The organism is Streptomyces sp. NBC_00386 (assembly GCF_036063235.1).
Lineage (GTDB): Bacteria > Actinomycetota > Actinomycetes > Streptomycetales > Streptomycetaceae > Streptomyces.
Genome location: NZ_CP107950.1, coordinates 6,963,338 through 7,020,729, shown reverse-complemented (window position 1 = coordinate 7,020,729; position 57,392 = coordinate 6,963,338). Strand labels below are relative to the sequence as shown.

Sequence of the window (57,392 nt, the reverse complement as noted above, 5' to 3'; positions counted from 1 at the left end):
GGGCCGGCAGGGCGGCCTGCCAGCCGAAGGCCCCGAGGACGACCACCGTGCGCAGCGTGGGCCTCAACAGTCCCAGCTCCCTGACGAGCCAGGGCCGGCAGGTGTCCCGCTCCTCGGGCGTCGGCCTGTTGGCCGGTGGCGCGCAGTGCACCGGAGAGGTGACACGCACCCCGTACAGCTCCAGTCCGTCGTCGGCGCTCACCGAGGTGCCCTGCGAGGCGAGCCCGATGTCGTGCAGCGCCGCGTACAGCACGTCACCCGACCGGTCCCCGGTGAACATCCGCCCGGTCCGGTTGCCGCCGTGCGCGGCGGGGGCGAGCCCGACGACGAGGAGGGACGCGTCGGGCGGCCCGAACCCGGGCACCGGACGCCCCCAGTACGTCTGGCCGGCGAAGGCGGCGCGCTTGGCGGCGGCCACCTCTTCGCGCCACGCGACAAGCCGCGGGCAGGCCCGGCAGCCGGCGATCCGCCCGTCGAGCACGGTGAGATCGGCGGAGCGGGCCGCACCTTCCGCCGGAGCGCCGCTGTCCACATCCCCACCGTACGACCGCCGTACGACCGCCCTGCACCGCCGTACGACCGCCGTACGACCGGCCGGTCCGCGCCCGATCCCACTGCTCGGCACTCCCCCGCTCCGTCCGCGGCCCCTCACTCTCACCGGCGGCTAAGACCGTGTCCTACGTGGGGCTGGGTCGTTGGGCTTGGTTATGGGGCGGGGTACGTGGAGTTGGATTGTTCCGGACGGGCTGTGGGAGATCGCGGAGCCGCTGATCCCGCCGTCGAAGGTGCGGCCGCAGGGTGGCGGAACACAGGACACGCCTGATGAGACGCTGTTCGCGGCCATCATTTACGTGCTGGTCAGCGGGTGCGCCTGGCGGGCTTTGCCGCCGTGCTTCGGCATATCGAAGTCGACCGCGCATCGACGGTTCCTGATCTGGTCCCGGGCGGGAGTATGGGGTCGGCTGCACGAGGAGATCCTGCACCGCCTGGACGATGCCGATCTGCTCGACCTCTCCCGAGCAGTCCTCGATTCCGCCCATGTGAGGGCGAAAAAAGGGGCGAACTCACAGGTCCGAGTCCCGTGGACCGAGGCAAGCCGGGTTCCAAAATGCACGTCCTGTCGGACGCGAACGGGCTGCCCCTCCTCGTCGGCGTCTCGGCTGCCAACACCCACGACAGCCTTGCGCTCAAGCCCATGATCACCGGGCACCAAACGAGACACGACCCCTACAGGGGCCGCTACTTCAAGCCTCAGCGTCTCCACGCCGACAAGGCCTACGATATCCCCCACCTGCGGAAATGGTTACGCGGCAGGCGCATTGGCGTTCGTATCGCCCGCAAGGGCATCGAGTCCGGCGAACGACTGGGACGCCGAAGGTGGGTAATCGAACGGACCATGTCCTGGCTGACCGGATACCGCCGGCTCAATCACCGCTACGAACGCCACCCCCGCAACTACCTGGCGTTTCTCGGCCTCGCCGCAGCCCTCTGTTGCTACAAACGACTCGTCCGCCTCACCACATAGGACACGGTCTAAGTCATCTCCGCTCCCAGCGCCAGGAACCCGCAGATCAGCAGGAAGAGGAGGGCGAGGAGGGGCCAGATGAAGCGCAGGTACTTGTCGTAGCCGACCTTGGCGAGGGCGACGCCTCCGATGGTGACGGCGGTGGTGGGGACCCAGAGGTTCATCCAGCCGCTGGCGGCCTGCCACGCGGTCACGACGACGGCCCGGGAGACGCCCGCGAAGTCGGCGAGCGGGGCGAGGATCGGCATGGCGAGGGTCGCGTGGCCGGAGGTGGAGGGGATGAGGAAGGCCAGCGGCAGGTTCACGATGAAGACGATGATCGCGAAGAGACTGGAGGAGGTGCCTTCCACGATGCCCTCGATGGAGTGCAGAACCGTGTCGGTGATCTTCGAGTTGTTCATGATCACGGTGACCCCGCGGGCCAGCACGATCACCAGCGCGGGCGAGATGAAGTCCGCGGCGCCCTGGACGATCGTCGCGCTCAGCTTCTGCTCGCCCATCCGCGCCACCACCCCGACCAGCACCGCCGCGCACAGGAACAGCGCCGCCAGTTCCGGGAAGGACCAGCCGAGCTCGAACCCGTACGGCCGCGCGTCCGCCTTGCCCGTGAGCGCGCTGGACCAGGGCACGACGGAGAAGATCATGAAGGCGAAGACCAGCGCCGTGGTGACGAGGACCGCCTTGTGCAGACCGGTCAGCTCGGGAACCTCTCCGGCCGCGTCCTGGGCGTGCTCGCGGTCCCCCGGCAGGAACCCGGTGATCGAGCGGTCGGGGCTCCGCTGCACCCGGCGCGCGTAGCGGATGACGTATCCGATCGTGACCGCCGTCAGCACGACCCACATCACGAACCGCAGCACGATGCCGTCGCCGAGCGAGATGCCCGCGGCGGACGAGGCGACACCCGTCGCGAACGGGTTCACCGTCGAACACAGCACCCCGATGCCCGCGCCGAGGATGATCGTGCCGACCGCCACCATCCGGTCGTAGCCGAGCGCCAGCATCAACGGCACGATCAGCCCGTAGAACCCCAGTGTCTCCTCGGCGAAGCCCTCCACCGTGCCGAGCACCGAGAACACCAGCATGATGCCCGCGATGAGCAACGCGCCGCGCGTGCGCAGCCGGTGGGCGAGGAGGCCGATTCCCCGGTCGAGGGCACCCGTCGCGAACACCACCGTGATGAACGCCCCGATGGCGAGGACGAAGAGGAACACACCCGCGCTGCCGTACAGTTCACCGGCGAAGTCCGGCCCGACCTGCGCGGTCTTCTCGTCCAGGATTCCGTAGAGGCCGTTGACGGGCGAGAGGAAGAGGTCGTTGAGGCGGTCGACGAAGCTCTGCCCCGAGTCGACGCGGTGATACGTGCCCTGGATCGGCCTGCCCTCGGGCGTGCGGTCGTACTGTCCTGCCGGGATCAGGAACGCCAGTGCCCACACGGCGATCGTGACGATCGCGAGGACGGTCAGGGCGCTCGGAAACGTGAACCTGCGCTGGTGCGGCGGCTCTTCGGTGCCGGCCGGCTCGGTGCCGGTCGGGGTGGTCACCGGACCGTCCCGTCCCGGCTCACGCGCTCTCCCCCGCTCCCCCGCGGAAACCGGCTGCGTACTCCCGTACGAAGGCACACATCGCCACCACGGTGTTGCGCAGCTCCGAGAAGAGGACGCGCTCGTTGGGTGCGTGCAGGTTGCACATGCTGTCCTGCGCCCCGAAGAGCAGCACCTCGGCGTCGGGTGCGGCACGTGCGAGCCCGTTGACCAGCGGAATCGAACCACCGGTCGCGATGTACGCCGCCTCCTCGCCCCAGGCCTCGCGCAGCGCGGTCAGCGCGGCGCGATAGGCGGGGCCGCCGGTCGAGGCCTTGTAGCCGGGGCCCGTGTCGCCCGGTGTGACGGTGAGAGGGACACCGAAGGGCCGTAGCGAGCGCAGATGGTCGACGAGCGCGGCCTGCGCCTCCTTCGCGTCCTGGCGCGGGTGGAAGCGGAGGTTGAGCTTGGCACGCGCGTACGGGACGACGGCGGAGGCCGCGTGTTCGACACTCGGCGCGTCCAGGCCGATCACCGTGATCGCGGGCCCGCTCCACAGCCGCTCGCCGAGACTTCCGCTGCCGATGAGCGGGATCCCGTCGCAGACACCGGCGAGTTCACGGAATTCGTCCTCGGTGTACGTCGTTCCGCTCCACTCCTCACGCCGCAGCCCCGCGACGGCCACATCGCCCTGCACATCGTGCAGCGTGGACAGGGCGGTCAGCAGCACGAGCAGGGCGTCCGGCGCGGCACCGCCGAACTCCCCGCTGTGCCGGGGCTCCTCGAGGGTGCGCACCTCGACCACGACCTCGGCCGCACCGCGCAGCGCGGTGGTCAGGGTGGGGCTGCCGGGGCGGAGATTGCCGAGGTCGGCGATGACCATCGCGTCGCACGCGAACCGCTCGGGATCGCTGGGCGGATAGTCGTCGAAGGGGCTGCCGTACTCCTCCTGTCCCTCGAAGACGACCTTCACCCCGACCGGCGGCCGCCCCTCGTACGCCCGGAGCATCCCCAGGTGAGCGATCACGTTGGACTTGTCGTCGGCGATCCCGCGGGCCCGGAGACCGCCCTCGACGGGTGTCGGCTCGAAGGGCGGCGACAGCCACAGCTTCTCGTCCCCGGGCGGCTGCACGTCGTAGTGCGAGTAGAGCAGGACGGTCGGCGCGGCCGGGTCCGGCGGCGGGATCTCCCCGAAGATCACGGGGGCGGTGCCGGGAAGATCGATGCTCTCGACACGCTCCACTCCGGCGTCCCGCAGCATGCCCACGAGGAGATCGTGAGCCTCCCGGACCGGCTCGGCCGGGAAGCCGGGGAACGCGACGGAGGGGATGGCCGCGAGGCGTTCCAGATCGGCGCGGAGGCCGTCCATCAGCGCGTCGACCTTCGCTGCTGTCTCCACCGTAGGTCCCCTCTCCTGTTCCCCGGACGGCTTCACCGACAGCCTCCGCCCGCCCCGGGAGCGACGCATCCTGTGTGGTCCGTGCGACGGAAAAGGCATGCGGTGTCCCGGGCCGCGGGCATTAGAGTCGGGTCATGGCTTCTCAGGGTGCTGACGGGGAGATGAAGGGCGCGGGGACCGGAGGCGGGCGCGGCGCGAACGCCGGGAGGACCGCCACGGCCGGCTCAAGGACCGAGTCCGGGACCGGCTCCAGGGCCGCTTCCGGGATCGAGTCCGGTGGCGCCACCGGGACCGACTCCGATGCCGCTGTCACGGCAGCCTCCGCGACCGCTGCCGCCGTCGGGGCCGCCGTCGCCGCCGGGCCCGCCGGCGGCGAGAGTGTGCGGGTCGACGCCTGGATCTGGTCCGTCCGTCTCGTCAAGACCCGCTCGATCGGTGCCACGGCCTGCAAGGGCGGTCATGTTCGGGTCAACGGGGAGCGTGTCAAGCCCGCGTACTCGGTCCGCGTCGGCGACGAGGTGCGCGTGTGGCACGAGGGCCGCGAACGGGTCGTCGTCGTGAAGCGCGTGATCCGCAAGCGGGTCGGCGCACCCGTCGCCGCCGAATGCTATGTCGACAACAGCCCGCCGCCTCCGCCGCGCGAGGCCGTGGCTCCGGCGGGTGTCCGGGACCGGGGCGCGGGACGCCCCACCAAGCGGGACCGCCGCGACATGGAACGCCTGCGGGGAATGCAGACGGGCTCGTCCGGCCCCGTCCGAACCTCGGGCCCCTCCACGGGACCGACCGGCTCGACCAGGTCCCCGGGCACGACCGGGTCCGGAGACTCCTCCCGCCACTGACCCCTCCCCGCGCCCGTGACTTCCCCTTCCCTGTCCCGCCCCCGCTCCCCGCCTCCGGTTCGTCGAGCCGCTCTGGTTCGTCGAGCCCCTCTGATTCGGCGAGCCGCTCCGGCGCCCGTCTCGGCTTCCCGGTCGTCCGGAACGCGGCCACACCGAGGCACCGGCCGGCTCACCGGTACACGGGCCGACTCACCGGCCGACGCCCCGGTACACGGGCCGATTCCCCGGCGGGCGTACGGACGTACGAAATCGAGGGCTCCCCCGTCCCGGAGGAGCCCTGCGTCCTTGCTGTGCCGTCACGCCCGGCGTCCGGCCCGCCGGCGTACCAGGCGGAGCAGTTCGGTCGTGTGGCCGCGCCTGGCCCAGGCGATCAGGCCGAGCGGCAGCATCAGGATCAGCGGGGTCGCCACGTACGGGCCGTGGACGACGGTGACGTTGACGATGAACGCACCGACCATCAGAGCACTCAGCGCCAGCGCGGCCACCGAGTCCAGCAGCGGGATCAACAGGGCCAGGCCTCCGGCGAGTTCGAGCGCGCCGATGACGTACATGCCGGTGTGGCCCCAGCCCAGCTTGTCGAACGACTCCGTCGCCGAAGGGTGGGCGATCAGCTTGGGAAGGGCGCTCGCGAACGCGTAGAAGAGGCCGAGGACGACCTGGAGGGCGGTCAGGGAGATCCGGGCGGCACGGGAGCGGGGGGTGAGGGCGGCAGGGGTGGCGGTCAGGGGGACGGTGGTCTCGGACACGGTGGTCTCCTGTGGGAAGCGGTGGCTGCTTTCACAGAGGTAGACCTGGGGGCTGCCGGGAACTCATCGGCGCTGAACGGGGTTTGTCGTGCCCGGCGGCAGCCGCTCACCCCTTCACGGCCCTCACCCATGTCCCGTCGTCCGTCAGATACCGGTCGACCTTGAGCCCCGCCTCCGCCAGCGCCTCCTCGAACGCCTCCTTCGTCAAAGGGCGGGACAGAAACGTCTGCGTCCAGATGGCGTCCGGGAACGTGTACTCCGCGCGCACCGAGTCGACCCCGTCCCCCACGGGCTCGGTGGACAGGATGCGCACGACGAATCCGGACGGGTCGACGCGCTCGCGGGGCACATCGGTGTGGTAGTTCTCGCCCTCGCGCTGGATCAGCACACAGCCGTCGTCCGCGACATGGCGGGCGCAGGTGTCCAGGAGCGCCCGCCGCACCAGGACATCCCCGGCGTGCACGAGGAACGACGCCAGCAGCACGACGTCGAACGTCTCGCCGAGGTCGAGGTCCTCGATGCTGCTGCGTATGCGGCGCGCCCCTCGGACGTGCTCCAGCATCTCGGCGGACTCGTCCACCGCCGTGACCGCGAAACCGAGTTCCAGGAGCGGGTGGGTCATCCGGCCGACCCCGCTGCCCAGTTCCAGGATGTGCGAGGCGGCGGGCACGGCCGCGGTGATGATGTCCGGTTCGGTTCCGACGGGCAGACGGGTGTAGAGCTCGACCGCGCAGCCGTCCGGTGTGATGGCACCCGGTCCCGTGCCCTCGTATCCCTCACGCATTTCGATCCTCATACCCGTCCAACGGACGGCTTCCGCAAGCCTGTTCCCCTCTCTGGTCACTCGTTCGGGTGACATGTTCGAGGGGCATCCGTCCGAGTCCGGGGCCCGGCGGGACGGACTACAGCGCGAACCAGCCCCGTCCTCCGTACCAGTGCCCGCCCGCGCGCAGATGGTCGACCACCGCGCGCTCCACACTGTTGCGCCGCGGCAGTTCGCCGAGCGGGAGCTCCGGATCACCGAAGACGAAGCCGACGGGCATCGTGTCGTCCGGGGCCCTCTCCTCGTGCACCAGGCGGAAGCGGTCCTGGAAGCGAATGATGTTGGAGTCGGCCGGCAGATATCGCTTGAGCTGCGGGTCGAGCAGCCAGGAGTCGCAGACGGCTGTCCCGTGGCGCTCCTCGGGGTAGTGGCGGGCGAAGAACTCCCGCGCCAGGTCGAGCGAACGGTTGCACGCGGCCGGGGAGAGCGAGCCGCTGAAGTCGGTGATGTGCAGGCTCAGGCAGGGGGCGCCGGGGTCCACGGCCGGCCCCGCCGCCTCGGCGGCACCGGCCGTGCGCCGCCCCAGCAGGACGCGCTGGAACTGGAGCCGGCCCAGCTGGAACAGCTCGCCGTGGAAGTGCAGGGCGATCCACCAGGGGAACAGCAGTCCGGGTCCGCCGGCCCTTCTGTGGTGCACGGACACATGACGGCCGAGATCGGCGAGTGTGCGCCGCGAGACGTCCTCGGGCACCCCGCGCTCCCGGTGATGGGCGCGGACGTACGGAAGCGCCGCCATGAAGACGTACAGATGGAAGCAGCGCCCGAGAAGTCCCGTCGTCGCGGGGAAGACGGGCGGCTCCCAGCCCTTCCCTATGTCCCCCATGTCCCGCACGAAGCGGGTGACGCAGCGCGCGAGGAGGGTCATGGCCTCCGGATCGGCGGCGAACCGGGCCCGCAGCGCGACGAGTTCATTGATGTGTTCATGAGGCACGGACAGGTCGAGCAGGATGTCCGGCAACGCGTCGGCGTCCGGGAGCGCCACTTCCCGAAGGCCGCAGCTCTCGCTCTCCAGGTCTCTCAGCCACTCGGCGGTCCTCGCGTCCGCCCGCAGCGTCCTCAGCAGCACCGTCGCCTCCCCCGGCGGCCGTCGCCCGACCGCTCTCCCCTGGTGAACGTGCACCACGAAGAGTACGTTTCCTCGTAGGAGTGGTGATCCTGATGCGTACGGGCAGTGAACCGGTGACAGCGCGCAGTGCTCTGCGGATGCGCTTCTGGCTGAGCGTCTGGGGCCTGATCTGGGCCGTCTTCGGGACGGTCGCGTTCATCCTGGTGGGGCGGCCGGGGTGGGCGGCCGCGTGCGCCGCGCTGTGGGTGATCGTCACGGTCGACATGACCATGATCCTTCGGCACATCAGGCAGGGCCCGCACTACCAGCCGGGCCGTGACGTCCCACCGTACGAGCCCGTGGACGACCGGCGCGCGTACCGGCCGCCGGAGCGCCGCCGGCCGTCGAGGCCGTCGCGCCCCTGAAACCTCCGGGCGGCCGTGCCGATGCGCGTGAAACGGCGGGGCGGCCGGGCCGATTCGCTCGGACGCGCTACACGTCGAACCGCGCCGCCCGCAGATACTGCGGCTGCGGGTCGAGCGCGGCCGCCAGTCTGAAGTGCCGCTTCGCCTGCTCGGGCCGCCGCTGACGCTCGTAGGTCCGGGCGAGCGCGAAGTGCGCGAACGCGTTGTCGGGCTCGCGCTCCAGGACGATCGTGAACTCCAGCTCGGCGGGCCGCAGTTGCGCGGCGGCGAAGAAGGCACGCGCGCGCAGCAGCCGGGCCGCGGTGTTCTCCGGGTGTGCGGCGATGACGGGGTCGAGCAGCTTCACCGCACCCCGCGGGTCACGCGCGGCGAGCAGCTGCTCGGCGGCGCGGAAGTCGATGACATGCGTCTCGGGAGTTCGTCCGATCGATCCGCTGGTCTCGGGCACGGCAGAGTCCTTCCCTCGCTGCAAGGGTTCAACGCCCCTCCGGAGGGGCGCTATTCCGGGCGCTGCTCCTGGGGGTGGCGGGCTCTGCGGACGAGATCGGCCCATACGTCCCGTACGCGCAGCTCCAGTGTCTCCAGGGGCACGTCGTTGTCGATGACGATGTCCGCGATCGCCAGACGCTTGTCGCGGGAGGCCTGTGCGGCCATCCGCGCGCGGGCGTCCTCCTCCGTCATGCCGCGCAGGCTGACGAGACGGTCGAGCTGGGTCTCGGGGCGGGCGTCGACGACGATCACGAGGTCGTACAGCGCGGCCAGCCCGTTCTCCGCGAGCAGGGGCACGTCGTGGACGACGACGGCGTCCTCGGGCGCGGCGTCCTCGAGGGCCCGCGAGCGGGCGCCGACCAAGGGGTGCACGACCGAGTTCAGGACGGCGAGCTTCTGCGGGTCGGCGAAGACGATCGAGCCGAGCTTCGGCCGGTCCAGGCCGCCGTCCGCGGCGAGGACCTCCTCGCCGAAGGCGTCGACGACCGCCGCCAGCCCGGGAGTTCCGGGCGCGACGACCTCCCGTGCGATCCTGTCCGCGTCGATCAGCACCGCGCCGTGCGCGACGAGCAGCCGTGACACTTCGCTCTTGCCGGCTCCGATACCACCGGTCAGGCCCACCTTCAGCATGCCTCGCAGCTTAGGCCCTGCCACTGCCAGGCCCTCCGCCCGGGAGCCCGGAAGTCCCGGGAACCCGAGAGGCGGGTCAGGCGTCTCCTTCGCGTTCCGCCAGGAAGCGCTCGAACTCCTGGCCGATCTCGTCCGCCGAGGGGATGTCCACCGGTTCCGCGAGCATGTTGCCGCGGGTCTCGGCGCCCGCGGCGGCGTCGTACTGGTGCTCAAGGCCCTGGACGAGCGCGACGAGTTCCTCGTCGCCCTCCTGGATCTGGCGGTCGATCTCGGTCTGGGTGCGGTGCGCCTCGGTCCGCAGGGCGTGCGCTATCCCGGGGAGCACCAGGCCGGTCGCGGCCGTGATGGACTCCAGGACGGTCAGCGCCGCGTCCGGGTACGGGGAGCGCGCGATGTAGTGGGGCACATGCGCGGCGACACCGAGAACGTCGTGACCGGCCTCCATGAGGCGGTACTCGATCAGCGACTCGGCGCTTCCGGGGACCTGCGCCTCGTCGAAGGGGCTGCGGTGGCCGGGCACCAGGTCGGTGCGGTTGCCGTGCGGGGTGAGGCCCACCGGGCGTGTGTGCGGGACGCCCATGGGGATGCCGTGGAAGTTCACGCAGAGGCGGACCCCGAGCCGCTCCACGATCTGCTGGACAGCGGCGGCGAAGCGCTCCCACTCGGTGTCCGGCTCGGGGCCCGACAGCAGCAGGAAGGGCGCGCCGGTGGCATCCTGCACGAGCCGTACCTCGAGGGTCGGCTCCTCGTACTCGGCCCAGCGGTCGCGCTTGAACGTCAGCAGCGGACGGCGGGCGCGGTAGTCCACGAGCCGGTCGTGGTCGAAACGGGCCACGACCTGATGGGGCAGCGAGTCGAGCACCCGGTCGACGATCTGCTCGCCGGTTTCGCCCGCGTCGATGTATCCGTCGAAGTGGTAGAGCATGACAAGACCGGCCGACTCCTGGGCGAGCGCCATGTCGACCACGGCCAGGCCCTTCGGCTCCCATGCGTACAAACCCTGCGGATCAAGCACTGTGACCGCTCCTCCTCGTGTTCGTACTGCACAACGTGGCGCGGAGCACGGGCATTCCCGTCCCGCGCTCCGCGCCGCTGCCTCATGCCGGTCCATCGGCCTCCCCGAGCGGCCGGAAGGCGTTCAGCCGACGGTGGGGCACCGTCGGCGGACCGCCACCAGCACAGCACACGGGTGTTACGAGGACAGCACGCGCGCGTGGAGCGCGGTGACGGCGTTGCGGGCGGACGTGAAGGCGCCGTGCTGCCAGGCGTCGGCGTAGCTGAGCCAGTCGCCCGCGAAGTAGACCCGCCCGGTGGGCCGGTTCAGCGGCTTGTAGCGGACGTCGTCGGGCCCGCCGGGGGTGCTGTGCCAGGCGCCTTCCAGGTGCGGCGTCTGGCGCCAGTGGTGGGAGAAGGACGAGTCGAGTTCGGTGCGGTACTTCTCGCCGTAGATCTTCACGCCGGCGGCCACCGCGCGCTTCTCTCGCTCCTTGGGGGTGAGCTTCGCGTACGAGTCGGCGTCGGAGCCGTAGTTGTAGTAGCCGATCATGACTCCGCGCCGGCCGTGGAAGCCGTACGAGGGGTGCCAGATGTGGGTGACGTCCAGGTCGGTCTCGGTGATGCCGCCGTAGATCCGGTGGTCGAGCTCCCACCAGCGGGACCGGTATTCGAGGCCGATCTTGCCCGCGGACTGCGGGGTGATCACCTCCAGGGCGCTCTGGACCCCGGAGCCGAGGTTGTGCGGGATCCTGGCGAGGATGTTGGGCGGCAGGGCGCCGATGCAGAAGTCGGCGTCCAGAGTCCTGGTGCGCCCGCCCTGGGTGTACGTGACGGTGACGCCGTCTCCCTTGTCGGTGATCCGGGAGACCGCCGCTCCGGTACGGATGCGGTGGGCCCCGATCGCCCGGGTGAGCGCCTTGGGTATCTGGTCCATGCCGCCCACGGGCTGGAACATGAGCATCGCCTGGTCGAATTCGAACTCGAAGGAGAAGTACCGGCCGACGCCGGAGGCGAAGACCTCGGAGGCGCTCGGGACGTCGCCGAGGAGCACGCCCGGGGTCCCGGCGGCCGCGGGGACGGTGGTGTAGCCACGGCGCGGACCCCCCTCATAGGTGAGCTTGTCGCCGAGTTCGCCGAAGTCCTTGAGGAACTCGACGAGCCTTTCCTGGTCGGCGGCTGTCAGCTCCTTGTCCAGGGCTCCCTTGTCGGTGGCCTTGGCCAGCAACTCGGAGACGTAGCCGTAGACGTCGGCCTTCGCGGTGCGGTGACGCATCGGCCTGGTCATGCCGGCCGACTCGTTGTACATGTACGCGTCCGCGTTCGTATTCGTGAACACTTCGACGGGGACGCCGAGTTCCCGGCAGTAGTCGAGGGTGACCATCCACTGCGGGAGGCGGGCCGGACCCGCGTTCATGTACTGACCCTCGCCGAACCGGGCCGTCTGCGTGTTGCCGTACAGGTCGGTGGTCGAATCACCGCCGCGCACGGTGAAGTTGCGGCCGCCGGTGCGGTCTCTCGCCTCCAGGACCGTACAGTCGTAGCCCGCCTTGCCGAGCTCGTACGCGGAGGCGAGACCCGCGATGCCGCCGCCTACGATCACGACCTTCGCGGCCCCCCTCCCGGAGAGCGTGAAATCGCCCGGCTTCGGTGCGCGGAAGGGCTGTTCGCGCTGGGCGGCCTGCGCGGTGGGCGCAAGGCCGAGGGCTCCCATGGTGGCGAACATCGCGCCCGCGCCGCCGGTCAGACCGACGTTGCGCAGGAACGCCCGCCGGCTCGCCGCTGTCGATCGCTCGTGTGCTGCCATGCCTTCGACTCCCCTCACGATCTTGGATGACCCGGGGATCCTGGCAACGGCCTGTTACAGCCCTGCAGTTACTCGTGTATCCGACACGTTTCTCTCCTCGCACACCGGCCTGGTCCAGACCTTGACGCGGACCCGTAACCTCTCTACGTTCATATGGGCACCCGAAGTTCATGTACAAGAACAAATTTCTTGCGAACCGACGGGAAGGTCACCCCCCACATGCGCATCCGACGCACGCTTCTCATTCCCCTGCTCGGCGCGACAGCGGTCACGGCCGTGACGCCGGTGGCAGCGCTTTCGGCGAACACGGCCCAGGTCATCGAGGTGTCCACCGCCGCCCAGCTGAAGTCCGCCCTCACCTCGGCCGCCCCCGGCGACACGATCCACCTCGCGGACGGCACGTACACCGGCAACTTCAAGGCGACGAAGGCCGCGGGCGCGGGCTCCCCCATCACCCTCAGCGGCTCCTCGAAGGCCGTCCTCACGGCGGGCGGCGGCTACGGACTGCACCTCAACGGCGCCTCGTACTGGACGGTCACGGGCATCACCGTCACCGGCGGCCAGAAGGGCATCATGATCGACTCGGCGAAGGGGGTCGTCGTCGACAGGGTCACCGTCCACGGCCTCGACATGGAGGGCGTGCACTTCCGCAACTCCAGCACGGACGGCGTGATCAGCAACTCGAAGATCTACGACACCGGCAACGACGGCCGCGGCATGGGCGAGGGCGTGTACGTGGGCACGGCCGGCGGGACCTCGGACAAGAGCGACCGCATCCAGATCACCGGCAACACGATCGGACCGGACGTGGGCGGCGAGAACGTCGACATCAAGGAGGGCACGACGGGGGCGCGCATCACCGGCAACACCTTCGACGGCAGCGGCCTGACCGGCGCCAACTACGACGACTCCTGGGTCGACGTGAAGGGCAACGACGTCCTCGTGGAGAACAACAAGGGCACGGCCACGACGAACGACGGCTACGAGACCCACACCCAGCAGTCCGGCTGGGGCTGCGGCACGGTGTTCCGGGGCAACACCTCGGACCTGCGGGGCGCCACGGGCGACAAGCAACTGGCGGTCAACGTCACCAACTACGGCACCGACTGCAGGACCACCGTGTACGCCTCGAACACCGTGACGGGCGGCAAGGGGCTCACCAACATCACGGTGACGCCCTGACACCCTCCCGGAGAACGACCCCCCATGGAAGTGGGCCCGCACCGAATCGGTGCGGGCCCACTTCTTTCAGCTACTTGCTAGCGGTGAGCTTTTCAGCTCTGGCCGCCGGCGAGCTTCTCGCGGAGGGCGGCGAGCGCCTCGTCCGACGCCAGGGCGCCGGAGTTGTCGTCCGACTCCGAGGAGTACGAACCGCCGCCGCCACCGGACGCGGCCGGAGCCGCGCTGGAGGTGCTGGCACCCTCGGCCTCGGCCTGCGCGTCGGCCTCGCGGGACTTGATGACCTGAGCCTGGTGCTGCTCGAAGCGCTGCTGCGCCTCGGCGTACTGGTTCTCCCACACCTCGCGCTGAGCCTCGAAGCCCTCGAGCCAGTCGTTGGTCTCGGGGTCGAAGCCCTCGGGGTAGATGTAGTTGCCCTGGTCGTCGTACGACGCGGCCATGCCGTACAGGGTCGGGTCGAACTCGACCGAGGCCGGGTCGGCACCGAAGGACTCGTTGGCCTGCTTCAGCGAGAGGCTGATGCGGCGGCGCTCGAGGTCGATGTCGATGACCTTGACGAAGATCTCGTCGTTGACCTGGACGACCTGCTCCGGGATCTCCACGTGGCGCTCGGCCAGCTCGGAGATGTGGACCAGACCCTCGATGCCCTCGTCCACGCGGACGAACGCACCGAACGGAACGAGCTTCGTGACCTTACCCGGGACGACCTGACCGATCTGGTGCGTCCGGGCGAACTGCTGCCACGGGTCTTCCTGCGTCGCCTTGAGCGACAGGGAGACGCGCTCGCGGTCCATGTCGACGTCGAGGACCTCGACGGTGACTTCCTGGCCGACCTCGACAACCTCGGACGGGTGGTCGATGTGCTTCCAGGAGAGCTCGGAGACGTGCACCAGACCGTCGACGCCACCCAGGTCCACGAAGGCACCGAAGTTGACGATCGAGGAGACGACGCCGGAGCGGACCTGACCCTTCTGCAGGGTCGTGAGGAACGTCTGGCGAACCTCGGACTGGGTCTGCTCCAGCCAGGCACGGCGGGACAGGACCACGTTGTTGCGGTTCTTGTCCAGCTCGATGATCTTGGCCTCGAGCTCCTTGCCCACGTAGGGCTGGAGGTCGCGGACACGGCGCATCTCGACGAGAGAAGCCGGCAGGAAGCCACGGAGGCCGATGTCGAGGATGAGACCACCCTTGACCACCTCGATGACGGTGCCGGTGACGATGCCGTCCTCTTCCTTGATCTTCTCGATGGTGCCCCAGGCGCGCTCGTACTGCGCACGCTTCTTCGAGAGGATCAGGCGGCCTTCCTTGTCCTCCTTCTGGAGAACAAGGGCTTCGATCTCGTCGCCGACCTTGACGACCTCGTTCGGGTCGACGTCGTGCTTGATCGAGAGCTCGCGGCTCGGGATGACACCTTCGGTCTTGTAACCGATGTCGAGCAGGACCTCGTCCCGGTCGACCTTCACGATGACGCCGTCGACGATGTCGCCGTCGTTGAAGTACTTGATCGTCTCGTCGATCGCGGCGAGGAATGCTTCCTCGTTACCGATGTCGTTGACCGCTACCTGCGGCGTGGTAGAGGTGGTCTCGGTGCTGCTCGTCATGTGGGAAAGGGCTCCGGTACGGACAGTGAGTCGTAGGTACTGCTTACGCCGGGAGCCCGTTTCGCTCTGTAGAAGCCGGACAGCCAAGGAAGCGCCCGACCCGGCACAGCCGGAAGGCGCCTCGAGAACCGAGGGGACATACATACAGATGCGAGCACAGCCTGCTATGTCTGAGGAGCGCAGGCCCGCAGCGCAACTTGTAGCATACGGGGGCAGCCGGGCAGGGTCAATGCGCGAAGGCGCACACCCGGGGCGGATCGCCGCAATCCCGGCACAAGACCTGTCTCACAAGGCCACGCGGGCAGTAGGACGCCTCTGTCGTGACACGCCCGAGACGGGTTGGACGGAAGAGTACGACGAGGGAGCCGATCATCCAAGAGCCCGAACCGTTCGAACCGGAAGCCACCCGACGTGATGCGGACCTCATCGAGAGTTCGCGGGCGAATCGGAGCTGGTGGGACCGGAACGCGGACGACTACCAGATCGAACACGGCACGTTCCTCGGCGACGACCGGTTCGTGTGGTGTCCCGAGGGTCTCGACGAGGTGGAGGCCGAACTGCTCGGCCCCCCGGAGGACCTCAAGGGCAAGGACATCCTGGAGATCGGCGCCGGAGCGGCCCAGTGCTCGCGCTGGCTGGCCACGCAGGGCGCCCGCCCCGTGGCCCTGGACCTCTCCCACCGCCAGCTCCAGCACGCGCTGCGCATCGGAGGCGCCGTGCCCCTCGTGGAGGCGGACGCGAGCGCGCTGCCGTTCGCGGACGGCTCCTTCGACCTCGCGTGCTCGGCTTACGGTGCGCTGCCCTTCGTCGCCGACCCCGTGCTGGTGCTGAGGGAGGTCCACCGGGTTCTGCGCCCCGGCGGCCGCTTCGTCTTCTCGGTCACGCACCCGGTCCGCTGGGCGTTCCCTGACGAGCCGGGCCCCGAGGGCCTGTCGGTGTCCGCGTCCTACTTCGACCGCACCCCCTACGTGGAGCAGGACGAGGACGGCCGCGCGGTCTACGTCGAGCACCACAGGACGCTGGGCGACCGGGTGCGTGACGTGGTGGCCGGCGGCTTCCGCCTGGTCGACGTCGTCGAACCCGAGTGGCCCGCCTGGAACACCCAGGAGTGGGGCGGCTGGTCCCCGCTGCGCGGGAACCTCGTTCCGGGCACGGCGATCTTCGTGTGCGAGCGGGACTGACCTGCGCGGTCCACGAGGAACGGTCCGTGGCGAGGACGACGACGAAGGGGAGCCGATCGGCTCCCCTTCGTCGTGTCGCGCGTTCGTCGTGTCGCGCGCCGCTCCGTCGTTACGGTGCCGCCTCGTCGCGTCTTGGTTCCGTTTCGTCGCGCGTGCCGCCCGCACGCGTGGGGGCTGTCCCGGAGTTCCTGCGCGGCCGGTTCGGCGCTCGTACGAGACTGGGGGCGTGATCCGTTACGAAGCCCTGGACGCGCTGCCCGTGCGCGGCGCCCTGCCCGCTGTGGACGATGCCCTGGAGGGGCACGGCGCCGCGGTGCTGGTGGCGCCGCCCGGCACCGGCAAGACGACGCTGGTGCCGATGGCCCTGGCGGGCCTCCTGGACGACGGGCGCCCGGCGCGGCGGGTGGTGGTGGCCGAGCCGCGGCGTATCGCGGCTCGGGCCGCCGCCCGGCGGATGGCGTGGCTGCTGGGCGAGAAGGTCGGGCAGAGCGTCGGCTTCACGGTGCGCGGGGAACGGGTGGTCGGCCCGCACGCGCGCGTGGAGGTCGTCACGACCGGGGTCCTGCTCCAGCGGCTTCAGCGGGACCAGGAGCTCGTGGGCGTCGACGTGGTCGTGCTCGACGAGTGTCACGAGCGGCATCTGGACGCCGACACGGTGGCCGCGTTCCTGCTGGACGTGCGGGCCGCGCTCCGTCCTGAACTGCGGCTGGTCGCCGCGTCCGCGACGACGGACGCCGGGGGCTGGGCCCGGCTGCTGGGCGACGCGCCGGTCGTCGAGGCGGAGGGTGTCGCGTATCCGGTCGAGACGGTGTGGGCGCCGCCCGCGCGCCCCGTGCGGCCCCCGCACGGGATGCGGGTGGACCCGGCGCTGCTGACGCACGTGGCGTCCACGGTGCGGCGGGCGCTGGCCGAGCGCTCGGGTGACGTCCTGTGCTTCCTTCCCGGGGTCGGGGAGATCGCGCGGGTGGCCGGGCAGCTGGGCGGTATCGGGGATGTCGACGTCCTTCAGGTGCACGGGCGGGCTCCGGCGGCCGTGCAGGACGCGGTGCTCACGGCCGGTGTGCGGCGCCGCGTGGTCCTTTCGACCTCGGTGGCCGAGTCGTCGCTGACGGTTCCGGGGGTGCGGGTCGTCGTGGACTCGGGGCTCGCGCGCGAGCCGCGGGTGGACCACGCGCGCGGACTGAGCGCCCTGGCGACCGTACGGGCCTCGCAGGCGGCCGGGCGGCAGCGGGCGGGGCGGGCCGGGCGTGAGGCGCCGGGCACGGTGTACCGCTGCTGGGCGGAGGCTGAGGACGCCCGTCTGACGCGGTTCCCGGCCCCCGAGATCAAGGTGGCCGACCTGACGGCGTTCGCGCTCCAGGCGGCCTGCTGGGGCGATCCCGGGGCGACGGGGCTGGCCCTGCTGGATCCGCCGCCGGGCGGGGCGATGGCGGCGGCGCGGGCCGTCCTGTCGGCCGTGGGCGCGGTCGACGCCGCGGGGCGGGCCACGGACCGCGGTGTCCGCATGTCCCGCCTGGGACTGCACCCCCGGCTGGCGCGCGCCCTGCTGGACGCGACCCCGCTGGTGGGCGCGGCGCGGGCCGCCGACGTGGTCGCCCTGCTGAGCGAGGAGCCCCCGCGCGAGTACGGCGACGACCTGGCCGCGGCCTGGCGCACCGCCCGGCGTGGCGGCGACGCCTACGCGGCCCGCTGGCGCGCCGAGTCCCGTCGCCTCCGCTCGTCGGCGGCCGGCCTCGCACCCGCCTCCGCCTCCGCACCCGGCCAGGCGCCGCCCTCCGGCTCTCCCGGCCAGGCATCGCCCTCGGGCTCCCCCGCCGTCACCTCCAGCTCCCCTTCCTCAGGAGCCTCCCCTGCCCCCTCCGTCTCCTCTTCCTCTCCGGGCCTGCGCGCCGGTGAGGCGGAGCCCGGGGACGACCGGGTCGTCGGGCTCGTCGCCGCGCTGGCGTTCCCCGAACGCGTCGCGCACCTGAGGGGCGGCTCCCACCTCATGGTCAACGGGACCCGTGCCGACGCCGGCGAGGGATCCGTCCTGCGTGGTGCTGCCTGGCTCGCGGTCGCCGTCGCCGACCGCCCCGTCGGCAGGGGGCACGCGCGCGTGCGGCTCGCGGCGGTGATCGACGAACCGACGGCACGGCGGGCCGCCGCCGGCCTGTACGGCGAGGGCGACGAGGTCCACTGGGCCGGGGGCGATGTCGTCGCCCGGCGGGTGGAGCGGCTGGGGGCGGTGGAGCTGGCCGTGCGGCCGCTGCGGGAGGCGGACCCCGGGCTCGTACGGGAGGCGCTGCTCGAAGGGCTGCGGGAGGAGGGCTTCGGCCTGCTGCGGTGGTCGCCGGACGCCGAGGTGCTGCGGATGCGGCTCGCGTTCCTGCGCCGGCGGCTGGGTGACCCGTGGCCCGACGTCTCCGGAGAGGCCCTTCACGCGCGCGTGGAGGAGTGGCTGGAGCCGGAGCTGAGCCGGGCCGGGCGGCGGGCGGACCTGGCGCGGATCGACGCCGGGCAGGCGCTGAACCGTCTGCTTCCCTGGGCCACCGGCGAGGCGGCCCGGCTCGACGAGCTCGCGCCCGAGCGGATCGAGGTGCCGAGCGGTTCGAGAATCCGCGTCGACTACACCGACCCGGCACAGCCGGTGCTCGCCGTGAAGCTCCAGGAGATGTTCGGGCTCCACGCCTCGCCCACCGTCGCCGGTGTGCCCGTACTCGTGCATCTCCTGTCCCCCGCGGGCCGGCCGGCCGCGGTGACCGCCGATCTCGCGTCCTTCTGGAAGGACGGCTACAACGGCGTACGGGCCGAACTGCGCGGCCGCTACCCCAAGCACCCGTGGCCCGAGGACCCGGCGACCGCCGAGCCGACGCGGTACACGAACGCGCGGCTCAGGCGCTGACGGGCTCGGGGTCGGCGGCCGGCGCCGGCGCGGGTTCGCCAGGCCTGCGGCCGCGGGCCTCCAGGTACAGGGAGAGGGCCAGCAGGGCCGCGCCCAGGAGCAGGAAGCCCCAGGGGAGGTAGGAGGTCATCATCAGGACGAGGGTGCGGTTGGACTTGACGAGGTCGACGGTGTGCCGGATGTAGTCCTCGCGCATCTTCACGTCCCCGGAGAAGGCGGTCACCTTGTCCCGCCCTCCCAGGAGGGTGCCGCCACGGAGTTCCTCCTTGTGGCTCTCCTCGCCGTAGACGGGTGCTCCGGTGACCGGCTCGACCCAGAACCTGCGGACGGTGGTGTACCAGCGGGTGGTGCCGGTCTTGGCGAGGGACTGCGGGGTGACGCCCTGGACGGGCATGATCTTGGGGAACTTCACCTTCGTCCAGGGGATGGTCTGCTCGAAGTAGTAGACCTTGACGCCCCGGAAGGTCCGGGTGCCCTTGTAGTGGATGGGCGCCGAGGTGCGGGTCTGCGCGTCGAAGTACTCGTAGTCCCGTTTCTCGGTCCGGAAGGGCCATTTGAACTCGATGCCCTGGCGGGTGACGGGGTCGCCGTCGACGGACTCGCCGGTGGCGTGGACGGGTTCCTGGCTGTGCGCGTCGAAGATGTAGCGCTCGGGGAGCTTGGAGACCATCTTCCCGTCGGGTCCCTGGACGTAGGAGAGGGAGTCCCAGACGACGACGTCACGGCCCGCGGTCCGCTCGATCCGCTCGGAGGCCTCGACGTTGCCCTTGAGGGTCTGCACGACGGTGACCTTGGAGACCTTCCTGGCCTTCATGGTGCCGTAGTCGAGGAGGGTCGCGTCCTTCGCCTCCAGGACCATGTCCTGGTACTGGCCGGCGGGGATCTTGGCCAGGCGCGGGAAGGCGTACCAGCGCAGCAGCGGGGACAGCGCCGCGAAGAACACGGCGAGCGCGAGCAGGATCAGGCTTGCCTTGCGGCGCATCTCGACGGCCCTCCCGGTGCGTGCGTCAGGGGTGCTTGGGGACGGTGGTGAGCAACGGCTTCGGCGAGGTGTGTCCGGCGGGCGAGCCCATGGCCGTGATGGTCAGGACCAGCGCGAGTGCCGCGGCGAGACCGGTCGCGGCGGCGATGAGGGCACGCATGCGGGCCTCCCGGGGCCAGGAGCTGATACATCGTCAGGTCCGGCACCGTAGCAACGGCGGGGCGAGATGAGAACACGTCGCACACACAACGGATCAGGGCGCCCCCGCGGCGTGAGCCGGGAGGGCGCCCTGGAGGCGAGCTGGTGCCGCGCGGTGGCGGCTCCGTTCTAGGAGGCGGAGGGAGAGGCCGTGGGAGTGGCGGTGGCGGGAGCGGCGGCCACCGTCAGTTCGACGGTCAGCGTGGCCCCGCCCGTGGTGGTGATGCGGAGCAGGAACGTGCCGGTGGTGTCGTCGGCGTACAGCTTCGGCAGCTTCAGCAGGCCGTCCGCGTCCGTGGTCAGGGCGGTGAGGGTGCGTACGGTCTTGCCGTCCGCGTCCTTGAAGTAGGGGCCCTTGTCGTTCTCGCCTGCGTCGTCGGAGGACTTGACCAGGGTCGCGGTCGCGGCGACCTTGCCCGCCGCGGCGCCCTTGTAGGTGGCCTTCACCTCGACCTGGTCGGCGAACTCACCGCCCGGAACGCAGGTCTGGGCGGTGTCGCCGGTGCGGGCCAGGGTGTCGGCCTGGCGCGCGGTGACACTCGCCGTGTAGTCGAGGCCGGCCATGACGCGGCCCACCACGGTGACGCGGACCGTGAAGTCGCCCGTCTTCTCGCCCGCCACGAGCGCGGGCGCGCCGGCGATGCCGAGCCCGTTGGTGACCAGCGTGGCGACGCTCTCGCCGCCCGTGAAGGTGGCGTCGGTGTCGCCGACGATCGTGAACCGCACCCGGACCTTCGCCACGGGCTTGCCGGCCTTGTCCTCGGTCCGCACGGCGATCTTCTGCGCGAACGTGTCCCCGGCGGTCGCCGCGAGCTTCCCGGCGCCCATGTTCGTCAGGCGGTCCACCGTCTCGGTGGGCGTCGGCGTGGGCGTGGGCGTGTCCGTCGGGGGCTGCGTGGTCGGCGGGACCGGGGTGGCGGGAGGCGTCGTCTCCGGGGCGGGGCTCGACGGGCCGCCGCCGGGCCGCGGGCCGCCCGGCGGGGACGGCTGCACGGGCGTGGGGCTCGGCGAGGCGGGCTCGTCGCTGTCGTGCGAGGGCAGCGCGCCGGTGCCGTCCGGCACCTCGTGCGTGCCCTTGCGGTAGTACTCCAGCCACGACAGGACGGTGTTGAGGTACGCCGTCGAGTTGTTGTAGCTGAGGATCGCCGCGTTCAGCTGCGCCTGGACCGCCATGTCGTGGTCGAAGCGGCACAGGTAGTGCCCGGCGGCCAGCGCCGCGTCGTAGATGTTGTTGGGGTCCTTCTTGCCGTCGCCGTTGCCGTCGCGGCCCGCCCACTCCCAGGTGGAGGGGATGAACTGCATGGGTCCGACGGCGCGGTCGAAGGTGCTGTCGCCGTCGTACGCGCCGTTGTCGGTGTCCTTGATGTTGGCGAAACCGTAGCCGTTCAGGACCGGGCCGAGAATGGGCGACAGGGTCGTGCCGTTCGCGTCGACGCGGCCGCCGCGGGCCTGGCCCGACTCGACCTTGCCGATGGCGGCGAGGAGCTGCCAGGGCAGGTTGCAGGTCGGCTTGGACTCGCGCAGCGACGCCTCGGCCTGCTTGTAGGCGGCCAGCACGGTGGCCGGGATGCCCGCCTCGGCGGCACCCGTGGCGGCGGGCGTGCCGCTTCCCGTGGTCGGCGCGGGGTTGGGGCTCTGCAGCGGCGGAAGGTCCGTGTAGTAGCGCCCGTTGCCGGTCGCGGTGCCGTCACCGCCCGTGTCACCGGTGCCCAGGCCGAGGTCGGCGCCCGCCGACTGTCTGCCGTGGTCGTCGGTGATCACTCCCGGGGCCTGGGAGGCGGACAGAGCCGCGACCGCGGCCGCGGCCACAGCGGTGGTTGCCGCGCCCTTGCGCAGCCTCCTGCCGAATTGCGCCGCCATCGAGTGAACCCCTCCTACGGACGACCGGCGTGACCCGTCGCCTCTCAGTCCTGCGCTGCCACTGCCTCCGGCCGTGCTCCCCGCACGGCAACCCAGGCGACCCTACGACAACTTCCGTCGCCCAGGGACCTGTTCGCGCCCGATATTCACCAGTTGGCCATGTACCGCCGTCCCGCATACTGGCTTCCGGTGATCAACCGGCCGACACATAGCCGGTCAACAGGAGACGCAGGGGGACGATTTGCCCTTCACCCTCAGCCACGCGGCCGCCGTACTGCCCGCGATCCGCGGGAACGGAAACGGCCGCGGCCGATTGATTCCCGCCGTTCTCGTGGCGGGTTCCTTCGCTCCCGACCTGACCTACTACGCCGCGAGCGTAGTGCCCGGGGCGATGGAGTTCGGCACGTTCACCCACGCGTTCACCGGCGTGTTCACGGTCGATGTGCTGATCGCATGGACGCTGGTGGGTGCCTGGCTGGTGCTGCGCGAACCCCTGGTGGCGTTGATGCCGGCGGCACGACAGGGGCGCACGGCACAACTCCTGCGCTGTGGAGCCGCGCGCGAGCCGGTGCGCGCGCCGACCGTTCTGCGGTGGTACGCCTCCGCGGTGCTCGGCGCGCTGACGCATGTCGTGTGGGACGCCTTCACCCATCACGACCGGTGGGGGGTACGGCTGTTCCCCGTCCTCGGGCACAGCCTCGCGGGCTCGCCTCTCTACTGGTACGTCCAGTACGGCAGTTCGGTCCTCGCGGCCGTCGTGATCGTGACCTTCGTGGTGCTCGCGGTGCGCCGCGCACCGGATGGCCCCGCCGTCGCGGTGCCCGTGCTGTCCACCGCCGACCGGTGGCTGGCCGCGACGGTGATCGGCGGCCTCGCGCTGGCCTCCGCGGTACAGCGGGCGGTCCGCTGGTGGACGTACTGGAAATCCGTCGCGAAGCCGTGGGAACTCATCCCGGCGCTGTGCTTCGGCGGGGGCGCCGGTCTGGTCCTCGGCCTCGGCCTGTACGTCATCGCCGTCAGGATGTGGCGTCCCGCTCCGGCTCGTCCCGGTCCCGCGGCGGCGCGTACGGAGCCGAGCCGTCCCGCCGCTCGCTGACCGCCCTGCCGGCGGTGAGACCGCGGAACAGACCACCGCCCCGGAAGAAGCCCCGGTGCACGGCTCGGACGAACCGCTCGACGGCGCGGGCACCGTAGGGCGTCGTCGGATGGTCGTACGACAGGACGATGACGCGGTAGCTGCGGGCCGGGCCGGTGAAGGAACCGATGCCGTGGACACGCCCGCCGTTCGCGGCCCGGGGCAGCCTGCCGGTCGAGATGTGCGCCCCCGGTCCGCGCGAAGGACCGAAGAACACCCTCCGGGGCCGGCCGTCACGCAGCCGCGTGAACACCCGCAGGCGGCACGCGCCGGCCCTCAGGAACGCGCGGGCGCCGGCGACCACCGCCGGCCACCGCAACCGGTCACCGGCCGTCGTGCGGGCCCGGCCGCCGCTCGTGTCGTCGGGCACCGACACCAGGACCGTACCCGGGCGCGCCGACAGGGCCGCCTGGAGATCGCGGGACAACCGGGCTCCGAAATCCTCCTCGCGGTCCTCGCCACGGGAGGAACCGACGAGCCCCGGCAGCCGGGCGGTACCCGCTTCGGCCGCGACCGCGGGTACCGGCGCGAACAGCACCGGAACGACGGCCGCGGCCACCGTCGCGGTCGCGACCACCACGGCCGTGACCATGACCGTACGGCGGTGGAGCGTGCGCATACCCGTGGCCGTACGGCGGTGGAGCGTGCGTATACCCATGCCCGCATCCTTACGTCACCCTCCGGCCCGGGGCTCCTTGTGCGGGCCACGCGGGTGACGCCCCCTGGCCCGCCCCGAGCCGCCCGGCATACGGCCGGGAACGCCCGAGGGCCGTGTCTGCGGCACCGCATGGTGCCGCAGACACGGCCCTGGGCCGAAGGCGTCACCCGCTGCCTAGTGCGCCGCCGACTCCCAGTCCCGGCCCGCGCCGACGGAGACGTCCAGCGGGACGTCGAGCCGGACCGCGGACGCCATCTCGTGACGCAGCAGTTCCTCGGTCCGCTCACGCTCACCAGGAGCGATCTCCAGCACGATTTCGTCATGGACCTGAAGCAGCATGCGGGAGTCGAGCTTCGCCTCGCGCAGCGCCCGGTCCACGTTCAGCATCGCGATCTTCACGATGTCGGCGGCCGTGCCCTGGATGGGCGCGTTCAGGGCCATCCGCTCGGCCGCCTCACGGCGCTGGCGGTTGTCGCTGTTGAGATCGGGCAGATACCGGCGGCGCCCGAAGAGCGTCGCGGTGTAACCCGTGGCCCGGGCCTCGTCGACCGCCCGGCGCAGATAGTCCCGCACCCCGCCGAAGCGCTCGAAGTACGTGTCCATCAGCGCACGGGCTTCACCCGCCTCGATGTTCAGCTGCTGCGACAGACCGAAGGCCGACAGCCCGTACGCGAGGCCGTACGACATCGCCTTGATCTTGCGGCGCATCTCGGCGTCGACCGCGGACCGCTCCACCGAGAACACCTGGGAGGCGACGGTGGTGTGCAGGTCCTCACCGGAGGTGAACGCCTCCAGCAGGCCCTCGTCCTCGGACAGATGGGCCATCACCCGCAGTTCGATCTGGCTGTAGTCCGCGGTCATGAGGCACTCGAAGCCCTCACCGACGACGAAGCCGCGGCGGATCGCACGGCCCTCGTCCGTGCGCACCGGGATGTTCTGCAGGTTCGGATCGGTCGACGACAGCCGGCCGGTCGCCGCGACCGTCTGGTTGTACGTGGTGTGGATACGGCCGTCCGCGGCGATCGACTTGATCAGGCCCTCGACGGTGACGCGCAGCTTGGCCTGCTCACGGTGACGGAGCATGATCACGGGCAGTTCGTTCTCGGTCTGCGTCGCCAGCCAGGCCAACGCGTCCGCGTCCGTCGTGTACCCCGTCTTGGTCTTCTTCGTCTTCGGCAGGGCCAGTTCACCGAAGAGGACCTCCTGGAGCTGCTTGGGCGAACCGAGGTTGAACTCGTGCCCGGCGGCCGCGTGCGCCTCCTTCACCGCCTGCTGCACCGCGCCGGCGAACATCTGCTCCATGGCCTCCAGATGCGACCGGTCCGCCGCGATGCCGTGCCGCTCCAGACGCGCCAGCAGACTGGACGTGGGCAGCTCCATGTCCCGCAGCAGATCCGCCGCGCCGACCTCCTGGAGCTTCTCCCCGAACGACTCCCCCAGATCGAGGATCGTCCGGGCCTGCGCCATCAGCGCGTCGGCCTCGGCCTGCTCGTCCGCACCGAACGCGAGCTGTCCGTCGGCCGCGGCGGCGGGCCCGAGCTCCCGGCCCAGATACTCCAGGGAGAGCGCGTCCAGCGCGAAGGAACGACGGCCCGGCTTGACCAGATAGGCCGCGAGGGCCGTGTCCATGGTCACACCCTCGATGCTCCAGCCGTGCTCGGCGAAGACCCGCATCGCGCCCTTGGCGTTGTGCATCACCTTGTGCCGACCGGAGTCGGCGAGCCACGCGGCGAACGCGTTCTCGTCGGCCTCGTCCAGCCGGGACGGGTCGAACCAGACCGCCGGCCCCGCACCCGCCGCGAGCGCCACCTCGGCGACCGACCCCGAGCCCAGCGCCCACGAGTCGACCGTCGACACGCCCAGCACCCCGGTGCCGTGCTCGGCGAGCCACGGCACCAGCTCGCCCGCGCCCAGCACCGTGCCGTCGATCTCGACGCCCTCGACGACGGGCCGCGCCTCCTCGGCCTCCGCGGCCCCCGGGTCCACGGCGAGAAGCCGTTCCCGCAGCGAGGGGTTACGGATCTCCAGGGTGTCCAGGACCATCGCGAGCGCCGTACGGTCGTACGGGGCCCGCTCCAGATCCGCCACCGTCCGCGGCAGCTCGACGTCCTTGACCATCTCCGTGAGACGGCGGTTGAGCTTCACCGCCTCCAGATGATCGCGCAGGTTCTGCCCGGCCTTGCCCTTGACCTCGTCGACCCGCTCGACCAGCTCCGCGAACGAACCGAACTGGTTGATCCACTTCGCGGCCGTCTTCTCACCCACACCGGGAATGCCCGGCAGGTTGTCCGACGGGTCACCGCGCAGCGCCGCGAAGTCGGGGTACTGCGCCGGCGTCAGCCCGTACTTCTCGAAGACCTTCTCCGGAGTGAACCGGGTCAGCTCGGAGACACCCTTCGTCGGATACAGCACCGTCGTGTGCTCCGAGACCAGCTGGAAGGAGTCACGGTCACCCGTGACGATCAGCACGTCGAAGCCCTCGGCCTCGGCCTGGGTGGCGAGCGTCGCGATGATGTCGTCGGCCTCGAAGCCGTCCACCGCGAAGCGCTGCGCGTGCATCGCGTCCAGCACCTCGCCGATCAGCTCGACCTGCCCCTTGAACTCGTCCGGGGTCTTCGACCTGTTCGCCTTGTACTCGGTGAACTCCTCGGAACGCCACGTCTTGCGCGACACGTCGAACGCCACCGCGAAATGCGTGGGCGACTCGTCGCGCAGCGTGTTCGCCAGCATCGACGCGAAACCATAGATGGCGTTCGTCGGCTGACCCGTCGCGGTGGTGAAGTTCTCCGCGGGCAGCGCGAAGAACGCGCGGTAGGCCAGCGAGTGCCCATCCATGAGCATCAGGCGCGGGCGGCCCGTACCTGCGGTTTTCTCGGTCTGCTTCGATGCTGTCTCTGCCACACCCCCGATCCTGCCACGGCCCACTGACAACGAGAGCCGTCCCGGCCCGGCACACCCCCTCCCCGCCCCGCATTCCCACGACCCACGGCCTTCGCCGTCGGCCACGCGTGCGAGGATCGAAGCGGTACGAAGACACGCACACCGACGTGCGCACGCGAAGGGGTTCAGCGATGGCCAGCAAGCCGCCGAAAAGCGATCCGGTCCAGGACGCTCCGCAGGTAGCCGGACCGAAGCACGCCGCGGCCGGGCTCCCCGCCATCGGACACACCCTTCGCATCGCCCAGCAGCAGATGGGCGTGCGCCGCACCGCCCTCACCCTCCTGCGCGTCAACCAGAAGGACGGCTTCGACTGCCCGGGCTGCGCCTGGCCCGAACCCGAGCACCGGCACGCCGCGGAGTTCTGCGAGAACGGCGCGAAGGCCGTCGCCGAGGAAGCCACCCTGCGCCGGGTGACCCCCGACTTCTTCGCCGCGCACCCCGTCTCCGACCTCGCCCGCCGCAGCGGCTACTGGCTCGGCCAGCAGGGCCGCCTCACCCACCCCATGTACCTGGCCGAGGGCGCCGACCACTACGAGCCCATCGCCTGGGAACGCGCCTTCGACATCGTCGCCGAGGAACTCGCCGCGCTCGGCTCCCCCGACGAAGCCCTCTTCTACACCTCGGGCCGCACCAGCAACGAGGCCGCCTTCCTGTACCAGCTCTTCGCCCGCGAGCTCGGCACCAACAACCTGCCGGACTGCTCGAACATGTGCCACGAGTCGTCCGGCTCGGCCCTCAACGAGACCATCGGCATAGGCAAGGGCAGCGTCCTGCTCGACGACCTCTACCGAGCCGACCTGATCATCGTCGCCGGCCAGAACCCCGGCACGAACCACCCGCGCATGCTCTCCGCCCTGGAGAAGGCCAAGGCCAACGGCGCGAAGATCATCACCGTCAACCCGCTGCCCGAAGCGGGCATGGAACGCTTCAAGAACCCGCAGACCCCCCAGGGCATGCTCAAGGGCGCCGCGCTCACCGACCTCTTCCTCCAGATCCGCCTCGGCGGCGACCAGGCCCTCTTCCGCCTGCTGAACAAACTGATCCTCGACACCGAGGGCGCCCTCGACGACACGTTCATCGCCGAACACACCCACGGATTCGAGGACTTCGCCCAGGCCGCCCGCGCCGCCGACTGGGAACAGACCCTCACCGCCACAGGGCTCACCCGCGACAGCATCGACGAAGCCCTCAAGATGGTCCTCGCCTCACGGCGCACCATCGTGTGCTGGGCGATGGGCCTCACCCAGCACAAGCACTCCGTCCCCACCATCCGCGAAGTCGTCAACTTCCTGCTCCTGCGCGGCAACATCGGCCGCCCCGGCGCCGGCGTCTGCCCCGTCCGCGGACACTCCAACGTCCAGGGCGACCGCACCATGGGCATCTTCGAACGCCCCGCCCCGGCCTTCCTCGACGCCCTGGAGAAGGAGTTCGGCTTCAAGCCGCCCCGCGAACACGGCTACGACGTCGTACGCGCCATCCGCGCCCTGCGCGACGGCGACGCGAAGGTCTTCTTCGCCATGGGCGGCAACTTCGTCTCCGCCTCCCCCGACACCGACGTCACCGAGGCGGCCATGCGGCGCGCCCGGCTCACCGTCCACGTCTCCACCAAACTCAACCGCTCGCACGTGGTCACCGGCGCACGCGCCCTCATCCTGCCCACCCTCGGACGCACCGAACGCGACCTCCAGGGCAGCGGCGAACAGTTCGTGACCGTCGAGGACTCCATGGGCATGGTGCACGCCTCACGCGGCCGCCTGGAGCCCGCGAGCCCCCACCTGCTGTCCGAGCCCGCCATCGTCGCCCGCCTCGCCCTCAAGGTCCTCGGCGAGCGCAGCAGCACCCCCTGGGAAGAGTTCGAGAAGGACTACGCGACCATCCGCGACCGCATCGCCCGCGTGATCCCCGGCTTCCAGGACTTCAACGCGCGCGTGGCCGACCCCGCCGGCTTCGCCCTCCCCCACGCCCCCCGCGACGAACGCCGCTTCCCGACGGCCACCGGCAAGGCCAACTTCACCGCCGCACCCGTCGAACACCCCGAACTCCCCGAAGGCCGCCTGCTCCTGCAGACCCTGCGCTCGCACGACCAGTACAACACCACCATCTACGGACTCGACGACCGATACCGGGGCATAAAGAACGGCCGCCGGGTCGTCCTCGTCAACCCCGACGACGCCCGCGAACTGAAGATCACGGACGGCTCGTACGTCGACCTCGTCGGCGAATGGAAGGACGGCGTCGAACGACGCGCCCCCGGCTTCCGCGTCGTGCACTACCCCACCGCCCGCGGCTGCGCCGCCGCCTACTACCCCGAGACCAACGTCCTGGTCCCCCTCGACTCGACCGCCGACACCAGCAACACCCCTGCCAGCAAGTCCGTGGTCGTCCGTCTGGAACAATCGACAGCCGACTGAGCGTTCGCTCAGCAAGGACATCCACGACGAAGTGGTCCACGACGAACGGAGCCGGGCGCCATGGGCGAACAGCACACCCCGAAGTTCCCGCAAGGGGTCATCGACGAGTACGCCACACTCGGTGTCGACCTGCCCGCCCTCTTCTCCGCGGGCCACCTCGGCAACCGCATGGGCGTCCAGATCACCGAGGCCTCCGCGGACCGCGTCGTGGGCACCATGCCCGTCGAGGGGAACACCCAGCCCTACGGCCTCCTCCACGGAGGAGCCTCCGCCGTCCTCGCCGAGACCATCGGCTCCGTCGGCGCCATGCTCCACGGCGGCATCACCAAGATCGCCGTCGGCGTCGACCTGAACTGCACCCACCACCGCGGCGTCCGCTCCGGCCTCGTCACCGGCGTGGCCACACCCGTCCACCGCGGACGCACCTCGGCGACGTACGAGATCGCCATCACCGGCGAGGACGGCAAGCGCGTCTGCAGCGCCCGCCTCACCTGCATCCTCAAGGACGCGCCCCAGAGCTGACACCCGGACGGCCCCGGGGCCCTGCGAAGCCCTCCGGGGCGCACGGATCCCCGGGGCACTCCCAGGCTCTCCGAGGCACACGGACCCCGAGGGCGCCCTCAAGCCCTCCGAGCGCGAACCCTCCAGGACGCTCCGGGGGCCTCCAGAGCCCCCCGAGGCGCTTCAGGGACACACGGCCCCCCGGAAGCCGCCCCGAGGCCCTCCGGGTGGCACACGGACCCTCCGAGTCGCCCCGAGACCCTCCGGGACACACGAACCCTCGGAGCCGAGGCTCTCCAGGGCACGCGGCTCCCCGAGCGCCATGAGGCGCGCGAACTCCGCCGGCCCCGCCGAGGGTCTCCTGCCGCCCGACCCTCCCGAGTCCTCCGGTTCCCCCGGCCCGCCCCGCACTCCAGGGCCACGAAAGTGTTCGCCGAGCCCCACGGGTTCACGGACCGTCCAGAGGCTCGCAGCCCCTCCAGGGGTTCGCCGCCCCCTCCCGATCCGCGGATCCGCCGAAGTCCAACCCTCCACCCCTCGAATCCCGTTGGGACGCGGCCCACCCGGAGCCCGGACCCTCATCGCGATCGCAACCGGCACCCCGTCGCCCCACCCCGGCCACCGCCCGTGACCGCCGAGCGCACAGCTCACCGCCGCAAGTGCCGCGCCGGCACGCGCGCTTCCCTTCCGCTTCGAGGCCGGCAGCGCCCGCCGCACAGCCGCCAGCGCCCACCAAGTAGGCATCGGACCCGCCGAGTTGAGCGCGAAAACCCACCCCCCACTGCCACTGACAGTGAAGGCCGGAAACGCCCGCCTCATCGCCTTGCGCGGCGCCGTATACAACCGCGCCGGGCCGCCGCACGCCGCCGAGGCCCCCCACCCCGACCCGCCCGTCCACGACAACAACGCACAGCAACAGCAAAGCCTCACTTCGGCGGCACACGGCCGCTCGGCCCGAGGACCGGACCACGCGGCCCCGGCTACCCCAACAGGCTCTTCCCCACACCCACTTCACCCGGCCAGGACGCCGGCGACCGCATCACGCGGTGGTAACAGTCGGTTACCTCTGCCGCAATAAAGCAATCCCCGCGCCGCGAGCCGCGCCGCACCGCGCTCCGAGCGGCCCCCCGAGCCGCCACCACGCGTACAGCTTCCGGTATCCGCCATCAACCCGGAACAGCGCGTTCTCACCATGCGAACACACAACCGCTCCCGGCCGACACGTCGAAATGCTCCGATCGTCCGCCCCACGCCCCGCGAGGCATCCCCCGGATAACAAGAGCGTCACAGCCTTCCCCACGCTCCTCCCCACCCCCCCAACCTGCGCTTATAGTCACGGCCAGTCACCGCGCCGCCGGGCGCGTCACTGCACGGCCCTGCTTCACCCAGTACGGCCCGGCGAGAAACACGGCCCCCACCCTGGGGTGCCGCGCCAGGGAGAGGATTCAACGTGCGACAGCGTTCTATGGTCATACTCACCGCCGTGCTCACGACAGGAGCACTCACGCTGACCGCCTGCGGCTCGCGCGACGACAGCGGCGACAGCAAGAGCGACAAGAAGACCGAGATCATCATCGGCGTGGACGCGCCGCTGACCGGTCAGAACTCCGCCACCGGCCTCGGCATCCAGGGCGGCGTCCAGATCGCCGTCGACGACGCCAACAAGAACAACACCGTCCCCGGCGTGACCTTCAAGGTCAAGGCGCTCGACGACAAGGCGATCCCGGCCTCCGGCCAGGCCAACGCCACCCAGCTCGTCCAGGACGACAAGGTCCTCGGCGTCGTCGGCCCGCTGAACTCCGGCGTCGCCACCCAGATGCAGCAGGTCTTCGACACAGCAGGCCTCGTCGAGATCTCGCCGTCCAACACCGCCCCGGAGCTCACCCAGGGCAAGAACTGGCAGACCGCCAAGTCCCGCCCGTTCAAGACCTACTTCCGCACCGCCACCACCGACGCCCTCCAGGGCGGCTTCGCGGCCGACTACGCCTACAACACGCTGAAGAAGCGCAAGGTGTACGTGGTCGACGACAAGCAGACCTACGGTGCCGGCCTCGCCAAGCTCTTCAAGGCCGGCTTCACCAAGTCCGGCGGCAAGCTCGCGGGCGAGGACCACGTCAACACCGGCGACACGGACTTCTCCGCCCTCGTCACCAAGATCAAGAACTCCAAGGCCGACCTCGTCTACTACGGCGGCCAGTACGACGAGTCCGAGAAGCTCACCAAGCAGCTCAAGGACGGCGGAGTCAAGATCCCGCTGTTCGGTGGCGACGGCATGTTCTCCGACACCTACATCCAGACCGCCGGCAAGCCCTCCGAGGGCGACCTCGTCACCTCGGTCGGCCAGCCCGTCGACTCCCTGGCCTCCGCCGCCGACTTCATCAAGAAGTACAAGGCGTCCGGCCTCAAGGGCGACTACGGCACCTACGGCGGCTACTCCTACGACGCCGCCACGGCCATCATCAAGGCCATCGGCGCTGTCGTGAAGGACGGCAAGATCCCGGACGGCGCCCGCGCCAAGATCGTCGCCGAGGTCCAGAAGACCAAGTTCGACGGCATCGCCGGCCCCGTCTCCTTCGACGACTTCGGTGACACCACCAACAAGCAGCTCACCGTCTACCAGGTCGTCGACGGCAAGTGGAAGGCCGTCAAGAGCGGCACGTTCAACGGCTGATCAGCAACACCCGGGCCACTCCGGCGGATCGGTCCGACTCCAGGCCACGGCGCCCGAAACGGCACCGTGAGCCCGGTCCGATCCACCGGACAGGCCCTCAGCACAACCACAGGGCCGCGCGGCCACGACCACACGTCACCGCGCGGCCCGCTCCATACGCCCTGATCAACTCTCCCCACCACATGGAGGCCACGCGGTGAACACCCTGCCGCAGCAGCTGGCCAACGGGCTGTTCCTCGGCTCGATGTACGGGCTGATCGCCATCGGCTACACGATGGTGTACGGCATCGTCCAGCTCATCAACTTCGCCCACGGCGAGATCTTCATGACCGGCGGCTTCGGCGCACTCTCGGTCTACCTGTACGTTCTGCCAAACGGCACATCCATGTGGATAGCCCTCCCAGCGATGCTGATAGGCGGCGGAATCGTCTCCGTCCTCATCGCCGTCGGGGCCGAACGCTTCGCCTACCGCCCCCTGCGCGGAGCGCCACGCCTCGCACCGCTCATCACCGCCATCGGTCTGTCCCTGGCCCTCCAGCAGATCGTCTTCAACACCTACCCCGATGCCAAGACCGACCTGAAGTTCCCCCAACTTCCCTTCGGCACCGTGCACATCGGCTCGGTCAGCATTCAGAGCGGTTCGGTCTTCGTCATCGTCGCCGCCCCCCTGTGCATGGCGGCCCTCGCCCTGTTCGTCAGCCTCTCCCGCACCGGCCGCGCCATGCAGGCCACCGCGCAGGACCCTGACACCGCACAGCTCATGGGCATCGACACCAACCGCATCATCGTCATCGCCTTCGCCATCGGCGGCTTCTTCGCCGCTGTCGCCGCCGTCGCCTACGGCCTGCGCTACGGCACCGTCAAGTACGACATGGGCTTCCAGATGGGCCTCAAGGCCTTCACCGCGGCCGTCCTCGGCGGCATCGGCAACATCTACGGCGCCATGATCGGCGGCCTCGTCCTCGGCCTCGCCGAAACCATGGCCACCAGCTACATCGACGGCATCCCGGGCATGCAGCAGCTCGGCGGCGGCGGCTGGTCCTCCGTCTGGGCCTTCGTACTCCTCATCCTCGTACTGCTGTTCAGGCCACAAGGCCTCGTCGGCGAACGCGTCGCGGACAGGGCGTGAGCACCATGGCAACCACCGAGACCACCACCTCCGAGCGCGGCCTGATCGCACTCCCCGAGAGCGCCGCCCGTGCCCTCATCGCGATCGGCGCCATCGCCACCATCGCCAGCACGTTCATGTCCTGGACCTACACGTCCGACTTCCCCGGGGACCTCACCTACTACGGCTCCCCGGCCGGACTCCAGATCCTCGACATCGTCGCCGGCGCGCTCACCCTCCTCTTCGCCCTGACCCTCTGGAACATCCGCGGCCTCGGCTGGCTCAACCCGGCGGGCGCCACCCAGCCCGTCGTCCTCGCCGCCGCCTCCGCGTTCGCCGTCAGCTGGTTCAGCGCCATCGCCATCGCCGTCGACCTCAAGGGCCTCGTCGCACTCGACCCCGGCGCCTACCTCGCCGCCGTCGGCTCCCTGATCGCCCTCCTCGGCACCCTGGCACTCCCCAAGCCCGGTGACACCTTCAAGGACTACGTCACCAAGCCCGACCTCATCCCGCCGGCCGCCAAACTGCCCGGCTGGGTCGAGCGCCTCGTCATCACCGCCGCCACCGCCGTCGCACTCATCGCGTTCACGTACGGCATCGGCGTCGACCCCGACGCGAGCGAAACGTTCCTGGGCTACCTGCTCCTCGTCGTCTTCGGCACCTGGGCCCTCCAGACCGCCGGACTCTTCGACCGCTTCGCCCAGCTCAACGCCCGCCACAAGGGATTCGCCACCACCATGGCGTTCCTCGCCGCGGCGATCTTCCCCTACGTCGCGGACAACGAGCACAACGCCAACGTCGGCGTGAGCATCCTCGTCGTCGGCACCGTCGCCCTCGGCCTCAACATCGTCGTCGGCCTCACCGGACTCCTCGACCTCGGATACGTCGCCTTCCTCGGCGTCGGCGCCTACGCCGCGGCCCTCGTCTCCGGCTCCGAGTTCTCCCGCTTCTCCGGCGTCCAGTTCCCCTTCTGGGCCGCCATGCTCACCGGCATGGCCGCGTCGCTCGTCTTCGGCGTCCTCATCGGCGCCCCCACCCTGCGACTGCGCGGCGACTACCTCGCCATCGTGACCCTGGGCTTCGGAGAGATCTTCCGCATCGCCGTCAACAACCTGGACGGCGCCTCCGGACCCAACATCACCAACGGCCCCAACGGCATCTCCATGATCCCGGACCTCAACATCTTCGGGTTCGACTTCGGTACCACCCACGACGTCGCCGGCCACGCCCTCGGGCGCTTCGCCAACTACTTCCTGCTGATGCTGCTCATCACCGGACTCGTGGTCGTCGTCTTCTCCCGCGCCGCCGACTCCCGGATCGGCCGCTCCTGGATCGCCATCCGCGAGGACGAGACCGCCGCCACCGCCATGGGCATCAACGGCTTCCGCGTCAAGCTCGTCGCCTTCGCCCTCGGCGCCTCCCTCGCCGGCCTCGCCGGCACGGTCAGCGCCCACGTCGGCTACAGCGTCAACCCGGCCCCGTACCAGTTCGCCGGCTCCGTACCCCCGAACTCCGCCTTCCTCCTCGCGGCGGTCGTTCTCGGCGGCATGGGCACCGTCAGCGGACCCATCCTCGGCGCCACCCTGCTCTACCTCCTCCCTGAGAAGCTCCAGTTCCTCAAGGAGTACCAACTCCTCGCCTTCGGCGTCGCGCTCGTCGTCCTCATGCGCTTCCGCCCCGAAGGCATCATCGCCAACCGCCGCAACCAGCTCGAATTCCACGAGAGCGACGACAGCGACGAGACCGTCCACATCCCCGAACAAGGCCTGCCCGACTCCACCGTCGGCGTCACCAAGGCAGGGGCGTAACCAACATGACCACCACCACAGCCCCCAGCCCCGTCCTCGAAGCCACCGGCGTCACCATGCGGTTCGGCGGCCTCACCGCCGTCCGCAACGTCGACCTCACGGTCAACGCCGGAGAGATCGTCGGCCTCATCGGCCCCAACGGCGCGGGCAAGACCACCTTCTTCAACTGCCTCACCGGCCTCTACGTCCCCACCGAGGGCAAAGTCGCCTACAAGGGCAAGGTGCTGCCCCCCAAGCCGCACCTCGTCACCAGCGCCGGCATCGCCCGCACCTTCCAGAACATCCGGCTCTTCGCCAACATGACCGTCCTGGAAAACGTGCTCGTCGGACGCCACACCCGCACCAAGGAAGGCCTCTGGTCCGCCCTCCTGCGCGGCCCCGGCTTCCGCAAGGCAGAAGCCACCTCCCGCGAACGCGCCATGGAACTGCTGGAGTTCATCGGCCTCGCCCACAAGGCCGACCACCTCTCCCGCAACCTCCCCTACGGCGAGCAGCGCAAGCTGGAGATCGCGCGCGCGATGGCGAGCGAGCCGGGCCTGCTCCTCCTGGACGAGCCCACCGCCGGCATGAACCCCCAGGAAACCCGCGCGACCGAAGAACTCGTCTTCGCCATCCGCGACCGGGGCATCGCCGTCCTCGTCATCGAGCACGACATGCGCTTCATCTTCAACCTGTCCGACCGCGTTGCCTGCCTCGTCCAGGGCGAAAAGCTCGTCGAAGGCACCTCCGAGGTCGTCCAGGGCGACGAACGCGTAGTAGCCGCCTACCTCGGAACCCCCTTCGAGGGCGCCCCCGGCGCGGAGGAACTCGCCGAGGTCGAGGCCGCGGAAGCGGCGGGAACCGCCGAAGCCGTGACCGCGACGGACACCGCTCCGAAGACCGAGGAAGCCGCCCCGGCCGACGCCGCCCCCGAAGCCGAGGAAGCCGAAGCAACCCCGGCGGCCGAGGACAGCACGGACACCGACGAAGCCCCCGAGGCCGAGGAAACGTCCGACGCCCCCGAGGCCACCGAGGAGCCCGAGGACGCCACCCCGGCCGACGACTCCGACGCCCCCACCGCGTCCGACGACTCCGACGCACAGGGCAGCAGCACCAGCAAGGAAGGAACCGCCCAGTGACCGCACTGCTCGAGGTCGAAGACCTCAAGGTCGCCTACGGCAAGATCGAAGCCGTCAAGGGCATCTCCTTCACCGTCGAAGCCGGCCAGATCGTCACCCTCATCGGCACCAACGGCGCCGGCAAGACGACGACCCTGCGCACCCTCTCCGGGCTCCTCAAGCCCAGCGGAGGCCGCATCCTCTTCGACGGCCAGCCCCTCGCCAACGTCCCCGCCCACAAGATCGTCGCCCTCGGACTCGCGCACTCCCCCGAGGGACGCCACATCTTCCCCCGCCTCTCCATCGCGGAGAACCTCCAGCTCGGAGCCTTCCTCCGCAGCGACAAGGCGGGCATCGAGAAGGACATCCAGCGCGCCTACGACCTCTTCCCCATCCTGGGAGAGCGCCGTAAGCAGGCCGCAGGCACCCTCTCGGGCGGCGAACAGCAGATGCTCGCCATGGGACGCGCCCTCATGTCCCAGCCCAAGCTGCTCATGCTCGACGAACCCTCCATGGGCCTCTCGCCGATCATGATGCAGAAGATCCTCGCCACCATCGCCGAACTCAAGGCGTCCGGTACGACCATCCTGCTCGTCGAGCAGAACGCCCAGGCGGCGCTCTCCCTCGCCGACCAGGCCCACGTCATGGAGGTCGGCAGCATCGTCCTCTCCGGCACCGGCCAGGACCTCCTCCACGACGAGTCCGTCCGCAAGGCGTACCTCGGCGAGGACTGATCCACCGCGGCCCGGCCGCACACACGAAGAGGCCCGCACCTCCGTCAGGGGTGCGGGCCTCTTCCGTCCGCCACGACCAGGCGGACCAAGCTCTACGGCAAGGGCGCTGAACTAGCCCTTCGCCGCCTTCTTCTCCTCGGCGTCCTCGATGACCGCCTCGGCCACCTGCTGCATCGACATACGGCGGTCCATCGACGTCTTCTGGATCCACCGGAACGCCGCCGGCTCCGTCAGGCCGTACTCCGTCTGCAGCACCGACTTCGCGCGGTCCACCAGCTTGCGCGTCTCCAGACGCTGCGTGAGATCCGCGATCTCACCCTCCAGCGCCTTCAGCTCCGCGAACCGGGACACCGCCATCTCGATCGCCGGCACCACGTCGCTCTTGCTGAACGGCTTCACCAAGTACGCCATCGCGCCCGCGTCACGGGCCCGCTCGACCAGGTCGCGCTGCGAGAACGCGGTCAGCATCAGCACCGGGGCGATCGACTCCTCGGCGATCTTCTCCGCCGCCGAGATGCCGTCCAGCTTCGGCATCTTCACGTCGAGGATCACCAGGTCGGGCTTGTGCTCCCGGGCCAGCTCGACGGCCTGCTCACCGTCACCGGCCTCACCTACGACGGTGTAGCCCTCTTCTTCGAGCATCTCTTTGAGGTCGAGGCGGATCAGCGCCTCGTCCTCGGCGATGACGACACGGGTCGTCAGCGGAGGCACGTGCGACTTGTCGTCGTCGGGCGCGTCTACGGGCTGGGGCGACTCGGGGGCGGTCACGGGGGCTCCTCATTGCGGGCCGGGCAGGTAGTACTGCTTAAGAAGACTACCTAGCGGCGGCGGACCGCGATGACCCGGTATGCTTCCGCAGAGTCACTCACGCCGGGTTGGCGCAACTGGTTGACGCGGAGGTCTCAAACACCTCTGTCCGCAAGGACATGTGGGTTCGAATCCCATACCCGGCACAGATCATCGCAAAGCGGAGGTCCACGTTCTCGTGGACCTCCGCTTTTTGCTGCACATGGTGACGATCAGCAACGCACAGTGTTCACATGAACGCGCATGGAACTGAAGTACGGCAGAAGACTCTCGCCCTGCTCCGCGACGGGGCCAAGAACACCGACGTGGCACGACGGTTCGGCGTTCCGCCGGGAACGGTCAGCTACTGGAAGCACGTGGACCGAGTTAAACGCGGCGAGCCGGTCACCGTTCGCCCGTCGCTCCTCTGCCCGAGGTGCAACGGCCGTGACCTCGACAAAGCCTCGTACAGCTATCTCCTCGGCCTGTATCTGGGCGACGGACACATCAGTCACTACGCGAAGCACAAAGTGCCCAGCCTCATGATCACCCTCGACGACGCCTGGCCAGGTATCCAGGACAGCACGGAACGCGCCCTGCGGACCGTGTTCCCCCACAACGCCACGTGCCGCGTGCGAAGCAAGGGCGCGCACAACATCAAGGTGTACTTCAAGCACCTCGACTGCCTCTTCCCGCAGCACGGCCCCGGCAAGAAGCACGAGCGCCCCATCGTCCTCGAACCCTGGCAGCAGGAGATCGTCGACGCCCACCCCTGGGAGTTCGTCCGGGGGCTGATCCACTCCGACGGCTGTCGCATCACCAACTGGACGACCCGACTCGTCGGCGGTGAGCTCAAGCGTTACGAGTACCCCCGGTACTTCTTCACCAATGTCTCGGACGACATCCGGCAGCTCTTCACGGACACCCTGGACAAGCTCGGGGTCGACTGGACGCACTGCACCCGCCACGGGAACCCGTACAACATCTCCGTCGCCAAGAAGGCCTCCGTAGCCCTCCTCGACGCCCACGTGGGCCCCAAGTACTGACCGGCGACGGAGAAGGCCCCGCTGCCCGCTACTTGGGGCTGTCGTCCTCGCCGATGTGGTGGACGCGGACCAGGTTCGTGGAGCCGGTGACTCCGGGCGGGGAGCCGGCGGTGATCACGACGATGTCACCCTTGGCGCAGCGGCCGTACTTGAGGAGGAGTTCGTCGACCTGGTCGACCATGGCGTCGGTGGAGTCGACGTGGGGGCCGAGGAAGGTTTCGACGCCCCAGGTGAGGTTGAGCTGGGAGCGGGTGGCGGGGGTGGGGGTGAAGGCGAGGAGGGGGATGGGTGAGCGGTAGCGGGAGAGGCGGCGGACGGTGTCGCCGGACTGGGTGAAGGCGACGAGGAACTTGGCGCCGAGGAAGTCGCCCATTTCGGCGGCGGCTCGGGCGACGGCTCCGCCCTGGGTGCGGGGTTTGTTGCGTTCGGTGAGGGGCGGAAGGCCCTTGGCGAGGATGTCTTCTTCCGCCGCTTCGACGATGCGGGACATCGTCCTGACGGTCTCGATGGGGTATTTGCCGACGCTGGTCTCGCCGGAGAGCATGACGGCGTCGGTGCCGTCGATGACGGCGTTGGCGACGTCGGAGGCTTCGGCGCGGGTGGGGCGGGAGTTCTCGATCATCGAGTCGAGCATCTGGGTGGCGACGATGACCGGCTTGGCGTTGCGCTTGGCCAGCTTGATCGCGCGCTTCTGGACGATGGGGACCTGTTCCAGGGGCATTTCGACGCCGAGGTCGCCGCGGGCGACCATGATGCCGTCGAAGGCGGCGACGATGTCGTCGATGTTGTCGACGGCCTGGGGCTTTTCGACTTTGGCGATGACGGGGAGGCGGCGGCCTTCCTCGTCCATGATGCGGTGAACATCGTGGATGTCCTTGCCGCTGCGGACGAAGGAGAGGGCGATGACGTCGAAGCCGGTGCGCAGGGCCCAGCGGAGGTCGTCCTCGTCCTTGTCGGAGAGGGCGGGGACGGAGACGGCGACGCCGGGGAGGTTGAGGCCTTTGTGGTCGGAGACCATGCCGCCTTCGATGACGGTGGTGTGGACGCGGGGGCCGTCGACGGAGGTGACTTCGAGGCAGACTTTGCCGTCGTCGACGAGGATGCGTTCACCGGGAGTGACGTCCGTTGCCAGTCCGTCGTAGGTGGTTCCGCAGTGGTCGCGGTCGCCTTCGGCGCCTTCTTCGACGGTGATGGTGAAGGTGTCTCCGCGTTCAAGGAGTACGGGGCCTTCGGTGAAGCGGCCGAGGCGGATCTTCGGGCCTTGAAGGTCGCCGAGGATTCCGACGCTGCGGCCGGTTTCGTCGGATGCCTTTCGGACGTGTCGGTAGCGTTCCTCGTGGTCGGCGTGGGTGCCGTGGCTGAGGTTGAAGCGGGCTACGTCCATTCCGGCTTCGACCAGGGCTTTGATCTGGTCGTACGAGTCGGTGGCGGGGCCCAGTGTGCAGACGATTTTCGCTCGGCGCATGATTCGAGCCTAGGCCTTACCGGTCGGTAGAGAATTGGTCGCGCATGACTACTCAACAACCTTTGCGTGAAGGGTTATTGACAACTGTTGAATTGTGCGCCGCGCCGCTCCGATGAGCGGAGCATGGTGCTCGGTGTGGCGGGCGCGTTCTTCGGCCTGTGCCCGTCCAGTGTGCGCCGGGCTGTGGGGTGGGTGCACGGAAGAGCCTTGTGGTGACTTTCCGTGATGCTGCCAGGTGCGGCTAGAGCCGTGGCGGTGCCATGGTGAAGCGGGCGTTGACCTGGGCGTGGACGTGCTGGCGTTGGGGTTCGAGGTCGAGGGGGGCGGGTTCGTCCTCGGTGGGGCCGGCGCCGTAGGCGGCCCGGCTGAGCGCGCGGGTGCTCTGGGGGACTCGGGGGTGGGTGTCCTCGGCGCCGGTGTCGGCGAGTTCGACGAGTGCGGTGAGGGTGGTGTCGAGGGCTTCGGCGTATTCGCGGGCGCGTTGGACGGCTTCGCGGACGGCCTGTTGGCGTGCGGTGCGGTGGGCGGGTGAGTCGGGGCGCAGGGCCCACCAGGGGCCGTCCACGCGGGTGAGGTCGAGGTCGGCGAGGGCGGTGGTGAGTTCGCCCAGTGCGGTGAAGTCGTTGAGCTCGGTGGTGATGTGGACGAGGCCGTGGTGGGTGCGGACGCGTTCTCCGCGGCCGTGCCGGCCGAGTTCGGGTGTGATGGTGAGGGCGCTGGTTTCGAGGCGTTCGACGGCGTCGCCGTAGGTTTTGACGAGGTCGAGGGCGAGGGTGTTGCGGCGGGTGAGGTCGGCGAGGGTTTCGCGTCGGTCTTTGCCGCGGGCGGTGACGGTGATGGTGATGCGGGCGATCTCGGGGTCGACTTCGAGACGGGCTTCGCCTCGGACGGCGATGCGGGGTGTGTCGGGGGTGCCGTAGGGGACGGCGGGTGGGGTCGGGTGGGTGGCGGGGGCGATGTCGGGGGTCATACGTCCCACTCTGTCAGGGAGTGGGGGGTCCGTGGCGCCGTACGGCCACGAGATGGAAACCTCCAGGGTCTTTTGCGGGGGCGGGTGTTGGGTCAGAATCTACGCGCGTCGTTGACCAATTTCCCGAGGAGTTCGAGCCATGCCGTTGAATCGCCGGAAGTTTCTGAAAGAGTCCGCCGTGACGGGCGCGGGGGTGGCGCTCGCGGGTGTGGGCGCGGCTCCGGTGGCGCAGGCCGCGGAGAGGGCGAAGGGGGGCCGGCCGGTGAAGCGGTACGAGCTGACGGTCATGGGGACGACCGATCTGCACGGTCATGTCTTCAACTGGGACTACTTCAAGGACGCGGAGTACGCGGACAAGGCGGGTAACGCTCAGGGTCTGGCGCGCATCTCGACGCTGGTGAACGAGATCCGTGCGGAGAAGGGGCGTTGCAACACGCTGCTGCTGGACGCCGGTGACACGATCCAGGGCACTCCGCTGACGTACTACTACGCGAAGGTGGATCCGATCACCGCCAAGGGTGGTCCGGTGCACCCGATGGCGCAGGCGATGAACGCGATCGGGTACGACGCGGTGGCGCTCGGGAACCACGAGTTCAACTACGGCATCGAGACGCTGCGGAAGTTCGAGTCGCAGTGCCGTTTCCCGCTGCTGGGTGCGAACGCGCTGGACGCGAAGACGCTGAAGCCGGCGTTCCCTCCGTACTTCATGAAGGAGTTCCACGTCCACGGCGCGCCGCCGGTGAAGGTGGCGGTGCTGGGTCTGACGAACCCGGGTATCGCGATCTGGGACAAGGCTTATGTGCAGGGGAAGTTGACGTTCCCGGGTCTTGAGGAGCAGGCGGCGAAGTGGGTGCCGAAGCTGCGGTCGATGGGTGCGGACGTGGTGGTCGTGTCGGCGCATTCGGGTGCGTCGGGTACGTCGTCGTACGGTGACCAGTTGCCGTACGTGGAGAATTCGGCGGCGTTGGTGGCGCAGCAGGTGCCGGGGATCGACGCGATCCTGGTGGGTCACGCGCATCTGGAGATCCCGGAGTTGAAGGTCACGAACACGGCGACGGGGAAGACCGTCGTGCTGTCGGAGCCGCTGGCGTACGCGGAGCGGATGTCGGTGTTCGACTTCGCGCTGGTCTTCGAGAAGGGGCGCTGGACGGTCGAGTCGGTGGCCGCGTCGGTGCGCAACACGAACTCGGTGGCGGACGACCCGAAGATCACGCGGCTGCTGAAGGACGAGCACGACGTGGTGGTGGCGTACGTCAATCAGGTGGTCGGTACGGCGACGGAGACGTTGACGACGGTGGAGGCGCGTTACAAGGACGCTCCGATCATCGATCTGATCACCAAGGTGCAGGAGGACGTGGTCAGGGCGGCGCTGGTGGGGACGCAGTACGCGTCGTTGCCGGTGATCGCGCAGGCGTCGCCGTTCTCGCGGACGTCGGAGATCCCGGCCGGGGATGTGACGATCCGGGATCTGTCGAGTCTGTATGTGTACGACAACACGCTGGTGGCGAAGGTGTTGACGGGTGCGCAGGTGCGGGCGTACCTGGAGTATTCAGCGAACTATTTCGTGCAGACGCCTGTGGGTGCGGTGGTCGACACGGAGAAGCTGACGAACGCGAACAGTCGTCCGGACTACAACTACGACTATGTGTCGGGGCTCGCGTACGACATCGACATCGCGCAGGCGGAGGGTTCGCGGATCAAGAACCTGACGTTCGGCGGTGCGCCGTTGGATGACGCTCAGCAGTTCGTGTTCGCGGTGAACAACTACCGTGCCAATGGTGGCGGCGCGTTTCCGCATGTCGCTTCGGCGACCGAGGTGTGGTCGGAGTCGACGGAGATCCGGACGCGTATCGCGGAGTGGGTCACGGCGAAGGGTGTGCTGGACCCGAAGGAGTTCGCGTCGGTGGACTGGAAGCTGACGCGTGAGGGTGTGCCCGTGTTCTAGGGCGTTTTTGGTTCAGGTCGGTTCAGGTCGGCGGCGTCGGCGCGGTTTCTCGCGTCGGCGCCGTTTGTCTTGGGCGGTTGTGCAAGGTGACCGGAGAATCCCGGCCTGTGTGTGAACCGATCGGCGGGGCTCGTCCGATGAGGGGATGTGGGGGTGGTCATCGTCCTTCGACGAGGGGGATGAGGGGGACGAGGCGGGTGAGGGTTCGGGTTTCCTGGCGGGCGGCGGGGACGCGGGGGGTGTGTTCGAGGCCGAAGGTGGTGAAGGCGGTGCGGCCGGGGAGGGGGTAGGGGTCTTTGCCGGTGAGGGAGTTGAGGATGGTGGCGCTGCGCCATGCGGCGAGGCCGAGGTCGGGGGTGCCGACGCCGTGGGTGTGGAGTTCGGCGTTCTGGACGTAGACGCGGCCGGTGACGGTGGGGTCGAGGACGAGGCGGAACTCGTTGTCGATGTCGGGGCGTTCGGCGTTGTCGCGGCGGAGGTAGGGGTCGAGTCCGGCGAGGAGGGGGGCGATGGGGCGTTCGCGGTAGCCGGTGGCGAGGACGACGGCGTTGGTGGTGAGGCGGGATCGGGTGCCCTGCTGCGTGTGTTCGAGGTGGAGTTCGATCTTGGTGGTGGCGATGCGGCCGGCGGTGCGGACGGTGACGGCGGGGGTGAGGACGGCGTCGGGCCAGCCGCCGTGGAGGGTGCGGCGGTAGAGCTCGTCGTGGATGGCGGCGATGGTGTCGGCGTCGATGCCTTTGTGGAGTTGCCACTGGGCGGCGAGGAGCCGGTCGCGGACGGGTTCGGTCAGGGCGTGGAAGTAGCGGGTGTAGTCGGGGGTGAAGTGTTCGAGGCCGAGTTTGGAGTACTCCATGGGTGCGAAGGCCTCGGTGCGGGCGAGCCAGTGGATCTTTTCTTTTCCGGTGGGGCGGTTGCGGAGGAGGTCGAGGAAGACTTCGGCTCCTGACTGGCCGGCGCCGATGACGGTGATGTGGTCGGCGGTGAGGAACCGGTCGCGGTGTTTGAGGTAGTCGGCGGCGTGGATGACGGGTGCGTCGGGGGCCTTGACGAGTGGTTTGAGGGGTTCGGGGATGTGGGGGGCGGTGCCGACGCCGAGGACGATGTTGCGGGCGTGGGTGCGGCCGAGGGCCTGGGCTTGGCCGTGGGTGTCGAGCTGGGTGAAGTCGACTTCGAAGAGCTCGTGTTCGGGGTTCCAGCGGACGGCGTCGACCTGGTGGGCGAAGCGGAGTCCGGGGAGGTTGTCGGCGACCCAGCGGCAGTAGGCGTCGTATTCGGCGCGTTGGATGTGGAAGCGCTCGGCGAAGTAGAAGGGGAAGAGGCGGTCGCGGTCCTTGAGGTAGTTGAGGAAGGACCAGGGGCTGGTGGGGTGGGCGAGGGTGACCAGGTCGGCGAGGAAGGGGACTTGAAGGGTGGCGCCGTCGATGAGGAGGCCGGGGTGCCAGTCGAAGGCGGGGCGTTGTTCGTAGAAGACGGTGTCGAGTTCGGTGAGGGGGTGGGCGAGGGCGGCGAGGGAGAGGTTGAAGGGGCCGATGCCGATGCCGACCAGGTCGCGGGGTGTTTCGGCGTCGGGGCGCTGGGGGTGGGGTGTCGGTCTCATCGGGGGGTGTGTCCTTCCACCAGTTTCAGGAGCGTGGCCAGGTCGCCCGGCCGGGTGTGGGGGTTGAGGAGGGTGGCTTTGAGCCAGCGGCGGCCGTCGAGGGTGGCGCGGCCGAGGACGGCGCGGCCTTGGTCGAGGAGGGTGCGGCGTACGGCGGCGACGGTGTCGTCGGTGGCGCCTCGGGGCCGGAAGAGGACGGTGCTGATGACGGGGTGGTCGTAGAGCTCGAAGCCGGGGTGTGCGGCGGTGAGGTCGGCGAGTTCGTGGGCGTGGGCGCAGACCTGGTCGACGAGGTGGCCGATGCCGTGGCGCCCGAGGGTCTTGAGGGTGACGGCGATCTTGAGGATGTCGGGGCGACGGGTGGTGCGCAGGGAGCGGCCGAGGAGGTCGGGGTGGCCTGCTTCGGTGTCGTCGTCGGCGTTGAGGTAGTCGGCCCGGTGGGTGAGGGGGGTGAGGTCGGTGGGGTCGCGTACGGCGAGGAGTCCGGCGGCGACGGGCTGCCAGCCGAGTTTGTGCAGGTCGAGGGTGACGGTGTCGGCGTGGGCGAGCCCGTCGAGTTTGGTGCGGTGCCGGTCGCTGAAAAGGAGGCCTCCGCCGTAGGCGGCGTCGATGTGGAGGCGGGCGCCGTGGGTGGCGCAGAGGTCGGCGATGTCGGGCAGTGGGTCGATGAGTCCGGCGTCGGTGGTGCCGGCGGTGGCGGCGACGAGAAGGGGGCCGCGCAGGTCGCTGAGGGCGCTGTCGAGGGCGGCGGGGTCGAGGGTGCCGGCGGGGGCGGGCAGGACGACGGGTTCGGGGAGGCCGAGGAGCCAGGTGGCGCGGTGGAGGGAGTGGTGGGCGTTCGCTCCGCAGACGAGTTGGATGCCGTGGTGTTTCTCGCGGGCGAGGAGGAGGGCGAGTTGGTTGGATTCGGTGCCGCCGGTGGTGACGAGGGCGTCGCTCTGCGTGCCTCGCGTTCCCTCCGTGCCTCGCGTTCCCTCCGCGACCTTCGTACCCTCCGTGCCTGAGGTGTGCGAGGTGTCGTCCGGGTTGCCGTAGACCAGGTCGGCGAGGGCCCGGGTGAGGAGTGCCTCGAGTTCGGAGGCGGCGGGCGCCTGGTCCCAGGAGTCGAGGGAGGGGTTCAGGGCGGAGGCGGCGAGGTCGGCGGCGGTGGCGACGGCCAGGGGCGGGCAGTGCAGGTGCGCCGCGCACAGGGGGTCGGCGGGGTCGGCGGCGCCTTCGGCGAGGGCGCGGACGAGGGTGTGCAGGGCGTCGGGGCTGCCGTGGTGGGGCAGGGGGTCGCCGAGGGCTGTGCGCAGGCGCCCGGCGACGTGTTCGGGTCCTCCGGCGGGGAGGGGGCCTCCGCGGGCGGCGGCGCCTTCGGCGAGTGCGTGCAGGACGGTGTCGAGCAACGGCCGCAGTGCGTCGGGGCCTTCGGGGCCTGAGGCGAGGGGCGGCGTGCTCATGGGTGTCCTCCGGTGGACGTGCGGCGGGGTCCTTCCCGGCGTGTGCGTGTTTTGGGCAGGTGCGCCCGCCAAGGACAACGATTCGGTCCCGGCGGGGGTACTGCCGTACGGAGGATTTGTGTGACGGGGGCGGACACGAGGGACGCCGGACGGCTGCGGGGGCAGCTGTCCGGCGTCCGGGTCTCGCGTCTGGTGTCTGCCGTGTCCGGCCGGCGGCTAGGCCTGCCTCACCCGCAATGCGCGTGCGAGGTCGTCGAGTTGGTCGGTGAGTTTGCGGCGCAGGGCCGGGATGAGGTCGGCGTCGCGCAGGCAGCTCTCGCCGAGGGCGAGGGTCTCGGGGGTGACGGCGCAGGCGGGGAAGGCCCAGCGTCCTGCGGCTTCGGCGATGGCGGGGCCTCGTCGTTCGGCTACGGCCACGGCGTCGGGCCAGTAGCGCTCGACGTAGGCGTGGACGAGGTCGGCCTGTTCGGGCTGCCAGAAGCCCTGGGCGGTGGCGGTGAACAGGTAGTTGGAGAGGTCGTCGGTGGCGAACATCGCGTCCCAGGCGGCGCGTTTGGCCTGAGGGTCGGGCAGGGCGGCGCGGCAGCGGGCGGCGCCTTCCTGGCCGGTGGCGCTGGGGTCCTGGACGAGTTCGGCTTCGATCACGGCGTCGTCGACGGCGCCGAGGACGCTGAGCCGGCCGAGGACGCGCCAGCGCAGCTCGGGGTCGAGTTCGGGGCCGCCGGGGACGGTGCCCTCGGAGAACCAGGCGCTGATGGTGTCGGGGTGGACGGCGACGTCGATGAGGTGGCGTACGGCGGTCAGGCGCAGTCCGGGCTGGGAGCCGTCCTCGGTGCGGCGGATGAGGTCGCGGCACAGGTCGGTGAGGGTGGCGAGGGCGGTGGCCCGCTGTTCGGGGCTCAGGTACCGGTCGGCGACGTGGACGGTGGCGAAGGTGAGGACGCCCTGGACGACGGCGAGGTCGGTCTCGTGCGGCAGGTGGGTGCGGGCGGTCTCGATGTAGGCCGTGGCGGGCAGTTCGCCGTCGCGTACGGCGTCGCGCAGGGCGTTCCAGACGACGGCCCGGGTGAGGGGGTCGGGGAGGCCCCCGAGGGCGGCTCGTACGGTCTGGAAGGACTTGGTGTCGAAGCGGACCTTGGCGTAGGTGAGGTCGCCGTCGTTGAGGAGGAGCAGGTCGGGGCGGCGGCCGGGCCGGGGGTCGGTGGAGTCGCCCTGGGGGACGTCGAGTTCGAAGCGGTCGCGCAGGGTGAGCCGGTTGTCCTCGCCGGGGACGATGTCGTAGGCGCCGACGGCGATGCGGTGGGGGCGACTGCCCTGGTGGTCGACGGTGAGGTGCCACTGGCCGTCGGCTTCGGTGATCTCGGGTGTGAGGGTGTCGACGCCGGTGGTGCGCAGCCAGGCGTCGGCCCAGGCGTGGACGTCGCGTTCGGTGGCGGAGGCGAGGTTGTCGATGAAGTCGGCGAGGGTGGCGTTGGCGAACTTGTGGCGGGCGAAGTGGGTGTTGATGCCGGCCAGGAAGTCCTTCTCGCCGAGCCAGGCGACGAGTTGGCGCAGTGCGGAGGCGCCCTTGGCGTAGGAGATGCCGTCGAAGTTGAGCATGGCGGACGCGGTGTCGGGGACGGCGTCCGGGTCGGGGGCGACGGGGTGGGTGGAGGGGCGCTGGTCGGCGTCGTAGCCCCAGGACTTGCGGGCGACGCCGAAGTCGACCCAGGTGTCCGTGAAGCGGGTGGCTTCGGTGAGGGTCTGGTAGCCCATGTACTCGGCGAAGGACTCGTTGAGCCAGATGTCGTCCCACCAGCGCAGGGTGACGAGGTCGCCGAACCACATGTGGGCCATTTCGTGGGCGATGACCATGGCGCGGGTCTGGCGCTCGGTGTCGGTGACGGCGGAGCGGTAGATGAACTCGTCGCGGAAGGTGACGAGGCCGGGGTTCTCCATGGCGCCGGCGTTGAATTCGGGGACGAACGCCTGGTCGTAGGAGTCGAAGGGGTAGGGCTCCTCGAACTTCTCGTGGTAGCGGTCGAAGCAGGCGCGGGTGACGTCGAGGATCTCGTCGGCGTCGGCGTCGAGGTACGGGGCGAGGGAGCGGCGGCAGTGGAGACCGAAGGGCAGGCCGCCGTGTTCGGTGCGTACGGAGTGCCAGGGGCCTGCGGCGACGGCGACGAGGTAGGTGGAGATCAGCGGGGTGGGGGCGGCTTTCCAGTGGCCGTCGCCGAGGTGTTCGGTGACGCCGTTGGCGAGGACGGTCCAGCCTTCGGGGGCGGTGACGGAGAGCTCGAAGACGGACTTGAGGTCGGGCTGGTCGAAGGCGGCGAAGACGCGCTGGACGTCTTCCATGAAGAGCTGGGTGTAGAGGTAGGTCTCGCCGTCGGTGGGGTCGGTGAAGCGGTGCATGCCCTCCCCGGTGCGGGAGTAGCGCATGGAGGCGTCGACGCGCAGTTCGTGCTCGCCGGCGGTGAGTCCCTTGAGGGGGAGCCGGTTCTCGTCGAGGGTCGCGGCGTCGAGGGGCCGGCCGTCCAGGGTGACGGAGCGCAGTTCGGCGGGCTTCATCTCGACGAAGGTGTCCGCGTCGGCGCGGGCGGTGAACCGGATGACGGTCAGGGAGTCGAAGGTCTCGTCCCCTCCGGTCAGGTCGAGTTCGATCCCGTAGTGGTGGATGTCGAGGAGCTTGGCACGGGTCTGCGCTTCGTCGCGCGTCAGTACGGACATGAGGCCATGCTGCCCGATGGCGCGGGTCAGGACACAGGGGTGGTCCGGTATATGCGCATTGACGCCACCTGGTCACGGGCTGCGGTCAGGGGCGCGGGAGGGGTGGCCGGGGCGGCGGAGCGGCGGGCCGCCGCTGTCACTCCCGTGTATCGGCCGGGTCGGCTGCGCCGGTCGTGGTGGCCGCGCCGGTCGTGGCGGTGTCGGCGGTCGGGTCGGTCGTGCCGGCCGTGGCGATCGTGCCGCCGCCCGCGTCGTCCGCGATGCGCTCGTGGTGCCGGATGACCTCGGCGATGATGAAGTTCAGCAGCTTCTCGGCGAAGGCCGGGTCGAGCTTCGCGCTCTCGGCCAGGCGGCGCAGCCGGGCGATCTGGTGGGCCTCACGGGAGGGGTCGGCGGGCGGAAGCTGGTGGGCGGCCTTGAGGTGGCCGACCTGCTGGGTGCATTTGAAGCGTTCGGCGAGCATGTGGACGACGGCGGCGTCGATGTTGTCGATGCTGTCGCGCAGCCGGGCGAGCTCCGCTCTGACGTCGGGGCCGGCTTCCTGGGGCGTGCTGGTGGTCATGACAGCCAACCCTACGTGGCCCGCGGGTGCTCGATCATCGGCGCCGGGGCCCGGTCGAGGTGGGGCTGGGTGCGTGGGGCGGTGAGCACCTTGTGGAAGTGCACGTCCTGGTGTCCGCCCGGGATGCCGTCGGTGCGGCCGGTCTCCCGGTAGCCGTGGCCACGGTAGAAGTCGGGGGCCTGGAAGGTGAAGGAGGAGACGATCATCTCGGTGCAGCCGCGCCGGGCGCTCTCCTCCTCGGCTGCGCGGAGCAGCTTGCCGCCCCAGCCTGCGTGGCGCTGGTCGGCTCGTACCCAGAGCATGTCGACCGCGCAGCAGCTGCCCCACACCCAGGCGGTGAGCCCGCCGACGAGTTCCCCGTCGGTGTCGGTCACCTTGACGGAGATCGGTTCGGGGTCGCCTGCGCCGGTCGCCTTCGCGTTGAAGGCGGTGAGTTCGTCGTCGAGGCGCTGTTGCAGTGCGGCGTCCTTGGCGCCGATCAGCAGGGACGCGGTGACGGGCGGCTGGTGTGGGCTGGTCATGGCAGCGAGTATGCCCGTCCGAGGACGGGAGGCGGATCCGGTTTTTACCGCCGCGCACTCACCGTTCGCCACTCCCCTGTGCGCCGTACACGCCCCTCGGCGGGCCTTCGTGCGGCGGCGCCCGCGACTGGGTGGCGGGCGCCGCGCGTACGGGTCACACGAATGGTGCGGGTGGAGCGAACTGTGCGGCAGGCGGGGTCAGAGGCCGGCGGCCGCTCTGGCTATGTCGGCGGCGAAGGTCGAGACCTCGCTGTACACGCCGGGGTATCCGGGCTCGGCGCAGCCCTCGCCCCAGCTCACGATGCCGACCTGGATGTAGGCGCCCGTGTCGTCCTTGCGGAACATGGGTCCGCCGGAGTCGCCCTGGCAGGTGTCGACGCCGCCCTGGGCGACGAATCCGGCGCAGATCTCGTCGCCGGGGACGAGGTCGCTGCCGTACGCCTGCTTGCAGGTGGCGTCGTCGACGAAGGGGACGGTGGCCTTGAGCAGGTAGCGCTGCTGTGCGCCGCCTTCGCGGGTGGCGCCCCAGCCGGCGACGGTGAAGTTGCCGTTGTTGTAGGCGGTGTTGGTGGCGATCTTCAGGGTGGGCAGGGCGATGGGCGTGGCGAGTTTGATGAGGGCCCAGTCCTTGCCCTTGCCGGTGTAGCCGGGGGCCTGGAGCACCTTGGTGGACTTGACCTTGACGGCGCTGCTGCTCTGGAGGTCCACGACGCCGGCGGTGGCGGTGATGGAGGTGTTGGTGCCGGAGCCGTTCACGCAGTGCGCGGCGGTCAGGACGATGCTCTGGGTGTAGAGGGCGCCGCCGCAGCCCATGGAGAGGCGGACCATGAAGGGGAATTCGCCCTGGGCGGCGCGGGTGCCGCCGACGACGGGTGCGGGTGCGGCGTGTGCGGCCGTCGGCTGGAGGGAGACGGTGGCGAGGGCGACCGCGGCGACGGTGAGCAGTCTTCTGACGACGCCGTACTTCCTGAGAGACTTCAACGTGCTTCCTTTCGTGGGGGGTTGTCGGCAGGGCGGGTGCACGGGGAATGCTGAATGGCATGCACCTGCCAAGCTGGTGGGGATTATGAGGACCGGCCGCCGCGGCGGGCAAGAGCCTCATTCCGGCCAGCCGCCGCCCGGCCCGCGCGGCGCCCCACTTGCCCGCGCCCCCGTCTCCGGGCGGAACCCCACTCCCCCCGCGCCGCCGCCTCCAGGCGGATCCCCGCTCGCCCCGCGCCGCCGCCGCCGAGCGGAACCCCGCTTACAGTGGAGAGGAGTTCCGGCGTCTTCTGGGGGTGCGGGCGTGGCGAACGGCGGACCCGTCGAGCACGGCTACCCGCATCTGGACACGGTGCGGGCATCGGTCACCGCGCTCTACAAGCGGCTCACGTACGACACCGTCCACACCTTCGCGACCAGCGTGGCGCCCGCCGACGTGGCCTTCGCGGACGTCGACGACCTGCATCTGGGCGCGCAGCGCGTCGCCCGTGAGATGGTGCGGCACTACCGGCTGCCGGACGCCCGGATGATCGTCGGCTTCCGCGAGATGACCCACGCGGCGCATGTCGAACTCGCCGCGGGACCCGAGTACTTCATCGAGCTCAACGACCGCTTCCGCACCCATCGCAGGGACATCGGCGCCGCCCTCGCCCACGAGGTGATGCACGTCTATCTGCACCGCCTGGACCTCTCGTTCCCCGGCACCCGCGACACCGAGATCCTCACCGACACCGCCGCGGCCTACCTCGGCGCGGGCTGGCTCCTTCTCGACGCCTACCGCGAGGACGCCGCGTCCTCGCAGAAGCTCGGCTATCTGACACCCGAGGAGTTCGGTTACGTCCTCGCCAAGCGCGCTCTGGTCTTCGGCGAGGACCCCTCGGTGTGGTTCACCAGCCCGCAGGCGTACACCGCGTACACCAAGGGCATGGAGCTGGCCCTGCGTGACGGGCGGCAGCCCCCGCTGACCGCGGCCGGCTGGGCGGGGCGGCGCCGTTACGCCAGGGACCGGCGCCACGCCCAGGAGCACCACACCCCCGAGCACTCCGGCGTGCCCTACACCTTCGCGCCCGACGACCGCGGACCGCTGCGTGTCTCCTTCCCGTGCCCCACCTGCCACCAGCGCATCAGGGTGCCGGTCCGGGGCCGGGTACGGGCGCGGTGCGCGCTGTGCCGGACGGTGCTGGAGTGCGACACCTGAGGGCCGGCCCCGTGCGCCGCCCCGCGAGTGCGCCGTTCGTGGCACCGGGGGACGGGCCGGGTGAGGCAGAACACCCCGAAAGCCTTTGCCTCGCGTGTCCGTGGCGAGCGAGGGTCGAAGGATGAGCACGAACGACCCCACCGCACTCCTCTTCCCCGCCGTGTACGAGGGGGACGAGGACGCGGTCGTACGGCTGCTGCGTGCCGGGGTGAGCCCGGAGGCGGTCGACGAGGACGGCCAGAGCGCCCTGTATCTGGCGGCGGTGAGCGACCGGCCCGGCGTCGTGCGGCTGCTGCTGGCCGCCGGCGCCGAGCCCGACCGGCTGAGTCTGGGCACGGACGCTCCGCTGTGCGGCGCGGCCTGCGGCGGTCATACCGAGGTGGTACGCGCCCTGTTGTCGGCGGGAGCGTACCCGGACACCGTGGAGGCGTTCGGTTTCACCGCGCTGACCTGGGCCCTGCGGCGGGGTCACACCGCCGTCGCGGAGGCGCTCCTCGGGGCGGGCGCGGACCCGGGCCGGCCCGGACCGGCGGGCGAGCCCCCGCTGGTGACGGCGGCGCACCGGGGTTCGGCCGGTTGTGTGCGGGCGCTGCTCGCGCACGGGGCGGGCGCGCGGGGCGAGGCGCTGGCGGAGGCCCGCCGACTGCTCGGCGTCGGCGTCGAGGCGGAGCTGCGGGAGGGGCTGGCCCGCGCGCACGGCTCCGGCCACGCTTTCGTCACCCACCGGCGTCCTTCGCCCGAGGGCGTCGTCGTCGAGGTCCGGCTCCTGGACGCCCGGGGCCGGCCGTTCGCGGGTGACGACCTCCAGACCGGTCACGCGGAGATCGTCGCCCTGCTGAAGGCGAGCACGACCCGCTCCGGGCGCTGAGGCTCACCGCGCCCCGTACACCGCCCCGGGAGTCCCGGCCCGCGTCAGGAGTTCGCGGGCCGTCTCGCCGGCTTCCGCCGGGGTCCACCGGGCGCCCTTGTCGGCGCTGGGGCCCGGCCGCCAGCCCTCCATCACCGTGATCCTGCCGCCCTCGGTCTCGAAGACGCGGCCGGTGACCCCGGCGCTGGCGGCCGATCCGAGCCAGACGACCAGCGGGGAGACGTTGCCGGGGTCCATGGCGTCGAATCCGCTGCCGGGGGCCGCCATGGTGTCGGCGAAGGTGCGCTCGGTCATCCGCGTGCGGGCGGCCGGGGCGATGGCGTTGACCTGGACGCCGTGGCGTTCCATCTCGGCCGCCGCGACCAGTGTCAGGGCGACGATGCCGGCCTTGGCAGCGCTGTAGTTGCCCTGCCCGACCGACCCGAGCAGGCCCGCGCCGCTGCTGGTGTTGACGACCCTGGCGTCGGGCGCGCGGCCCGCCTTCGCCTCCGCGCGCCAGTGTGCCGCCGCCTGCCTGAGTGGCAGGAAGTGGCCCTTCAGGTGGACCCGCATGACGGCGTCCCAGTCGTCCTCGTCGAGGTTGACCAGCATGCGGTCGCGCAGGAATCCGGCGTTGTTGACGAGGGTGTCGAGCCTCCCGTAGGTCTCCAGGGCGGTGCGGACGAGGGACGCGGCGCCGTCGGCCGTCGCGATGTCGCCGCCGTGGGCGACCGCCTCGCCGCCCGCCGCGCGGATCTCGTCGGCCACCCGCCGGGCCGGGCTGTCCGCCGCGGGGGTGCCGTCGAGGCCGACGCCGAGGTCGTTGACGACGAGCCGGGCGCCCTCCGCGGCGTACGCCAGGGCGTGTGCCCTGCCGAGCCCGCGGCCCGCGCCCGTGACGATCACGACCCGCCCCTCGCACAGCCGTCGTGCGCTCATCGTGTTTCTCCCCGCTGGTCCTTGTTGGCGGTGGCGGCGTCGAGGAAGGCGGGGCGTTCCCCGCCTCCGTGGACGAGGAGTGAGGCGCCGCTGATGTAGGCGGCGGCTTCGGAGGCGAGGAAGACGGCGGCGGCGCCGACGTCGGACGGCTGGGCGAGGCGGCCCAGCGGGACGGTGCGGGCGACGGCGGCCAGGCCGTCCTCGCCGCCGTAGTGCAGATGGGCCAGTTCGGTGCGGACCATGCCGACGACCAGGGTGTTGACCCGGATCTCCGGCGCCCACTCGACGGCCATCGAGCGGGCCAGGTGCTCCAGTCCCGCCTTGGCGGCGCCGTAGGCCGCGGAGCCGGGCGAGGGGCGCGATCCGCTCACGCTGCCGATCATCACGATCGAGCCCCGGTTCCGCCTGAGGTGGTCGCGGGCCGCGATCGACGCGGCGAGCGGGGCGGTGAGGTTGAGCTCGATCACCCGGGCGTGCCGCTCGGCGTCGGCCTCGGCCAGCGGCCGGTAGGGGGCGCCGCCCGCGTTGTTGACCAGGACGTCGAGCCGGGGCAGTGCGTCGAAGAAGGCCTGTACCTCGGCCGGGTCGCGCAGGTCGAGGGGGACGAAGTCGGCCTTGCCGAGGGGGGCTTCGGGCGGCCGTCGGGCGCAGACCACGACGTGGGCGCCGGCTCGCTGGAAGGCGCGGGTGATGCCCGCGCCGACGCCTCGGGTGCCGCCGGTGACGACGACGGTCCGGCCGCCGAGGTCCACGGCGGATCCGGGCCGGTCCATGGTGTCCGGGTTGTCCACAGGGCCTCCCGCGCGACCGCGATCGCTGCTAGCTTCGCATCACACCTAACAAACGTTTGGTGGAAAGGTAGCTGATGTGCCCATGGGTGTCTCCACCTCGTCCCCGGAAAAGGGGATTTCCGTCGTCACGGTCGACTTCCCGCCGGTGAACGCGCTGCCGGTGCGGGGCTGGTTCGACCTCGCCGACGCCGTGCGCGCGGCGGGCGGCGACCCGGGGGTCCGCTGTGTCGTCCTGAGAGCGGAGGGGCGCGGGTTCAACGCGGGCGTCGACATCAAGGAGCTCCAGCGCGACCCCACCGGCCGGGGGGCGCTGATCGGCGCGAACCGCGGCTGCGCCGAGGCCTTCGCCGCGGTGTACGAGTGCGAGGTGCCCGTCGTGGCCGCGGTGCACGGTTTCTGTCTGGGCGGCGGCATCGGGCTGGTGGGGAACGCGGACGCGATCGTGGCGAGCGAGGACGCCGTCTTCGGTCTGCCCGAGCTGGATCGCGGCGCGCTCGGGGCGGCCACGCATCTGGCGCGTCTCGTCCCGCAGCATCTGATGCGGGTCCTGTACTACACCTCGCGCACGGTGACGGCGGCCGAGCTGCACGCGCACGGCTCGGTGTGGCGGGTCGTGCCGGGCGGGGAGCTGCGGGCGGCGGCGCTGGAGCTGGCGCGAGAGATCGCGGCCAAGGACGGGCAGCTCGTCCGGCTCGCCAAGGCCGCCATCAACGGCATCGATCCCGTCGACGTGCGCCGCAGCTACCGCTTCGAGCAGGGCTTCACCTTCGAGGCCGCTCTGGCCGGTGTGGCCGCCCGCGTCCGTGACACCTTCGGCAAGGAGGCCCCCCGGTGAGCGACAAGACCATGTCGGCGCAGGACGTCGTCGGCCGGCTGGAGAGCGGGATGACGCTCGGCATCGGCGGCTGGGGCTCGCGCCGCAAGCCGATGGCCCTGGTGAGAGCGCTGCTCCGCAGCGAGATCACCGATCTGACCGTCGTGTCGTACGGCGGCCCGGACGTCGGGCTGCTCGCCGCCGCCGGCCGGATCCGCACCCTGGTCACCGCCTTCGTGACGCTCGACTCCGTCCCGCTCGAACCGCACTACCGCGCGGCCCGCGAGCGCGGCGCGTTCGAGCTGAGGGAGGTGGACGAGGCGATGTTCATGTGGGGGCTGCACGCGGCGGCGAACCGGCTGCCGTTCCTCCCGGTGCGCGCGGGGCTCGGCTCGGACGTGATGCGGGTCGATCCAGGTCTGCGGACGGTCACCTCGCCGTATCCGGACCCGGTCTCGGGGATACGGGAGGAACTCCTCGCGATGCCCGCGCTGCGTCTGGACGCGGCCCTGGTCCACATGAACCGGGCGGACCGCGCGGGCAACGGCCAGTATCTGGGACCCGATCCGTACTTCGACGACCTGTTCTGCGAGGCGGCGGACGCGGCGTACGTCTCCTGCGAGCGGATCGTGGACACGGCGGAGCTGACGAAGGAGGCGGCGCCGCAGACCCTGCTGCTCCAGCGTTCCTTCGTGACCGGTGTGGTGGAGACGCCGAACGGGGCGCACTTCACCTCGTGCGTGCCGGACTACGGACGGGACGAGGCCTTCCAGAAGCTGTACGCGACCACGCCGTACGCCGAGTTCGCCGAGCGGTTCCTCGGCGGCGGCGAGGAGGTCTATCAGAGTGCCGTGCGCACCTGGCGGAAGGAGCGGGACCAGTGAGCGTCACCCGGGCCGAGTACTGCGTGATCGCGTGCGCCGAGGCGTGGCGGGACAACGGCGAGGTGCTCGCCAGTCCGATGGGCCTGATCCCGTCCGTCGGCGCCCGGCTGGCCCGGCACACCTTCTCGCCGGATCTGCTGCTGACCGACGGTGAGGCGCTGCTCGTCGGTCCCGACGGCACCCCGGAGGGCTGGCTGCCGTACCGCAGGCACCTGACGGCGGTGACCGGCGGGCGGCGGCACGTGATGATGGGCGCGAGTCAGATCGACCGGTTCGGCAACCAGAACATCGCGTGCGTCGGCGACTGGTCCCGGCCCCGGCGCCAGCTGCTCGGCGTGCGCGGCGCGCCGGTCAACACCCTGAACAATCCGACGAGTTACTGGATCCCGCGGCATTCCCGGCGGGTGTTCGTGGAGCGGGTCGACCTGGTGTGCGGGGTGGGGTACGACCGGGCCGGGGCCGCCGGGCCGAGCGCCACCCGCTTCCATCGTCTCCCCCGTGTGGTGACCGACCTGGCCGTCCTGGACTTCGCGACGCCCGATCACTCGATGCGGCTGGTGTCCGTCCACCCGGGCGTGAGCGTCGAGCAGGTCGGGGAGGCGACGGGGTTCGGGCTGACGGTCCCGGACGAAGTGCCGTTCACCCGCGAACCGACCGCGGAGGAGCTGGAGTTGATCCGCACGGTGCTCGACCCGGCCGGTCGGCGTGA

The 57,392-nt window shown here is 70.5% G+C and carries 48 protein-coding genes and 1 tRNA gene (2 of these 49 running past the window's edge); 22 read left to right on the top strand and 27 right to left on the bottom strand.

Annotated elements, in window-relative coordinates; all coding sequences use genetic code 11:
- Nucleotides 1-532, bottom strand: partial view of a uracil-DNA glycosylase gene (locus OG780_RS30760; protein WP_328453640.1) — the 5' portion only. Its footprint begins 260 nt before the window's first position; only the first 532 of its 792 coding nucleotides appear in the window; the start codon lies at nt 530-532; its stop codon lies beyond the left edge, outside the window.
- A 175-nt stretch (nt 533-707) separates the two neighbouring features.
- On the opposite strand from OG780_RS30760, the gene OG780_RS30755 reads away from it, so the two are divergent.
- A protein-coding gene (locus OG780_RS30755) for an IS5 family transposase (RefSeq protein ID WP_328453638.1) occupies nt 708-1,525 on the top strand; the annotation gives its coding sequence in 2 pieces (ribosomal slippage) (nt 708-1,056 and nt 1,056-1,525; 819 coding nt in all).
- An 8-nt stretch (nt 1,526-1,533) separates the two neighbouring features.
- Here the strand turns inward: OG780_RS30755 and OG780_RS30750 are convergent.
- Together OG780_RS30750 and OG780_RS30745 are read right to left on the bottom strand one after the other, a co-directional pair.
- Complete coding sequence (locus tag OG780_RS30750) at nt 1,534-3,066, bottom strand: YfcC family protein (RefSeq protein ID WP_328453636.1); 1,533 nt, start codon at nt 3,064-3,066, stop codon at nt 1,534-1,536.
- Nucleotides 3,067-3,085: 19 nt separating this feature from the next.
- Nucleotides 3,086-4,444 carry a M20/M25/M40 family metallo-hydrolase gene (locus tag OG780_RS30745; RefSeq protein ID WP_328453634.1) on the bottom strand — a complete coding sequence of 453 codons (1,359 nt, stop codon included), beginning with the start codon at nt 4,442-4,444 and terminating at the stop codon, nt 3,086-3,088.
- A gap of 134 nt (nt 4,445-4,578) precedes the next feature.
- Between OG780_RS30745 and OG780_RS30740 the strand changes: the two genes are divergently transcribed.
- On the top strand, nt 4,579-5,283 hold the full coding sequence (locus OG780_RS30740) for an RNA-binding S4 domain-containing protein (RefSeq protein ID WP_328453632.1): 705 nt from the start codon (nt 4,579-4,581) through the stop codon (nt 5,281-5,283).
- Between the two features lie 296 nt (nt 5,284-5,579).
- Here the strand turns inward: OG780_RS30740 and OG780_RS30735 are convergent, their stop codons facing one another.
- The 3 genes from OG780_RS30735 to OG780_RS30725 all read right to left on the bottom strand — a co-directional run bounded on the left by OG780_RS30735 (nt 5,580) and on the right by OG780_RS30725 (nt 7,918).
- Nucleotides 5,580-6,029, bottom strand: coding sequence for a DoxX family protein (locus tag OG780_RS30735; protein WP_328453630.1), 450 nt, complete (start codon nt 6,027-6,029; stop codon nt 5,580-5,582).
- 106 nt (nt 6,030-6,135) lie between these two features.
- Nucleotides 6,136-6,813, bottom strand: a complete 678-nt coding sequence (locus tag OG780_RS30730; protein ID WP_328453628.1) for a class I SAM-dependent methyltransferase — start codon at nt 6,811-6,813, stop codon at nt 6,136-6,138.
- A 118-nt stretch (nt 6,814-6,931) separates the two neighbouring features.
- A complete protein-coding gene (locus OG780_RS30725) occupies nt 6,932-7,918 on the bottom strand; it encodes an acyltransferase domain-containing protein (RefSeq protein ID WP_328453626.1) in 987 nt (328 codons plus the stop codon).
- 92 nt (nt 7,919-8,010) lie between these two features.
- Between OG780_RS30725 and OG780_RS30720 the strand changes: the two genes are divergently transcribed.
- Entirely contained in the window at nt 8,011-8,322 is a 312-nt protein-coding gene (locus tag OG780_RS30720) for a DUF6343 family protein (protein ID WP_328453622.1), read from the top strand.
- 67 nt (nt 8,323-8,389) lie between these two features.
- Here OG780_RS30720 and OG780_RS30715 read toward each other — a convergent pair whose 3' ends face one another.
- From OG780_RS30715 to OG780_RS30700, 4 genes are all read right to left on the bottom strand, one after another.
- Complete coding sequence (locus OG780_RS30715) at nt 8,390-8,770, bottom strand: tetratricopeptide repeat protein (protein WP_326788405.1); 381 nt, start codon at nt 8,768-8,770, stop codon at nt 8,390-8,392.
- A 50-nt stretch (nt 8,771-8,820) separates the two neighbouring features.
- Nucleotides 8,821-9,441: a dephospho-CoA kinase gene (gene coaE / locus OG780_RS30710; protein ID WP_328453619.1), complete on the bottom strand. Its 621-nt coding sequence runs from the start codon at nt 9,439-9,441 to the stop codon at nt 8,821-8,823.
- A 76-nt stretch (nt 9,442-9,517) separates the two neighbouring features.
- Nucleotides 9,518-10,456 (bottom strand): PAC2 family protein, encoded by a 939-nt coding sequence (locus OG780_RS30705; RefSeq protein ID WP_328453617.1) that lies wholly within the window; start codon nt 10,454-10,456, stop codon nt 9,518-9,520.
- A gap of 177 nt (nt 10,457-10,633) precedes the next feature.
- Nucleotides 10,634-12,160, bottom strand: a complete 1,527-nt coding sequence (locus tag OG780_RS30700) for a flavin monoamine oxidase family protein (RefSeq protein WP_328458496.1) — start codon at nt 12,158-12,160, stop codon at nt 10,634-10,636.
- 300 nt (nt 12,161-12,460) lie between these two features.
- On the opposite strand from OG780_RS30700, the gene OG780_RS30695 reads away from it, so the two are divergent.
- Nucleotides 12,461-13,423: a right-handed parallel beta-helix repeat-containing protein gene (locus OG780_RS30695; RefSeq protein ID WP_328453615.1), complete on the top strand. Its 963-nt coding sequence runs from the start codon at nt 12,461-12,463 to the stop codon at nt 13,421-13,423.
- 92 nt (nt 13,424-13,515) lie between these two features.
- On the opposite strand, the gene rpsA is transcribed toward OG780_RS30695, so the two are convergent.
- Nucleotides 13,516-15,021 carry a 30S ribosomal protein S1 gene (rpsA, locus tag OG780_RS30690; protein ID WP_328453613.1) on the bottom strand — a complete coding sequence of 502 codons (1,506 nt, stop codon included), beginning with the start codon at nt 15,019-15,021 and terminating at the stop codon, nt 13,516-13,518.
- Between the two features lie 320 nt (nt 15,022-15,341).
- Between rpsA and OG780_RS30685 the strand changes: the two genes are divergently transcribed.
- Nucleotides 15,342-16,202: a class I SAM-dependent methyltransferase gene (locus tag OG780_RS30685; RefSeq protein ID WP_328453611.1), complete on the top strand. Its 861-nt coding sequence runs from the start codon at nt 15,342-15,344 to the stop codon at nt 16,200-16,202.
- Nucleotides 16,203-16,428: 226 nt separating this feature from the next.
- Nucleotides 16,429-19,083: an ATP-dependent RNA helicase gene (locus OG780_RS30680; RefSeq protein ID WP_328453609.1), complete on the top strand. Its 2,655-nt coding sequence runs from the start codon at nt 16,429-16,431 to the stop codon at nt 19,081-19,083.
- Here the strand turns inward: OG780_RS30680 and OG780_RS30675 are convergent.
- The 3 genes from OG780_RS30675 to OG780_RS30665 form a co-directional block, all read right to left on the bottom strand.
- Nucleotides 19,073-20,065, bottom strand: a complete 993-nt coding sequence (locus OG780_RS30675) for a DUF3068 domain-containing protein (RefSeq protein WP_328453607.1) — start codon at nt 20,063-20,065, stop codon at nt 19,073-19,075. The two genes, OG780_RS30680 and OG780_RS30675, sit on opposite strands and share 11 nt — an antisense overlap.
- Before the next feature lie 25 nt (nt 20,066-20,090).
- Entirely contained in the window at nt 20,091-20,225 is a 135-nt protein-coding gene (locus OG780_RS30670; RefSeq protein WP_326788397.1) for an SPW_0924 family protein, read from the bottom strand.
- A 167-nt stretch (nt 20,226-20,392) separates the two neighbouring features.
- Nucleotides 20,393-22,123, bottom strand: a complete 1,731-nt coding sequence (locus OG780_RS30665) for a lytic transglycosylase domain-containing protein (protein WP_328453604.1) — start codon at nt 22,121-22,123, stop codon at nt 20,393-20,395.
- 241 nt (nt 22,124-22,364) lie between these two features.
- Between OG780_RS30665 and OG780_RS30660 the strand changes: the two genes are divergently transcribed.
- Nucleotides 22,365-23,219: a DUF4184 family protein gene (locus OG780_RS30660; protein ID WP_328453602.1), complete on the top strand. Its 855-nt coding sequence runs from the start codon at nt 22,365-22,367 to the stop codon at nt 23,217-23,219.
- Here the strand turns inward: OG780_RS30660 and OG780_RS30655 are convergent.
- Nucleotides 23,140-23,916 carry a hypothetical protein gene (locus OG780_RS30655; protein WP_328453600.1) on the bottom strand — a complete coding sequence of 259 codons (777 nt, stop codon included), beginning with the start codon at nt 23,914-23,916 and terminating at the stop codon, nt 23,140-23,142. The two genes, OG780_RS30660 and OG780_RS30655, sit on opposite strands and share 80 nt — an antisense overlap.
- Before the next feature lie 174 nt (nt 23,917-24,090).
- Nucleotides 24,091-26,817, bottom strand: a complete 2,727-nt coding sequence (polA, locus tag OG780_RS30650) for a DNA polymerase I (RefSeq protein WP_328453598.1) — start codon at nt 26,815-26,817, stop codon at nt 24,091-24,093.
- Between the two features lie 170 nt (nt 26,818-26,987).
- Here polA and OG780_RS30645 point away from each other — a divergent pair, with 170 nt between their 5' ends.
- The 7 genes from OG780_RS30645 to OG780_RS30615 all read left to right on the top strand — a co-directional run bounded on the left by OG780_RS30645 (nt 26,988) and on the right by OG780_RS30615 (nt 37,186).
- Nucleotides 26,988-29,267, top strand: a complete 2,280-nt coding sequence (locus tag OG780_RS30645) for an FdhF/YdeP family oxidoreductase (protein WP_328453596.1) — start codon at nt 26,988-26,990, stop codon at nt 29,265-29,267.
- Between the two features lie 60 nt (nt 29,268-29,327).
- Nucleotides 29,328-29,789: a PaaI family thioesterase gene (locus OG780_RS30640; protein ID WP_328453594.1), complete on the top strand. Its 462-nt coding sequence runs from the start codon at nt 29,328-29,330 to the stop codon at nt 29,787-29,789.
- Nucleotides 29,790-31,233: 1,444 nt separating this feature from the next.
- Complete coding sequence (locus OG780_RS30635; RefSeq protein WP_328458494.1) at nt 31,234-32,439, top strand: branched-chain amino acid ABC transporter substrate-binding protein; 1,206 nt, start codon at nt 31,234-31,236, stop codon at nt 32,437-32,439.
- 196 nt (nt 32,440-32,635) lie between these two features.
- Nucleotides 32,636-33,568, top strand: coding sequence for a branched-chain amino acid ABC transporter permease (locus OG780_RS30630; RefSeq protein ID WP_326788391.1), 933 nt, complete (start codon nt 32,636-32,638; stop codon nt 33,566-33,568).
- A 5-nt stretch (nt 33,569-33,573) separates the two neighbouring features.
- Nucleotides 33,574-35,355, top strand: coding sequence for a branched-chain amino acid ABC transporter permease (locus OG780_RS30625; RefSeq protein WP_328458492.1), 1,782 nt, complete (start codon nt 33,574-33,576; stop codon nt 35,353-35,355).
- Between the two features lie 5 nt (nt 35,356-35,360).
- Nucleotides 35,361-36,473, top strand: coding sequence for an ABC transporter ATP-binding protein (locus OG780_RS30620; RefSeq protein ID WP_328453592.1), 1,113 nt, complete (start codon nt 35,361-35,363; stop codon nt 36,471-36,473).
- Complete coding sequence (locus OG780_RS30615; RefSeq protein WP_328453590.1) at nt 36,470-37,186, top strand: ABC transporter ATP-binding protein; 717 nt, start codon at nt 36,470-36,472, stop codon at nt 37,184-37,186. Before OG780_RS30620 ends, OG780_RS30615 begins: the two co-directional genes overlap by 4 nt.
- 111 nt (nt 37,187-37,297) lie before the next feature.
- Here the strand turns inward: OG780_RS30615 and OG780_RS30610 are convergent, their stop codons facing one another.
- The gene (locus OG780_RS30610) at nt 37,298-37,954 is read right to left on the bottom strand and encodes an ANTAR domain-containing response regulator (RefSeq protein WP_326788388.1); all 657 of its coding nucleotides are present in this window, start codon (nt 37,952-37,954) and stop codon (nt 37,298-37,300) included.
- Nucleotides 37,955-38,055: 101 nt separating this feature from the next.
- Between OG780_RS30610 and OG780_RS30605 the strand changes: the two genes are divergently transcribed.
- Both OG780_RS30605 and OG780_RS30600 read left to right on the top strand, forming a co-directional pair.
- Nucleotides 38,056-38,139: transfer RNA gene (locus OG780_RS30605), tRNA-Leu, on the top strand.
- A gap of 87 nt (nt 38,140-38,226) precedes the next feature.
- A complete protein-coding gene (locus OG780_RS30600) occupies nt 38,227-39,018 on the top strand; it encodes a helix-turn-helix domain-containing protein (protein WP_328453586.1) in 792 nt (263 codons plus the stop codon).
- Between the two features lie 28 nt (nt 39,019-39,046).
- Here the strand turns inward: OG780_RS30600 and pyk are convergent, their stop codons facing one another.
- A complete protein-coding gene (pyk, locus tag OG780_RS30595) occupies nt 39,047-40,483 on the bottom strand; it encodes a pyruvate kinase (RefSeq protein WP_328453584.1) in 1,437 nt (478 codons plus the stop codon).
- Nucleotides 40,484-40,724: 241 nt separating this feature from the next.
- Complete coding sequence (locus tag OG780_RS30590; protein ID WP_328453582.1) at nt 40,725-41,453, bottom strand: SIMPL domain-containing protein; 729 nt, start codon at nt 41,451-41,453, stop codon at nt 40,725-40,727.
- Between the two features lie 139 nt (nt 41,454-41,592).
- Between OG780_RS30590 and OG780_RS30585 the strand changes: the two genes are divergently transcribed.
- Nucleotides 41,593-43,398, top strand: a complete 1,806-nt coding sequence (locus OG780_RS30585; RefSeq protein WP_328453580.1) for a 5'-nucleotidase C-terminal domain-containing protein — start codon at nt 41,593-41,595, stop codon at nt 43,396-43,398.
- 157 nt (nt 43,399-43,555) lie between these two features.
- Here the strand turns inward: OG780_RS30585 and OG780_RS30580 are convergent, their stop codons facing one another.
- The 6 genes from OG780_RS30580 to OG780_RS30555 all read right to left on the bottom strand — a co-directional run bounded on the left by OG780_RS30580 (nt 43,556) and on the right by OG780_RS30555 (nt 51,210).
- The gene (locus OG780_RS30580) at nt 43,556-44,995 is read right to left on the bottom strand and encodes a lysine N(6)-hydroxylase/L-ornithine N(5)-oxygenase family protein (RefSeq protein ID WP_328453578.1); all 1,440 of its coding nucleotides are present in this window, start codon (nt 44,993-44,995) and stop codon (nt 43,556-43,558) included.
- Nucleotides 44,992-46,437 carry a pyridoxal phosphate-dependent decarboxylase family protein gene (locus tag OG780_RS30575; protein ID WP_328453576.1) on the bottom strand — a complete coding sequence of 482 codons (1,446 nt, stop codon included), beginning with the start codon at nt 46,435-46,437 and terminating at the stop codon, nt 44,992-44,994. The genes OG780_RS30580 and OG780_RS30575 overlap by 4 nt, the downstream gene beginning before the upstream one ends.
- A gap of 216 nt (nt 46,438-46,653) precedes the next feature.
- Nucleotides 46,654-49,146, bottom strand: coding sequence for an aminopeptidase N (gene pepN / locus OG780_RS30570; protein ID WP_328453574.1), 2,493 nt, complete (start codon nt 49,144-49,146; stop codon nt 46,654-46,656).
- Between the two features lie 136 nt (nt 49,147-49,282).
- Nucleotides 49,283-49,708, bottom strand: coding sequence for a chorismate mutase (locus OG780_RS30565; RefSeq protein ID WP_328453572.1), 426 nt, complete (start codon nt 49,706-49,708; stop codon nt 49,283-49,285).
- A gap of 11 nt (nt 49,709-49,719) precedes the next feature.
- Nucleotides 49,720-50,229, bottom strand: a complete 510-nt coding sequence (locus OG780_RS30560) for a GNAT family N-acetyltransferase (protein ID WP_328453570.1) — start codon at nt 50,227-50,229, stop codon at nt 49,720-49,722.
- 198 nt (nt 50,230-50,427) lie between these two features.
- A complete protein-coding gene (locus tag OG780_RS30555) occupies nt 50,428-51,210 on the bottom strand; it encodes a S1 family peptidase (protein WP_328453568.1) in 783 nt (260 codons plus the stop codon).
- A 304-nt stretch (nt 51,211-51,514) separates the two neighbouring features.
- Between OG780_RS30555 and OG780_RS30550 the strand changes: the two genes are divergently transcribed.
- Nucleotides 51,515-52,408 (top strand): hypothetical protein, encoded by an 894-nt coding sequence (locus OG780_RS30550; RefSeq protein WP_328453566.1) that lies wholly within the window; start codon nt 51,515-51,517, stop codon nt 52,406-52,408.
- Between the two features lie 121 nt (nt 52,409-52,529).
- Complete coding sequence (locus OG780_RS30545) at nt 52,530-53,276, top strand: ankyrin repeat domain-containing protein (protein ID WP_328453564.1); 747 nt, start codon at nt 52,530-52,532, stop codon at nt 53,274-53,276.
- Between the two features lie 3 nt (nt 53,277-53,279).
- Here OG780_RS30545 and OG780_RS30540 read toward each other — a convergent pair whose 3' ends face one another.
- The gene (locus tag OG780_RS30540; RefSeq protein WP_328453562.1) at nt 53,280-54,194 is read right to left on the bottom strand and encodes an SDR family oxidoreductase; all 915 of its coding nucleotides are present in this window, start codon (nt 54,192-54,194) and stop codon (nt 53,280-53,282) included.
- Nucleotides 54,191-54,967, bottom strand: coding sequence for an SDR family oxidoreductase (locus OG780_RS30535; protein ID WP_443062339.1), 777 nt, complete (start codon nt 54,965-54,967; stop codon nt 54,191-54,193). The genes OG780_RS30540 and OG780_RS30535 overlap by 4 nt, the downstream gene beginning before the upstream one ends.
- 100 nt (nt 54,968-55,067) lie before the next feature.
- Here OG780_RS30535 and OG780_RS30530 point away from each other — a divergent pair, with 100 nt between their 5' ends.
- The 3 genes in view from OG780_RS30530 to OG780_RS30520 are tightly spaced (each overlapping or abutting the next) and all read left to right on the top strand, a layout consistent with a single transcriptional unit that may run on beyond the window.
- Nucleotides 55,068-55,820 (top strand): enoyl-CoA hydratase family protein, encoded by a 753-nt coding sequence (locus OG780_RS30530; RefSeq protein ID WP_328453560.1) that lies wholly within the window; start codon nt 55,068-55,070, stop codon nt 55,818-55,820.
- Complete coding sequence (locus OG780_RS30525) at nt 55,817-56,683, top strand: CoA transferase subunit A (protein ID WP_328453557.1); 867 nt, start codon at nt 55,817-55,819, stop codon at nt 56,681-56,683. Before OG780_RS30530 ends, OG780_RS30525 begins: the two co-directional genes overlap by 4 nt.
- Nucleotides 56,680-57,392: the 5' portion of a CoA-transferase subunit beta gene (locus OG780_RS30520; protein WP_328453555.1), read on the top strand. It continues 61 nt past the right edge of the window; 713 of the gene's 774 nt are visible here — the first part of the coding sequence; the start codon lies at nt 56,680-56,682; the stop codon falls past the right edge of the window. Before OG780_RS30525 ends, OG780_RS30520 begins: the two co-directional genes overlap by 4 nt.

Bases quoted from the DNA above. Each gene is read 5' to 3' on its own strand.
- OG780_RS30740 (WP_328453632.1), top strand. From the start codon at position 4,579: ATGGCTTCTCAGGGTGCTGACGGGGAGATGAAGGGCGCGGGGACCGGA.
- OG780_RS30730 (WP_328453628.1), bottom strand. From the start codon at position 6,813: ATGCGTGAGGGATACGAGGGCACGGGACCGGGTGCCATCACACCGGAC.
- OG780_RS30720 (WP_328453622.1), top strand. From the start codon at position 8,011: ATGCGTACGGGCAGTGAACCGGTGACAGCGCGCAGTGCTCTGCGGATG.
- coaE (WP_328453619.1), bottom strand. From the start codon at position 9,441: ATGCTGAAGGTGGGCCTGACCGGTGGTATCGGAGCCGGCAAGAGCGAA.
- OG780_RS30700 (WP_328458496.1), bottom strand. From the start codon at position 12,160: ATGTTCGCCACCATGGGAGCCCTCGGCCTTGCGCCCACCGCGCAGGCC.
- OG780_RS30695 (WP_328453615.1), top strand. From the start codon at position 12,461: ATGCGCATCCGACGCACGCTTCTCATTCCCCTGCTCGGCGCGACAGCG.
- rpsA (WP_328453613.1), bottom strand. From the start codon at position 15,021: ATGACGAGCAGCACCGAGACCACCTCTACCACGCCGCAGGTAGCGGTC.
- OG780_RS30675 (WP_328453607.1), bottom strand. From the start codon at position 20,065: ATGCGCCGCAAGGCAAGCCTGATCCTGCTCGCGCTCGCCGTGTTCTTC.
- OG780_RS30670 (WP_326788397.1), bottom strand. From the start codon at position 20,225: ATGCGTGCCCTCATCGCCGCCGCGACCGGTCTCGCCGCGGCACTCGCG.
- OG780_RS30665 (WP_328453604.1), bottom strand. From the start codon at position 22,123: ATGGCGGCGCAATTCGGCAGGAGGCTGCGCAAGGGCGCGGCAACCACC.
- OG780_RS30655 (WP_328453600.1), bottom strand. From the start codon at position 23,916: ATGGGTATACGCACGCTCCACCGCCGTACGGCCACGGGTATGCGCACG.
- OG780_RS30645 (WP_328453596.1), top strand. From the start codon at position 26,988: ATGGCCAGCAAGCCGCCGAAAAGCGATCCGGTCCAGGACGCTCCGCAG.
- OG780_RS30640 (WP_328453594.1), top strand. From the start codon at position 29,328: ATGGGCGAACAGCACACCCCGAAGTTCCCGCAAGGGGTCATCGACGAG.
- OG780_RS30635 (WP_328458494.1), top strand. From the start codon at position 31,234: ATGGTCATACTCACCGCCGTGCTCACGACAGGAGCACTCACGCTGACC.
- OG780_RS30625 (WP_328458492.1), top strand. From the start codon at position 33,574: ATGGCAACCACCGAGACCACCACCTCCGAGCGCGGCCTGATCGCACTC.
- OG780_RS30620 (WP_328453592.1), top strand. From the start codon at position 35,361: ATGACCACCACCACAGCCCCCAGCCCCGTCCTCGAAGCCACCGGCGTC.
- OG780_RS30600 (WP_328453586.1), top strand. From the start codon at position 38,227: ATGAACGCGCATGGAACTGAAGTACGGCAGAAGACTCTCGCCCTGCTC.
- pyk (WP_328453584.1), bottom strand. From the start codon at position 40,483: ATGCGCCGAGCGAAAATCGTCTGCACACTGGGCCCCGCCACCGACTCG.
- OG780_RS30590 (WP_328453582.1), bottom strand. From the start codon at position 41,453: ATGACCCCCGACATCGCCCCCGCCACCCACCCGACCCCACCCGCCGTC.
- OG780_RS30585 (WP_328453580.1), top strand. From the start codon at position 41,593: ATGCCGTTGAATCGCCGGAAGTTTCTGAAAGAGTCCGCCGTGACGGGC.
- OG780_RS30580 (WP_328453578.1), bottom strand. From the start codon at position 44,995: ATGAGACCGACACCCCACCCCCAGCGCCCCGACGCCGAAACACCCCGC.
- OG780_RS30575 (WP_328453576.1), bottom strand. From the start codon at position 46,437: ATGAGCACGCCGCCCCTCGCCTCAGGCCCCGAAGGCCCCGACGCACTG.
- pepN (WP_328453574.1), bottom strand. From the start codon at position 49,146: ATGTCCGTACTGACGCGCGACGAAGCGCAGACCCGTGCCAAGCTCCTC.
- OG780_RS30565 (WP_328453572.1), bottom strand. From the start codon at position 49,708: ATGACCACCAGCACGCCCCAGGAAGCCGGCCCCGACGTCAGAGCGGAG.
- OG780_RS30560 (WP_328453570.1), bottom strand. From the start codon at position 50,229: ATGACCAGCCCACACCAGCCGCCCGTCACCGCGTCCCTGCTGATCGGC.
- OG780_RS30545 (WP_328453564.1), top strand. From the start codon at position 52,530: ATGAGCACGAACGACCCCACCGCACTCCTCTTCCCCGCCGTGTACGAG.
- OG780_RS30540 (WP_328453562.1), bottom strand. From the start codon at position 54,194: ATGAGCGCACGACGGCTGTGCGAGGGGCGGGTCGTGATCGTCACGGGC.
- OG780_RS30535 (WP_443062339.1), bottom strand. From the start codon at position 54,967: ATGGACCGGCCCGGATCCGCCGTGGACCTCGGCGGCCGGACCGTCGTC.
- OG780_RS30530 (WP_328453560.1), top strand. From the start codon at position 55,068: ATGGGTGTCTCCACCTCGTCCCCGGAAAAGGGGATTTCCGTCGTCACG.